We start from the raw sequence: 53,277 nt of genomic DNA, 5'->3' as shown, positions 1-53,277 counted from the left end.
GTGGTTCGATGAGGTTCTTCGCGGTGCTGTTCACGACCGTGGCCCCGGGTCTGCTGTTCGCGCCCGTGTTCGGTGCCGGTCCGCTGGTCGCGCCGCTCGCCGGGGTCGCCCTGGCGGTGGTCGTGGTCGACGCGCTGGTGGGGGCACCGAAGTGGCAGGTCTACGCTCGCCCGTCGCTGATCCTGTTGACGGGCCTGGTGGCGATCGCCGCGACCACCTTAAGCTCCACTGTGGACGGTCGGCGGCCGGGCCGGCTGTTCGCGACGCTGGGAGACGGCGCGGTGCACGGGTGGCGGCGGGTGCTGGACACGACGTGGCCGGTCCGACCGGAGCCCGCGCTGTTGGTGTTCGTGCCGTTGCTGGTGCTGGTGTGCGCAACGGTGGCGACGGAACTGTTTCGCCACCTGCGTTCCCCGCTGCCCGCCCTGCTACCCGGCGTGGTCGTGATCGGCGTTGCTCAGGCGTACCAGGCGATCGGGTCGGTGGCGGCGGTAGCCGTGGGTTGCGGCTATGCACTGGCGGTCGTGGCGGTCCTCGCCACGAACCGCGCACTGCCCGTGCTGATGACGGCGTGCGCCGTGCTTTTCGGTGGTGCGGTCGGTCTCACGGTCGACCCGCTGGCCCAGCCGCCGGTGTCGCTGGCCGCCGCGGCACGGCCGGCCGGCGAGCTGACCGCGACCAGCCCGCTGGACAGGATCGCCGGACGACTGTCCCAACCGGACACCCCGGTGTTCGTCACACAGACCGACGTGCCGGTGGACCGCTGGCGGCAGACGGTCTACACCCGCTTCGACGGTACTAAGTGGACGGACGACGCCCGGTACGAGGTACTTGGCGCCCGCCTGCCCGGCCACGGCCAGGACCACGACCACGAGGCGACGATCGAGGTACGCACGGAACTGGGCCCGTGGTTACCCGCGCGAGAGGGCCTTCGTTCGGTCGAGGGCGTGCATCCGTTGGTGGACCCGGAAACCGGCGTCCTGCTGACCCCCGATCCGACGACCGGCCTGCGCTACACCATCCACTGGTCCGCGTCCGACGAGGACGACCTCGCGGACGCGTCGCTGAGGCCGGTCACCCTGCCCCCGCCGGCGAACCTGCCGCTGGACCTCCGCGAGGCAGCGGGTGACGGACCGCCGACCATGGCCACGGCGCTGGCGTTGCGGGACCGCTTCGCACACGAGTACACCCTGGTGGCCGACCCGGCCCAGGCACCCGCCGGCCACGGCTACCGCGACCTGAGATCGTTCCTGCTGAGGACGAAGCGGGGTACGAGCGAACAGTTCGCGACCGCGTACGTGATCCTGGCCCGTGCGGTGGGGCTGCCGGTTCGCCTGGCGGTGGGTTTCCGCCAGGGCACCGAGACCGACGAGTCGGGCCGCCACGTGGTGCGAAACCGGGATGTGCTGGCGTGGCCGGAGATCGCGCTGGCCGGCAAGGGCTGGGTGGCGATGGACCTGACCGGCGAGCGGAGCACGTCCGCCACCCCCTCGACGCAGCCCCAGCGGACGGCGCCTTCCCGTGGGCAGAGCGCGACGACCGAGCCGACCGGGGGAATCCCGCCCGTACTGGCGGCCCTGCTGGCACTGCCGCTGCTCTGGCTGGTGGGTGTGGCAACGGCGAAACACGTCCGCCGCAGGTTCCGGCGCGGCGGCACCCCGCGCGAGACCACGGTGGGCGCGTGGCGGGAGACGAGGGACCTCCTGCGCGACCACGGCATCCGAGCCACCCCGACCATGACGGTGCGCGACGTGCAGCGCACCATCGCGGATCCGGCACTGGACCTGACCGTCCTGGCGGCCGCCGTGGACGAGGCGCTCTGGTCCCCAACCCCACCAACGAGTTCGGTGGCCGACAAGGCGTGGAACCAGTACACCGCCGTCCGCCACCACCTGTCGCGACGAACGACCCGGCGCGTGAAGGCGGCTCTCAGCCCGAGAAGCCTCACCCCACTTCGGTAACCTGGCCTCGTTCCGAGTCGACGCTGAACGTGCGTCGGACGGTGTAGTCGAGTTGCGCCGGCGTCCTTCTGTGATGGATGAACAACCGCGCGAGCAGGCGACCGGGACGACCCACCGGAAGGCGATATTCGAAGGCCCCCCACACATGGATCAACACCGCCTCGCCGGGCACCGCCAACGGCTTGCGATACGTCTGTGTGACACCCGGCTGAACGAACGCGTCCGACCAGTTCGTGGCGAACAGGAAGCCGTTCTGGCCGAGAACACGTGGCGGCCCCGAACCGGGTGCCCGTTCCGGTCGGACGCTGTGCCGGAACGCGGGCTCGACGCCGTCGGCGCCCACCTCGACCTCCCCGGCGAGGCTGTACCTGACCCGTCCCTGCACGTTGGTCACGTAACCGGCCCCCGGGCCGACGTTCCTGACGGTCAACACGATGTCGCCGGTCCTCCGCGCGACCTCGCTGCGCAGCAGGACGAAGTCGACGTCGAACTCGACACAGGGGTGGAGGGCCCGCCGAAGCACGAACTGCACGTATCCGCCCACGAGCACGACCACGGTGGCCACGGCGGCGATGACGGACGCGAGTTCGTTCAGGCGCATCGATTCCTCCACTCCGGCGCTGTGCCGGTTTGCGTCCACCCCCGAGGTGATCTCAGCCGGCCTCGCACCAAGAGGTCGCCGGCATCGCGACACTCGTTAGCCGACGAGGTGACCGCGCGGTCGGCACCCGGCCCGGTTGCCTTGTCAGTTGGATACGCTGCCGGTGCCATGACACGGCCGCTGTTGTTCCTCGACGTGGACGGACCGTTGATCCCGATCGGTGGTGGCGGCAGGACCTACCAGGCCGTCGCGTCGTCCAATCCGTTGCTGGCGCGAGTAGACCCGGCGCTCGGGCCGCGCCTGCTGACGCCTGGGTGCGACCTCGTCTGGGCCACCACCTGGATGGAAGAGGCCAACGAATGCGTCGCCCCGCTGCTGGGCCTACCGGCGTTGCCGGTGCTGAACTGGCCGGACTCCCCTGACGACGAGCACGACGCCAGGATGGGCCTGCACTGGAAGACCCGCCGGATCGTCGAGGCGGCGGCGGAGTCGCCCTTCATCTGGGTCGACGACGAGATTACCGACATCGACCGGACATGGGTGGCGCGCCACCATCGGGGCCGAGCGTTGCTCCATGCCGTCACACCTGCCGTCGGGCTCACGATGGACGACATCGACACCATCGCCGCCTGGCTCAGGGCGACGGACTGACAACACGACCGAACGGCCGGTTCGGGTGGTGAGCCGGCCTACCTGTGCCGTGTGCACGTGGCCGTCGTCGGCTTCGGTCCTTCCGTGCTGCCGGAATTCGTCGAACATGGAACCCGTTGCCCGGCGCGCCCGCGTCAACCGGACGGACTCGAGACATCGTCCAGGTATCGCAGGACGGTGAGGACCCGGCGGTGGACGTTGTCGTCCGGCGGGAGGTCGTGTTTGGCGAAGATCCGGTTGATGTACTTGCTGACCGCGCGTTCGGTGATGTCGAGCTCCACACCGATCGCGGAGTTCGACAGGCCGCGGGCCATGAGCCCCAGGACGGCACGCTCGCGGGGCGTCAGCCCGGCCAGGGGGTCGGTGGTGGCGAGCCGGTCGAGTGCCGCGGTGACCACCTGCGGGTCGAGCACCGTGCCGCCCGAGGCGACCACGCGGAGGTCGGTGATGAACTGGCGGACGTCGCTGACGCGGTCCTTGAGCAGGTAGCCGACGCCCTCGTGCGAGTCGGCCAGCAGTTCCCGCAGGTAGGTGCGCTCGATGTACTGCGACAGGAGCAGGATCGGCGTCCCCGGTCGGCGCCTGCGGGCCTCGATCGCGGCGCGCAGGCCCTCGTCGCGATAGGTCGGGGGCAGTCTGATGTCGACGACGGCCACGTCGGGGCGCTCCCGGTCGAGCGCGTCGAGCAGTGCCTCCGGACCGTCCACGGCGGACACCACGGTGCAGCCCAGCTCCGTGAGCAGGCGGATCAGGCCCTCACGCAGCAGCAGGAGGTCCTCGGCGATCACGACGCGCATGGCAGCTCCACCCGCAGCACGGTGGGACCGCCGGCCGGGCTGGTGACCGACAGGGTGCCGTCGAACGCGGCCACCCGGCGGCGCAGGCCGGCCAGCCCGCTGCCGCGCAGCTCGTCGGCCCCGCCGCGGCCGTCGTCGCGCACCTCGACGTGCACGCGTGCACGGTCGGCGCGGACGGTGACCTCGGCCTTGTCGGCCAAGCTGTGCTTGGCGACGTTGGTCAGCGCCTCGGCGACCACGAAGTACACGGTGGACTCCAGTGCCGCCGGGAGCCGGCCGGCGACCTCGACCGCGGCCGTGACGGACCCGACCAGCGGGACGGTCCGCTCCACCAGCGACTCGACCCCGCCGGCCAGGCCGCGGTCGGCCAGGATCGGCGGGTACACGCCGTGCACCAGGTCCCGGAGCTCCCGCAGCGCCACGCCGACCTCGGCGCGGGCCTCGGCGAGCAGGTCCCCGCTGTCCGCGGGCAGGTCGCCGAGCCTGACGTCCAGCAGGCCGAGCAGCATCCCCGCGGAGACCAGCCGGGCCTGCGCACCGTCGTGCAGGTCTCGCTCGATCCGGCGCAGCTCCGCGGCCTGCACCTCCAGCGCGCCGGCCCGGGAGACGGTCAACGCCGCGATCCGGTGGACCAGCCGCCGGGAGCGGGGACCCGCCAGCACCGTCCGGCCCACCATCGCCTGCCAGTGCGGAAGGCCGAGGCCGCACGCCGTCGCCACCAGGAGGAGGCCCAGTCCGCCCACGGCCCCGACGAACGCGCTGGCCATGTCGGTGACCGGCACGAACACCACGCTCCCCGGCGCCAGGCGCCACCACAGGGGCGTGCTGACCGCGATCAACGCGACCGCCCACACCACGGCGGTCAGTGCCAGCAGGCCCGGGCCGAGCACGGCCTGCACCATCAGCCAGGCGACCTGCCTGGCTCGCCCCTGACGACGGGGCCCGGGCGGGACGCCCTGCTGGTCGGCGATGAGAGCGTTCGCGTCCGGCCCGGGATCACGCCCGAGCACCAGCCAGACCGGCCACCGCGCCAGCTGGCCCCACGCGCGCAGCCCGGTCAGCGCGTTGCGGAGCAGGAGGCGGATCACCGGTCCGTCCTTTCCGTGTCGAGCGGCGACGCCGGCGGATGCCGGTCAGCGGGTGCCGTGCCCCCGCGTGGACAGTGTCCGGTGCACGGTGTCGGCGAGTCCGGTCAGCGTGTCCTGGTCCGAGCCGCTGTTCACGGCCAGGGTGATGATTGTCCCGTTCTCCGGGACGTACATGTGCAGCACCTGGAACCCGAACGTCTGACCCCGGTACATCCAGACGGGGCGCCCGGTGCCGGGGTCGATCCGCTGCGCGACGCCGAGCCCGAAGCCCACCGGGTCCTCGGCGCTGACGACCGGGATCGGCCGGCCGGTGGTCACGGAGACCAGCGACCGCAGTTCGCGCTGCTGGGCGGACGGCAGCAGCCGGCCCCCGTAGAGCGCCCGCGCCCACGTGGTGAGGTCCTGGAGCGAACCGACCAGCCCGCCGGCCCCCTGGGCCCAGGACAGGGCGAGCGGTGGCACCGGCTTGCCGAGCCACATGGGCAGGCCGGCGTACCCGATGTACCCGGCCGGCATCCGACTGGCGGTGCCCGGCGGGCAGGCCGGCGGCAGGCACGTGTCCCGCATGCCGAGCGGGACGAGGACGCGCCGGGACAGCTGGGCCGCGTAGCTGTCGTGCGTGACGCGTTCGATGATCATCTGCGCGAGGATGTAGTTGGTGTTCGAGTAGGCGTAGGTGGCCGGCCCCAGGGGCAGTCCGGTGACGAAGGACACCAGCCGATCCGCCGTGAACGTGGCCGTCGGGTCGGACAGGAAGGCCGCGCCGAACGCGTCCTGCTCGCTGTAGTCGGGGATGCCGCTGGTCATCGACAGCAACTGCGCGATCGTGACGTCACGCCACGCCGGGTACCGCGGTAGCCAGGTCCCCAGCCTGTCGTGAATGGACAGTCTGCCCTCGGCCTCCAGCTGGAGCAGCACCACGGACGTGAAAGCCTTGGTGTTGCTCCCGATCTGCCACAACGCGTGGTCCGGCACCGGGCGGCCGGCACTCACGCTCACCGCCGTGGCGGGGCGGCGGTTCGGACCGGTCACCCGCAGCGACACCGCGGTGAACCGGTCCTGAGCGCCATGCGCGTCCAGATAGCTCTGGAGGTCGTTCCGCAGCGCGCCGGCCAGCCGGTCGGTCGGCTGCCGCGCCGCCTGTGCGACCGGCGCGGCGCCCCCGTCGGCGCCCGCGCCCACGACCACCGCCACCAGCGCCATCGCGGTCAGCACCCGCCGCCAACCCGGTGTTGTCCTCGTCATCGTCGTCACCCCTCGTCGGTCGAGCTCGGTGCGGACGACGTTATGGACAACGGACGCACGGGAGAATCGAGCCAGCCCCCCATTTCGATGACATGCCAGCATGTCATCGAAATGGGGGGCTTAATCGCTGTCGCCGGAGAGAGTTGACGGGTACGAAGACCGCGTGCCCTTTCTCGCGCTCTTCGCCGCCGTCCTGCTGCTCGGCGTCGCGGACTCGATTGTCAACTCCTACATCGTCCTGTTCGGCGCCGATGTCGTCGGGCTGACGCCGCTGCAGATCGGGGTGTGGTCCTCGGTGTTCGCCATCGGCGGGATCACGATCAGCTGGTGGCTGGGGCGGCTGTTCGACCGCCGCCCCGCGCGGGCGTACGCGATCGTCGTGACCCTCCTGGGTTCGGCGGGCTATCTGCTGCTGCCGCGGGTCTCGAGCTTCCTCGTGCTGCTCGCCATGGCGGCGACAGTGCTCGGGGCGCTGGGGGCGGCCTTTCCACAGCTTTTCACCCTGGCCCGTGCCGTGCTCGGCGAGGGCGCCGCCGGGCAGCGGTCCGCGCCGCTGCTGCGCTCGGCCTGGTCCCTGGCGTGGGCCGTCGGGCCGTTGCTGGGCGCGCTCGTACTGTCCCGCGGCGGCTACTCATGGCTGATGTGGACCGCCTCCGGGGTGTTTCTCGCGTCCGCGCTGACCGTTCTCCTCGTGCCGCGACCCGGGCCCGCCGCGGTCACGAGCTCGGCGCCCGGAGGCGCCCCTGTCCTGCTCACGGTGAGCGTCACCCTGTTCTTCACCGCGATGTTCGCGGGCGGCCTCGCACTGCCGCTGTTCGTCACCCGTGCCCTGCACCAGCAGCCATCGTCGATCGGCGTGCTCTTCAGCGTCTGCGCCGCCGTGGAGGTGGTGGTCACGCTGGGGTTGGCCGTCGTGCCGGCCCGGGTCAGCCAGCGTGCCGTGATGCTCGGCGGTTTCGGCTCCCTCGTCTGCTACTACGCCGTCACAGTCGTGTCCTCGAACATGCTGATGCTCGTGGTGGGGCAGGTCTTCCGCGCCGCGGGCATCGCGATCGTCGCGGGGGCCGGCATCCGCTACTTCCAGGACCTCCTCGCGCCGGCGACCGGCCGCGCCACCACGCTCTTCGCCAACGCCACCACGGCCGGCCTGCTCCTCTCCGGCATCCTGGCCGGCCTGGCGGTCGAGCACTTCGGCTATCGGACGACGCTCCTCCTCTGCGGGGTGGCGGCCGCCCTGGGCGGGGTCGCCTTCACCCTCGCTTCCCGCCGCCGGCACGCGACGGTGCACGGCGGCGTCTGAACGGGGCGGAGCCCGTCGAGCAGTCCCATGAGGCCGGCCGCGTTCCCGTCGGGTGCGTGGATCCGACGGCCGTGGGGTCGAGACCTGACCGGCACTGTCCGCATCGGACAGAGGTGCCCCGGTGGTGATGAAAGGACAGTGCCAGTCGGCGATCGGTCGCGTCCGTCAGGTTTAGATCTGGCCGAATGATGTAACTCCTGGTGTGCACGGAGGCACCGGGCGAAAGCGAGGCGCTGGCATGGCCGAGGAGGAACACCTGGTCGTCGGGCGCTACCGCCTGTTCCGCCGAATCGGGTCCGGTGCGATGGGCGTCGTCTGGGAGGGTCGCGACGAGCGGCTGAACCGGCCGGTCGCGATCAAGAAGCTGCTGTTGCACCCGGACCTCCTGCCACGCAAGGCCGCCGACGCGGTGGCCCGCTGTCTGCGCGAGGGCCGTATCGCCGCCCGGCTGAACCACCCCAACGCGATCGCGGTGTTCGACGTGGTCGACGAGGACGACGTCCCCTGCCTCGTCATGGAGTACCTGCCGTCCCGCAGCCTGGCGACGGTCATGGCCGAGGAGGGCACGCTCCCGCCGGTCGAGGCGGCCGCGATCGGCGCGCAGGTGGCCACGGCACTCGCGGCCGCCCACGCCGCCGGGATCGTGCACCGCGACATCACGCCGGGCAACGTCCTGATCGGCGAGGACGGCTCGGTGAAGATCACCGACTTCGGCATCTCCCGGGCGATCGACGACGTCACGGTCACCAAGACGGGGATGTTCGCCGGCACCCCGGCCTACATGGCGCCGGAGGTGGCCCTCGGCGCCGATCCGACGCCGGCCTCGGACGTCTTCGCGCTGGGCTCGACCCTGTACACCGCGGTCGAGGGGGAGCCACCGTTCGGCCGTGCCGCCAACACCCTGGGCGTCCTGCACGCGGTGGCCGGCGGCAAGATCAACCCGCCGAGCCGTTCCGGCCCGCTGACCGACGTGCTGATGGCGCTGCTGCGGGCGGATCCGGAGGCTCGCCCGACCGCTGCCGAGGCCCGTGACCTGCTTGCCGCCGTCGGCCGAGGCGAGGTCGGGATGCCGGCCGCGGTGGCCGCGGGTGTCGCCGCCGATCGGACCGAAGCCGATCGGACCGAACTGGTCCCGCTCGCCCGCGAGTCGGCGCCGGCCGCTCGTGCCCGCGGTACCCTTGCCGTCGCCGGGGTGTTCGTCGTGGCACTGGTCGCCGTGGGCCTGTGGCTGCTGGGCGGCCGCGACGGTTTCCTCCCGGCCGAGGAGCAGGCGCCCGCGGACGGGACCGTGCACACGAACCCCGGCCCCACGTCGGTGTCCGGGCCGGTGGCTCCGGTGCGGGTCGAACAGCCCATCAGGGCCGGAGAGCAGCCCAGGACCAGCACGAGCGGAGCTCCCACGACGGCGACGAGCCCGGCCGGCACGTCGACGCCGCCCGCCACGACGGACGCGCCCCCGCCGAGCACCGGCGGCGCGGTGGACCCGACGACCGACACGTCGACCGAGCCCCCGCCCAGCAGCGAAGCCCCGGCGTCGGAACCGCCCCCGACTGCCGCGGACTGACCGGAGCCGAGTGCCGGCCCGTCAGCGGGAGACGTTCGGCAGGCTCGCGACCTCGTTCCGTACGAGCGGGACCTCGCTGGGCTCCCCGGCCGGCCGCAGCACCAGCTCCCACAGCAGCAGTGCGAGAGCGGCCAGCATGGCCAGGGCCAGAATCCAGAACGGCACCGCGGTCGTCCCGTCGCGTCCCGCGCCCTGTGCGAGGAACGGGACGTAGGAGAGCGCGGAGGCGAACTGCACCAGCACGGGCACGGGCCACAGCCGCCGCGGCAGGTGGAACGCCACGACCACGGACAGCACGTCGGCCAGGTAGAAGTACCGCTCGTGCATCGCGGGCAGGAGGAACGGCACCAGTACCACGAACACCGCGCCGAGCAGCACGGTCCGGGCGGCGTTCGGCGGCGTCCGGTTGATCACCGCGTACAGGATCAGGCCGGCCACCGCCTCGCCGGTCACCAGGATCGCGATGTTCCGGACGGCCTCGGTGTTGGTGCCGAAGTCGACGAGCTGGTAGATGTTGGCCGCGTTCAGCGTCAGCTGCGAGTACTCGCCCATCTGGTTCAGGTACACCGACAGCAGCCCCGCCGGGCTGGCGCCGGCCAGCAGCGCGGGCACGTCCAGTGCCACCACGGTCGCCGGGATGGCCAGCAGCGCCGGCCACGGAATCCTTCGCCGGAGCACGAGAACGGCGAGGACGGGTAGCAGGAAGATCACCTGCAGCTTGAACGCCAGCGCCACCCCGAAGAACACGCACGCCAGCCAGGGCCGCGAACGCACGGCGAAGTACAGCCCGCCCACGCCGAACGCCGCGTAGATCGAGTCGCACTGGCCCCACATGGCGCCGTTCATCACGACCGTCGGCAGCAGCCCGACCACCGCGGCGGCGCCGAACGCCGTCCAGCCGCGGGGGTGGCGCACCGCCACCAGCTTGTACACGAAGAACGCCAGCAGCAGGTCGCCCAGGACCGAGATGGTCTTGACGCCGGCCAGGACGGGCACCGGCAGGTACGTGAGCACGGCGATCAGGTACAGGTACGGCACGTTGTAGTCGGCGAACTGGTGGCGCATGGCCGCGAAGCCGCCGTTCGCCTTGATGAAGTCGTACCACTGGGCGACGAACCCCCGGTAGTCGCTGGACTGGAAGTCGTACAGCTCCACCCTGATCACCACCGCCAGCACGACGGCGAGCGCGGCGGCCACGACAGCGGGGATCGAGCGTGCGTTCGTCAGCTCCACGCACTCGATCCGACCAGGCCCACCAATGCGTCGGCTGTGCTCCTCCTGTGAGATCGCACAGCTTGATTTTGGCGACAACTTGTCGTAATGTTTACGACAGGTAGTCGTATAAAAATGGAGAGGGCTCATGACCGTGCTCGCTGATCGTGCCGATCTCATCGAACTGTTCGGCCGGTATGCCGACATAGCGGACCAGAAGGAGTTCACGACGCTGCCCCGCCTCGTCCTCGCCGACCCGATCACGCTCGACTTCGAGGCCGTCGCCGGCATTCCGCCGATGACCGTGCCGCTCGACGGCTACGTCGAGGCCCTCCGCGGTGCCTTCGCGCCCTACACGGCGACCCACCACGTCATCACCGGCCACGTCATCGACGTCGACGGTGACAGCGCGACGCTCCACGCCCACGTCCGTGCCGAACACTGGGTCCCGGACGAGCTCGCCGCCGGCGGCCCCAACCGCTGGCTGGTGGTCGGCTTCTACGACAACGAGGCGGTCCGCACGGCGGAGGGCTGGCGCCTCAGCCGCGTGCGGCTCACCCCGACCTACCAGGAGCACCCGCACCTGTCGAGCACCGCCCTGGCCGCGGCGCAGGCACGCTAGTGCGGCCGCGATGACGGGAGGAGGATGTTCGGATGCCGCGGATCCGGGGAGCCAGCATCGGGGAGCACCACGAGATGGTGTGGGCCGACCTCGCCGAGGCACTGCGGCAGCTGCTGCTCGAACGCGACTACCACTCGATCAACATGGGCCACATCGCGGCCAGGGCCGGCCTCGCACGCAACACGCTGTACAACTACGCCAGCGACAAGAGCGCGCTGGTCCTGGCGCTGGCCCAGCGAGCGAGCCGGCCCGCGGTCGAGCGGGTTGCCGCGATCGCCGCGCGGTCCCCGGACCCGGCCGCGCAGCGGCTGCGGGAGATCATCGAGGCGTTCCTGACGGCGTCCACGGACCAGGCCATGCGGCTGATGTTCCGTCCGGACTCCGGCCTGCTGGTCGCCGAGCTGCCGAAGGGGCCGGCCAGCCCGTTCCACGCGATCGTGGTCGAGGTGGAGAACGTCGTCCGGGACGGCATCGCCCGCGGCGAGTTCCGCGACGTCGGTGACGTGCCGCTCGCGGTGGAGCTGCTGTCCGGCGTCATGCGCGCGGGCGCCGAACGCATCGGCCGGGACCCGGCCGCCTTCACGTCCACGGTCCACGCGACACGGGAGATCATCCTCGCGGCTCTGGCCCGCCAGGACTAGTGTCCCGCGCCGGGAATGCGGTGATCAAGTCGGTGGATCCGGGTTTCTGCTGGCAAGGCGCCGGTTCGCCCTCGTACTGGGTCGTACTTGGGCGGACCGGCAACGCCGCCAGCGGGAAGCTGGGCCGCCGAATTAGTTGCCTGATTTCCGGCGCGGGACACTAGCGCGGTGTCCCGGCCTCACCGTTGAGCTCGCCCGGGTTTGCTGAGAACATGATGTTCGTACCAGGTTCGCCTGCCCGCCACGGGCCCGTCACCGATGGCTGTTGGTGTATGCCCCATGTCAGAGACCACAGGGCTCAACCGCCGCAGGTTCTTGCAGCTGGCCGGCGCGACCGCGACATTCACCGCCTTGTCGGACAGCATCTCGGCGGCTGCCGCCGTGCCGGCCCACCGCCGTACCGGCACCATCCGCGACGTAGAACACATCGTGGTCCTGATGCAGGAGAACCGGTCGTTCGACCACTACTTCGGCGCGCTGCGCGGTGTCCGCGGCTTCGGTGACCCGCGCCCGGTGTCGTTGCCCAGCGGCAGGTCCGTGTGGCACCAGTCCGACGGCACGAGGGACGTCCTGCCGTTCCGTCCGGCCGCCGACGACCTCGGCCTGCAGTTCATCCAGGACCTCAACCACGACTGGCGGGGCGGCCAACTCGCCCTCAACGGCGGCCGGTACGACCAGTGGATCCCGGCCAAGACGCCGACCACCATGGCGTACCTGACCCGCGAGGACATCCCGTTCCACTACGCGCTCGCCGACGCCTTCACCGTCTGCGACGCCTACCACTGCTCGTTCATCGGCTCCACCGACCCGAACCGCTACTACCTCTGGACCGGCTACACCGGCAACGACGGCGCGGGCGGGGGACCGGTGCTCGGCAACGACGAGGCCGGCTACGGGTGGACCACCTACCCCGAACGTCTCGAGCGCGCGGGGGTGTCGTGGAAGATCTACCAGGACGTCGGTGACGGCCTGGACGCCAACGGTTCCTGGGGCTGGACCAACGACGCCTACATCGGCAACTACGGCGACAACTCGCTGCTGTACTTCAACTCCTATCGCGACGCGCAGCCGGGGAACCCGCTCTACGACAAGGCACGCACCGGCACCAACGCCAAGGCGGGCCAGGGTTTCTTCGACATCCTCGAAGCGGACGTGCGCGCGGACCGGCTGCCCCAGATCTCCTGGATCGCCGCGCCGGAGGCGTTCACCGAGCACCCGAACTGGCCAGCGAACTACGGCGCCTGGTACGTCGCGCAGGTGCTCGACGCGCTGACCAGCAACCCGGAGGTGTGGAGCAAGACGGCCCTGTTCATCACCTACGACGAGAACGACGGCTTCTTCGACCACGTCGTCCCGCCGATGCCGCCGCTCTCACCGGCGCACGGCAGGTCGACCGTCGAGGTGGGCCCCGACCTCTACCCGGGCGACGCGGGTCACGTGCCCGGCCCGTACGGGCTGGGGCAACGGGTGCCGATGCTGGTCGTGTCGCCGTGGAGCAAGGGCGGTTTCGTCTGCTCGGAGACCTTCGACCACACGTCGGTCATCCGGTTCATGGAACAACGCTTCGGCGTGCGCGAGCCGAACATCTCCCCGTGGCGCCGCGCCGTCTGCGGCGACCTCACCTCGGCGTTCGACTTCGGGCAAAGGGACCCACGTCCCGCGCGACTGCCCGGCACCGGTGGCTACGAGCCGCCCGACCGCGACCGCCACCCCGACTACGTGCCGCCGGTGCCCGCCGACCCGAAGCTGCCGGTGCAGGAACGCGGCCGGCGCCACACCAGACCCCTCGGGTACCGGCCGTTCGTGGACGCCCACGTGGCACGCTCGGCAGTCACGCTGACCTTCGGCACCGGCCCTGCGGCGGGCGGCGCGTTCCACGTCACGTCCGCGAACCGCACGGACGGCCCGTGGACGTACACCACCGAGGCGGGCAAGACGGTCACGGACACGTGGACCGGCCCGTACGACCTGACCGTGTTCGGCCCCAACGGTTTCCTCCGCGCGTTCGCGGGCACCGCGCCGGTGGCCGAGGTCACCGCCCGCCACGACGGCCGCCGGTCCGCACTGACCCTGACACTGCACAACACGTCGGACACGACGGTGAAACTGACCGTCACCAGCGCCTACGGCGGACAGCGGACGTACACCCTGCACCACAACGCGACGTTCACGCACACGATCGACCTCGACCACAGCGACCGCTGGTACGACGTGACCGTGACCTGCGACAAGGACCGGACGTTCCGCCGCCGGCTCGCCGGCCACGTCGAGAACGGCAGGCCCGGCCTGAGCGACCCGGCGATCCTCACCCACTGAACCCGGCCGGCACTGTCTTGTGTAGTCGTGAAGTCCTGACGACAGAAGGCATCGGCGAGGTTGACGGGGTTGCCGGATTCGGTCACCCCCGTCAACCAGGTGGCGTGACCGGGGACCACACGCCGAACCACTGCTCGGCGCCGAACTCCTCGAACCGCTCCACCTCGGTGAATCCCAGCTTCGCCGCGAGACGCACCGAGCGGTCGTTGGCGGTCTGGGTGCAGAGCACCACCGGCTCGCCGGGAAGCGCGCCGGCGAACCAGCCGAGCGCGGCCGCACACGCCTCGGCGGTGTACCCGAATCCCCACGCCGCCGGCAGGAACAGGTAACCCAGCTCGGCTTCCCCGGCATCCGGACCGAGGTGACCAGGACGCGCCGAGTCACGCCGATCGAGCGTGACCATGCCGATCATCGCTCCGTCGAGCTCGACCACGAAGAGGCCAGGCCGTCGCCCGGGCACCGCGGGCACGGAGCGCTCAAGCTCGGCACGCGGCCGAGGGCCACCGAGGTAGGTCCCCACCTCGGGCGAGGCGAACAACTCGATGACCGCCGCACGGTCCCGCGCCTCTGGCTCACGGAGCACGAGCCGTTCGGTCCTGATCGGCGCGGGTGGCCAGGCGACGGGGCCGAGGTTCGTGCCCGGTGCGTCAGCGGCCACGGCCCGGCCGGGTTCGGCATCCCGAGAGGTCCGGGGTGAGCCAGTCGCTCGTGGTGTCGTTGGCGAGGGGGCAGTAGGAGAGGCTGGCCAGGCACCAACTGTCCTCCTGCTTCCTCAGCAGCAGAACGATGTCGACGTCCGGGCGCCGGCTCGAGGTCAGCGTGGCGCTGGCGAGGCTGTTGGTGGCGTGCAGGGTTTCGTCGGAGACCTCCAGGACGGTGAGTTTGCCGGCCTGGAGTGCCGTGTTGGTCACGTTTTCGCGGATCGTGTCCGGAGTCAGTTCGTCGGCGTGGCAGAGGTACGACCTGAACGCGTGGACGTCGCTGCCGCTGATCGACTGGGCCACCACCTCCGCCGTGCCCCGTGGGGAGCCGCGGGGGTCCGCCGGCTGGGACAGGTACACGATCGTGCCGGCGGTCGCGGCCAACACCACGGCCAGGCCGCCGAGCTTCCACCACAGGGAGAGCGGTTCCGGCCGCTTCAACGCCGGCCGCACACCCGGCGTGAGCGGGACGTGGCCAGGCGGTATCGCGAGCTCCTCGGGTTCGTCGGGCTCGTCCGCCGGTCGTGACATCTTCGGGCTCATCAGCCGCTGACCCCCATCGTCGCGCGTCGATTCTGGCGGACGGTGGGCAGCGGCGTCCAGCGGAACAATCCGTTGTCCGCCAGGGAACATGGAGTTCCGAGTTGGCGTCACGGCCTTCTGCCGTCCGGGCCGCGCGGGTACTTTTGGTCGTGTGGCGTGCGTTTCCGCGTTGACGTGTTATCCCGTCAAGGGTTGTGCCGGGGTCACGCTGGATCAGGCCGAGGTCACCATGACCGGGTTGCCGGGGGATCGCCTGTTCGCCATCGTCGGCCCGGACGGGGCGATGGTGTGGCAGGGAGCGGTGCCGCGGATGGCGACGATCCGGGCCGGGTACACCGGAACGACGCTCCTCCTGGGCGCTCCGGACGCGGACGACCTGACCGTGGAGGTCGTCACGGACGCGGCCCGATCCGTCGACGTCGATGTCGAGAAGTGGCCCGGGGCCGGCATCGACCAGGGTGACGACGCCGCGAGGTGGCTGGGTGACGTGCTGGGCAGGCCCGCCCGGCTCGTCCGTGAACCGGCCAGGGCCGTGCGTGCCCGCCGTCCCGACCCCACCGCGCTGCTGATCGTCTCCAAGTCCTCCCTGGACTCCCTCAACGCCCGCATTCGCCGCCGTGGCGCCAATGCGGTGCCGATGACCCGGTTCCGCCCCAACATCGTCATCACCGGCTGGCCCGACCCGCACACCGAGGACCGCGTGCACCGCATGACCGTCGGCACCACCGGCATCGGCTTCGGTGAACGCGCCATCCGCTGCGCGATGACCATGACCGACCAGGCCACCGGACACCGCCGCGGCCCCGAACCGCTGCGCACCCTCGCCGACTACCGTCGCGAACCCGACGGCGTCAGCTTCGGCCTCAAGGCCACCGTCCTCACGCCCGGCCACATCGCCATCGACGACCCCGTAACCGTCACCGCCTGGCGTGTCCCCACCGGCTCGACCTCCTCGGAAGTCACACCGGCGACACAACCACCATCCACAAAGGACGAACAAACCGGCGCGCCGACATAACCAAGCACTACCAGGGGGGCCTGATGACGTTGCGGCTGGTGTTCGGGGCCGAAGACCTGCGGAGAATCCGGTTCGCCGAGGATGTCGATCTCATGTGGGAGTTGGTGCTGGGTCTACAGATGGCGCAGGGCGCCTCGGGAGATCTGCCGTTCATGGCGTGGCGACAACAGCTCACTCGCCGGATCGCGGTCGACCGCGCATCCTGGGACGCGGTGGCATCGTTGCGGTCGCTGGTGGCCGCGTCCGGAGACTTCCCGGACTTCCTGACTCCGCTACAGGGTGCCTCGCACATCGACAGGGCATGCGAACTGCTGTCGGGCGTGTCGCCCGCGCACCTGCGAGCGGATGTGGTCGCCGCGTTCAACCGACGAGCTCCCTCGCCGCAGGCCCGGTCACTGGCCTGCGGTGACCGCCGGTCATTTCGGGACCTCGTCAAGGCAACCCGGATCGCGCACCACCTGCTGGTCGAACCCGCGTGGCGGCACATCGAGGAACGGGTGGCCGCTGAACGGACCAGGCGGCTCAGGTTGTGGTCCACGCAGGGGGTGGACGCCATGCTGCGCAGCCTGCCGGGCGTGCTGAGCTGGGATGACCGTGTGCTGCGGACCCGGTACCCCGTGACTCGGACCGTGCGGTTGAACGGACGTGGCATCATCCTGATACCCGCGTTCTTCTGTTGGGGAAACCCGATCACCTGGATCGACCCCGCCCTGCCACCCGTGCTCGTGTACCAGGCCCACCAACGCGCGGACCCGATCGACGGACACGTGGATGTGCCCGTCGGCCTGGTGGCCCTCCTCGGCCGCACCCGCGCGGAGAGCCTGCGGGCACTACTGGAATCCCGCAGCACCAGCGAGCTGGCCCAACACCTCGGCACGTCGGTCGGCACCGCCAGCAAACAGACCACCGTGCTCCGCAACGCCGGCCTGATCACCAGCACTCGAGTCGCCGGTAGCGTCCTCCACCGCACGACCGCTCTCGGGAACTCGTTGTTGATAAGCACTCTGCCGCGTTCGTGACCCAACGGTTTTCGCCTGAGCGAAAAGGGTCCCGCGCCGATGGTCCTGACCCGGTACGCTTCCCATTGCCGAGTCGCCGGCTCAGGATAGATTCCCTATAAAACTTGCCGGCGGCGGAGTGTCTCAAACATTCGGGCCTAGCCGACACCATTGCCCAATCGGACCCACTCCTCATCGGAACGCGTGGCTTCGTGGGCGGCTAATGGGGTGGCCAGGCTGATCGTGGGGAGAAAGTATGAAAATCCTGCGTACCCGAAGACTCGCAATTTTCGCGATAGCCATACTGACTGTGGCAGGGGTGGCCGTCAACGCGGCGCCGGCGTCCGCCGACTCGGGGTCGGGTCATTACCCATGCCTGTCCAACGACCTGTGCTACTGGTACAACAATGACTTCGACGGTGCGGCGGAAGGCGTGCCGGGTTCCGTACCCGACCTGGCAAACCCGGCGACCTTCTTCGAAGGTGCGCCGGGAGCCGATGGCGTCGGCACCCGGGTCTGGAACAATGCGGCGTCCGCCGCGAACTTCGACAGCGACTGTCGGTACAATATCTATTTCGACGAAAACTTCGGCGGCAGCTTCGTCACCTTGTTGCCTTTCCCGCAGAACGGCTACGCGTTGGGCAGTCTCGGTCCGCTGACCAATGAGAATCGATCGCAACTGTATTGTGTCTGAACGCGGAGCCCATAGACGATGATGCGCATTCTGTCGACCCAAGAGTGCGCATCTCGTATTCTGTCACCCTGGAGGAGACTGTGTATGCACGTCGTAGGGCAACAGTTAGGGCGGCAATCACCGTTGTCATGGCGATCCTGGTGACAGCCTGCTCGGCGACCGCCACAGGTTCCAGGCAGCCGGCCCGGTCCGAACCGATTCTGGCCCAAAGTAATTCATCGTTACCCATGCTTCCCATCGAGTCGTACATGTTCAGTGCCAAACAGACGAACTTCATCGACAAGGCTTTTTCCGATGTCACGCGTCAGTGCATGGCACGATTCGATCTTCCGTATGACAGCCAGCATCCGCCGGCCATCAACGTGCGGTTGCTCGACCGGCGCTATGGGGTGACGGACGCTCGCTCGGCGGCACGGTACGGCTATCACCTCCCCCCGGACAGTCCGCAGGCGGTGGCACAGGCTCAGTCGGAACGTCACCGGTCGTCCCCTCTCGGCCCCGACGAGCTGCGGGTGCTGTCGGGCCTGCGCTCAGGAGTGCCGGTCTCTCGGCCGTCGTCGCAGCGGGCAGGCTCCTATCGTGGTGTGCCGATCCCGGAGGGTGGCTGCTTCGGGGAGGCACGTCGCGCTCTCGACGAGAATGGCCCTGGGGAGGACTTCACGCTGGTCCACCAACTGAACGTGGAGTCGTTCAACCAGTCGGCAACAGCTCCGTCGGTGCGTGCCGCCGTCGGGCAATGGTCACGGTGCATGTCCGCGACCGGCTATTCCCACAGCGACCCGCTCGCCGCACTGGCTGCCTTCGACATCGGCACGGCCGCACCGAGCCAGCAGGAACTGCGTACCGCCGAGGCCGATGTGCGCTGCAAGTCACGAACACACCTCGTGGCTGCCTGGACCGCCGCGGAGGTCGCCATCCAGAACGAGTCGATTCGCGTCAACCATGCGGAGTTGACCCTGATCCGCGACCGGATGGACCGCCAGCTCCGCGCTGCCGGCTCGATCAACAGGTAGTGGGAAGAGACAGCACGTCCGTGTATCGCGGGCGTATCGAAAATCGCATACGGCGTGGCAACGGTCCTGGGGCTTCGGTGGGGGGATGGAGCACAGCGCGTCAGACGGTCGGTTCGTCGATCAGGAAGGGAGCGTGATCTTGGACCCGGACTCCGAACGTGGTGTCGGCCGGCGGCGGTTGCTCGGGTGGGGCGGTTTGGCGGCCGCCGGCGTGGTCGCGGCCGGTGCGCCGCTGGTGGGCGCGCGGCCAGGACACGCCGACCCGGCCTCGGCCGGCGCCGGCGTCCCGCCGGACACCCGGCCCGGTGGAGCCTATGACCGGTACGTGGCGGAACTGGCCGCCCAGGGCAGGTTCTCCGGGGTGGTGCTGCTGTCGCACCGGGGCCGGACCGTGCTGTCCCGCAGCTACGGGATGGCCGACAGGGAGAAGGGGATCCGCAACCACGAGGGCGTCGCGGTCAGCATCAGCTCGGCGGCCAAACCCTTCTGTGCGGTGGCGGTCCTGCAACTGGTGCAGCAGGGCGTGGTGAAGCTGACGGACACGGTGGGCACCTACCTGACGGGCTTCGCCCCCGAGATCGCCGATCAGGTGACCATCCACCACATGCTCGGTGACACCTCCGGGCTGGAGACCCCGGAGCAGGACCTGCAACGCGTCTTCCACAGCCGGGAGGAGGTGCACCAGTACAACGAGCAGTGGACCCGGCAGGCGCGGCTCGTGGCCGCCCCCGGCACGGGCACCAACGGCCACTCCGGCGCCAACTTCGGCATCCCCGTGCAGATCGTGGAGGCCGTGACCGGCATGACGTACTGGGACTACGTGGAGGAGAACATCTTCCGGCGGGCCGGCATGACCGGCTCGGCGTTCTACACCAGGCCCCAGTGGCTCACCGACGAGCACATCGCGCACTCGTACATGACGGTGGCCGACGGCAGCGAGGTGGACGCCGTCCGCAACCTGGACAAGGGCAGCCCGTACCCGTACGAGCTGGGCAAGAACCCGGGCCGGAGCTTCATCGACTACGACGGCTTCGCCACCGCGCCGGACCTGGTCCGGTTCGCACACGCGCTGTACGACGGCACGGTGCTCGACCGTCCCTACGGCGAGGTGCTCACCGCGGCCAAGATCCCTCATGCCGCGCAGGACCCGGGCGGCCGCCGGGCGAATTCCGCGGAGACGTCGTTCGGGGCCTACCTGATGGCGGTCGGCATCGTCAACGGGCAGTGGCTGTTCGGGCGCGCCGGCGTCAACCCCGGCAGCGCCGCCAGCTGGAACATCTATCCGGACACCGGCTGGGTGGGCGTCGTCCTCAGCAACAGCGACAGCACGCCGTTGCAGGACATCCTCCAGCGGGAGGTGCAGGCCGTCACCGGGCGGAGCTGACGGGCCGGCTCGGCGCCCACCGGACCGCGGTGGGCGCCGAGCGGTTCGCATATGCCGGCGATATGCCCTCCCGCCTAGGCTCCGGGGGTGCGCGTGTTGATGATCGCCACGGTGTCCGGCGCCGGCAGCGCTCGTGAATAGCCACCCGGGGCTCAGCGCCCGGCTGAAGCTCACCATCAGCTACGCAGGGTTCCTGCTCATCGCCGGTGCCGTCCTGATGGCGGTGGTATGGGTCTTCCTGCTGCTCAACGTGCCCGACAAGGACAAGGGCCTGCTCGGGCTCTCACCCAACCGGGACATCCTCCTGCGGGTCTTCGCCCCGCCCGCGGCCGCGGCACTGGGCTTCCTGCTCGTCTTCGGTCTCCTGGGAGGATGGCTCCTCGCCGGCCGGATGCTCGCACCACTCAACCGGATCGCGGCCGCGGCACGGATGGCCGCGAACGGGTCGCTGTCCCACCGGATTCGCATGGCGGGCCCCGAGGACGAGTTCCGCGAGCTCGCCGACGTGTTCGACGCCATGCTCGAACAACTCGAGTCGCACGTCGCCGAGCAGCGGAGGTTCGCCGCGAACGCCTCCCACGAACTGCGCACCCCGCTGGCGATCTCGCGGACCCTCCTCGACGTCGCCCGCAACGACCCCACGTGGGACCGGGATGCGCTCATCGACCGCCTGCACACCGTCAACACGCGGGCGATCGACCTCACCGAGGCCCTCCTGCTGCTCAGCCGCGGCGACCACGGGATCCTCACCCGCGAGGCCGTCGACCTCTCCCTCATCGCCGAGGAAGCCACCGAGACGCTGCTGCCCCTCGCCGAACGGCGCGGGGTCACGCTCGACGTCACCGGCGGGACGACACCGGCCGTCGGCTCGGCGGCGCTCCTGCTGCGGATGGTGACGAACCTTGTCCAGAACGCCATCGTCCACAATCTCCCCGCGGACGGCGCCGTCACCGTCCACACCGAACCGCTGCGCGACGCGAGCCTGCTGCGGGTCGAGAACACGGGCCGCCCGCTCCCGCCGGAGCTGGTGCCGACCCTCACCGAACCCTTCCAGCGTGGCACGGCACGCGCACGCACCGACGAGCACGCCGGCGTCGGCCTCGGGCTGGCCATCGTGGACAGCGTCGTCCGGGCGCACGGCGGAACCCTCGACCTCACACCCCGCCCCGCCGGCGGTCTGCTCGTCACGGTCCGGCTGCCCGGCAACCAGTGAGCGGACCCTCCGGCCACGGGTCGAGCAACTCCGCCGTTCCCTCTGCGTCGGCCGACAACCACCGCTAGCTTGAGCCTGGGTCCGTGTGTCGCGGACCGGAGGCCCCGGACCAGGTGTCGAGTCGACTCGCCGCCGGTGCCGGGAGAACAGGAGATCCGGTGTCCATGCAACCGCAGCCCAGCGGGTGGTCCCCACAGTTCCCGCCGCCGTCGCAGGGCGCCGGGACACCCACGCCGCCGAGCGGCGGTCGCGCGACCGTGGTCTTCGCCGCCGTCATCGGACTGGTCGTCGGCGCCGCCGTGGCGAGCGGCGCATGGTTGCTGTTCGGCGGTGACGGTGGCGCCGTCGGCGGCTCGTCGGTCGCCGTCTCGGCGCCGGCGCGGCTCGGCGACTACTACCGGTACCCGGACCTGCAGAAGGTGCGCGAGCGCAACGGCAAGAGCGGCGACATGTCGAAGGTGGTGGACCGCCAGGCCAAATGGGACAAGGAGAGCTCGGCCCGCCTGTCGGCGAGCCGTGACGGCGCGGGCGCGGTCGTGCAGCAGTACGGGAACGAGGAGCTCGACTCGATGTTCTCGCTGGAGGTCGTGCGTTCGCCGACCGCGTCGCCGCAGTACGTGGCCTACTCCGACCCCGAGTACCTCCACGTCGAGAAGCCCCCGGAGGAGATGGTCGAGTTCGGTCCGGTGTCGTGCGCGGTGCGGAACCTCACGTCGGGGGAGACGTTCGTGGCCACCTGCCTACGCACGAGCGAGGACCTGACCGTGACCGTCAGCCACGCGAACGGCGACCTCGTCAAGGATCCGCAAGCCGTCGCGGACGTGGTGAACGAGGCCTGGTCACAGCTCAGCTGACACGCCCGGCGGGGAGTCGCGGTCGCCGGCCGGGCCGGTCCGGTTCCCCCGGCGAGGAGCAAGACGCCACACCCGATGCGGCACCGCGGCGACGACGAGCACGGCCGCCGCGGCCCACACGTAGGCGTTTCCGGTCAGCAGGCGCCAGACGTGCCACGGCGCCTTCGGGTCCCACCACCAGTGTGGGGCGAGGACGAAGAGCAGCGTCCCGGCGGCGACCGCGGCGATCGCGGTCGCCCGCCGGGTGCGCCAGGCGAACACGGCGCCGGTCAGCAGGATCGGCACGATCCACACCCAGTGGTGCGAGTACGACACGGGGGAGACCAGCAGCGTGCCCAGCGCGTTGAGGCTCATCGCCCAGGTCGGCCAGCCCGCGGCGAACGCCCGTCGCATGCCGACGGCGGTCACGCCGAGCACCACGACCGCGAGCAGTGGCCAAAGCACCTTCGGGTCCACCCCGAACCGCACCAGCAACACCTTGACCGACTGGTTCATCTCGTTGGACATGCCGCGGAACTGGGAGGAGAAGAACGCCTCGTGCGTCCAGAACCGCACGGAGTTGGACCAGCTCACCAGGAACCCGACGGCCGTCGCGCACAGGAACGACACGCCGGCGGTGACCGCGGCCCGGCGGTCGCCGCGCAGTAGGAAGAACAACACGAAGACCGCGGGCGTCAGCTTCACCGCCGCGGCGACGCCCACCAGCGCGCCGCGCGGCCAGCGTGGGGAGCGGACCAGGCAGTCCGCCACGACCAGCACCATCAAGAACGCGTTGACCTGGCCGAAGTACAGCGTCTCGCGCACCGGCTCCAGGGCCAGCGACACCGGCAGCAGCGCGCCGACCAGCAGTGCGGTGGGGCGCACCTCCAGCGCGCGGAGCACCAGCACGAGCACGAGCGCCAACGCCGCGATCGTGACGAGCGCGAAGACCGCGCTGGCCAGCCAGAAAGGCACGACGGCGAACGGCGTCAGCACGACGACCGCGAACGGCGGGTAGATGTAGGGCAGCTCCCAACCGTTCCGCAGCGTCGGCAGCTTCCCGTACAGGTCACCGCCCCGCCACCACACGTCCACGGCGACCCGGTAGACGTCGAGATCCATGCGGTAGGCGCTGCCGAGCACCCCGTCCCGGAAGGACAACAGGATCCACGCGACCACGGCGGCGTTGACCACGACCAGACCGGCGAGAGCAGCCTTTCGTACCGCGACCAACTTCGCTTCCTCCCGGTGCCGTGATCAACTGACGGCCAGCATCATCGCAAGCCGGTCCCCGACATCATGACCCGGCGCCCACGACGTACGACGTGAGCGCGTCTTGGTTGTACAGGTGGTGGCTCTACCGGCTCATTCCGGTAGGCCGTGCAACGCAACCACGGTCCGAACGGTTTTCGTGCCGGGCCCGGCGGCCCAAGATAGCCGTCATGGACAGACTTTCCCTTATCCGGCGACCAGCCGGACTACTCGTGGCCGTCGTCGTGGCACTCACCATGGCCGTGGTCACCACGACCTCGGCCGCCGCCCAGCCTACGCAGGTCACCACCGTCAGCGCGGTCACCGTTGCCAACCCGGGCAACCAGCGGCTCGTCGAGTTCGATCCGGTCGCGCTCCAGCTGACCGCGACGGGCGGCGCCTCGCCGTACACGTGGTCGGCGACCGGGCTGAGCACGTGGCTGAGCATCAACCCGTCGACGGGCCTGATCTCCGGCATCGCGACGGCCGGCCTCTACACCGTGACGGTCACCGCACGGGACACGGCCGGTTCGGCCGGCAGCGTCACCTTCACCATCTGGGTCCCCCGGGAGTGCCGCACCTGCTGAGGCGTGGGCCGCGCGTAGCTGGTCCCGACAGACGCCACGGACGTTCGACGGCTCCCGGTTCGCCGCCGGGAGCCCGCGAACCTACCCGCGGTACCTGAGGCCGTCGACGATGACGCGGATGCCGCGGCCTCGCGAGGCGGGTGACGGGAGGCGCTGCTCGATGGTGAGGACGCCGGCGATGATCGCGTGCAGTTCGTCGATGTCGATGTCGGGACGGACGGCGCCGTCTTCCTGCGCACGGTGAAGCAGGACGCGCATGTTGGCGGTGAGGCGAATTCCGGCTTCGCGGGCCGCGTCGCTGATCTCGTCGGGTGTGGTGAAGACCGCGGCGAGGGCGAGGTGGTCGTGGGCCGCGTCGACGAGCCGGTCGAAGAACGTGAAGAACGCGGCACCCGCGTCGGTCGCGCCGGCCAGATCCGCTGCCGCGTCGGCCAGTGACCCCAGGCTGTCCGCGATGACGGCCGCGAGAAGTGCCCGTTTGGTGGGAAAGTGCCGGTGTAGCGTGCCCGGCCCGAGCCCGGCGCGCCGGGCGATCTCATCGAGACTGACCGAAGGCCCCTCGGTCGCGAACGCCTCGCGGGCGGCGGTGAGCACGCGCTCCCGGTTGCGGAGCGCGTCCGCGCGAGGGTGGCGGCGTGGTGCGGCCTGTTCAGGCATGGTTCAGCTCCGTACGTGACAAGCGGGGCGTGCGCCCCGTATAGTCCCGTCCTATCCGGGGCGCACGCCCCACTTTACCGGACCTTCGTGAGGGCACACATGATCGTCGTGACCGGCGCCAACGGCAGCTTCGGCCGCCGTGTGGCGCAGCGACTTCTGACCACCGTCCCCGCCGGCGGGATCGTCGCCAGCGTACGACGGCCGTCGGCGGCCGCCGACCTCGCCGGGCAGGGGGTGACCGTCCGCCACGGGGACTTCGACGAGCCCGCCACCCTGACCGAGGCGTTGGCCGGCGCGGGCACGGTCCTGCTCAACGCGACCAACTACGGCACCCCGCCTCGGGAACGCGCCCGCCAGCAGGAGGCCGTCATCCAGGGCGCGGTCTCCGCGGGTGCCCGCCGCGTCGTGTTCACGAGCTGGTCCCGCCTGGAGGCGTATCGCCCCGAACGGGTCGAGGACTACGCGCGGACCGAACAGGCTTTGGCCACCTGCGGACTGCGGTGGACCGTCCTGCGCCAGACCTACGGGCTGGCGGCCGCCCTCGCCCGCGACGTGCGGATCGCCCTCACCGCGGGCGTGCTGGCGGCGCCGGCCGGCGCCGCGCGTACCACCCCGGCGGCGCTCGACGACCTCGCCGACGCCACCGCGGCCGTGCTCGCCTCGGATGGTCACGACGGCGCCACCTACGAGCTGACCGGCCCGGACGCCATCGACTGGAACGACCTGGCGGCACTGGCATCCCGCCTGACGGGCGGACAGGTCGCCTACCGCCCGACGCCGGACGCGGAGTTCCGCGCCGCATCGGTCGAAGGCGGCTTCCCTGAGGCCGCCGTGCAGGAGCTCCTCGAGCTGTACGCCGCGTTCCGTGCCGGCTGGGCGGCCACGCCGAGCGAGGACCTGACCCGCCTGCTGGGGCGTCCCGCGACCCCCTCACTGGAGGCGGTGCGACGAGTCGTGCGGGACGTCGCGTGAGCTGAGGATGGGGACCCCGGTAGCGGACCGGCCGCCGCGCACGACGTCGATCGCGGTGCTGATTTTCCCAGCCGGGAAAGGGTTCCTCCGCTCGTCGAGCGGGGATCGCCGTTGTTCGGGATCATTTTCGTTGTGACCGTGACGACGGATGCCCGTACCGGGGTGGTGGTGCGCCGGTACGTTCAGTACGCACTGGACCTGGTGCTCGTGGTTCTCCTGTCCGTGCTGGTCTTCGCGCTCGTCCTGGGCGCCGCGATCCTGGTGTCGAACGCCGGGGTGCACGGGATCTGGCTGGTGTACGTCCCGTTCGGGATCTGGGTTCTCACGATTTTCGCCGGGACCCTGTGGTCGGAGATCTGGTGGCCGCACAGGCGTGGCGGCGCCACGCCGGCGATGCGGTGGCTGGGACTGCGGATCGTCGCGATCGACGGTGGGACACCGTCGTTGCGCGACTACTTCGTGCGGTGGCTGATGATGGTCGTCGACGGGATGGCGTTCGGTCTGGTGGGCGCGGTGCTCATCGCGGCGACGCCGAGACATCAGCGGCTGGGGGACATGGTCGCGCGCACCGTGGTCGTCCGCGTCACCTGACGAGCTGGTGCTGCCAGGCCCAGATGGCGATCTCGGTGCGGTTGCGGGCGTTGACCTTGCCCTGCACGCTCGCCAGGTGGGACTTGACCGTGGACAGCGAGATGTGCAGCTCCGCGCAGATCTCGGCGTTGGTCTTCCCCGCGGCGACGGCGAGCACCACGTCCAGCTCCCTGGCGGTCAGCGACGCGGTGACCGGTTCCCGCGCGGGAGGGCCCGAAGTCCTGGTGAAATGGGCCAGCAGCCGCACGGTCACCGACGGCGAGACCATCGCCTCGCCCTTGGCCGCGGCACGCACGGCCTCGATGAGCAGTGCGGGGCCGGCGTCCTTGAGCAGAAAGCCGCACGCGCCTGCCAGCAGCGCGGCGTAGACGTTCTCGTCGATGTCGTACGTGGTCACGACAACCACGCGCAGCGGGTCCGGCACGTCGGCGCCGGCCAGCATCCGGGTCGCGCGGATCCCGTCGAGCACCGGCATCTTGAGGTCCATCAGTACGACGTCGGGCCGCAGCTTCCGCGCCAGGCGCACCGCCGCCTGCCCGTCCGCCGCCTCGCTGACGACCTCGATGTCCGGCTCCGCGTTGAGGATGAGCCGGAATCCCGTGCGCACCAGGGTCTGGTCGTCGGCCACCAGGACTCGGATCGGCATCAGACTCCTCTTGGGACAGTTGGGTCGAGCGGCAGCCGTGCGGAGACGAGCCACACGTCACCCGGCTGCGGCCCGGCCGTCAGCACACCGCCCAGCGCGGCGACCCGTTCGGTCATCCCGGTCAGCCCGTAGCCGGCCGGCCGGTGCGGGCCGGACGCCCCGTCGTTGCTGATCCGCAGCACCAGCTCGGCGTCCTCCCGGTGGGCCTGCACGGTGACCTCCGCCCGCGGCGCGTGCCGTCGCGCGTTGGTCGTGGCCTCCAGCACGACACGGTGGACGGTACTGGCGACGTCGGTCGGGACGGACAGGGAGCCGACATCGTCCACGGTGTCGACCGTGGCCTGTGGCGCGGCGGACCGGATCACGTCCCCGAGGCGGGAGCTGGGCAGCGGCACGGCGAAGTGGCTGTTCCTGAGCATTCCCACCAGTTTGCGCATCGCCGTGAGCGCCTCCGCGCCGGCCTGCTCGACGTCGACGTACACGTCCACCGGGTCCTCCGCGGCGATGCCCTGCCGCCCGCTGAGCGACCTGGCCGCCTGCACCCGCACGACGATCCCGCTGATGTAGTGCGTCACCAGGTCGTGGAGCTCACGGGCGAGCTCGAGCCGCTCGTTCGTGCGCACCTGCTCCACCTCCGCCTGGTGGCGGGCGTCGGCGTCCCGCAGGATCACCCCGATCGCCAGTGCCACGCCCCACATCAACGCGGCCGGCACCGCGAACAGTGCCATGGTCGAGCCGATGCCGAACCGCACCACGGGCGCGGCCACCACCGCCACCCCCGAGGCGGCGGCGAGCGAGGCCGCGTGCACGGGCGACAACCGCCGGCACACGGCACCGGTCATCAGTGCCGCGGCGAGGACCTCGGTCACGAACGGCTCGGGCGCCGCCGTGACACCGATCCCTTCGGCGACGACGGTCACCGTGGTGCTGAACAAGGACAGCCCGGCGACGGCGGCCCCGAGCAGTCCGATCCGGCCGGGGAACCGGCGTCTGAGCACCGCGAGCACCGCCGCCGCGGCCCCGACGGACGACAGCTGCGACAGCCACCCGTTGGCATGCGCGGTTCGCTGGAGTGCCAGCACGATGTCGACGGAGACCGCCACCCCGATGGCGACGATCTCCGCGACGAGGACACTGCGTCGTGCCGGCGGTCCGGCTGCGGTCATGATCTGATTCTCGCGTCCGCTCAGGCCTTCCGCTTGATGTAGGACTCCGACGGCGGCAGGTAGCTCAGCAGCGTGGCGAGGACCGCGACCCCGCACGCGACATAGCCTGCGACCGAGCCGCCCCTGGTCACGAACAGCGAGGCGACCTGAACCAGCGTGACGATGGTCAGGATCACCCGCGCCCAGTTGCGCCCGGCCTTGAGCCGGAACGCGAGCCACAGGTAGAACAACGCGATCACCACGGCGACGCCGACCGCGAGGGCCTGGCCCATGGTGGCCGCCTTCTGGACCTCGTCGTCGGTCATCCGCGTGTTCGCGCGACGGACGGCGTCGACGATCTCCTGCCGCGCCGAGAGGACGAACCCGGCCGCGGCCAGGGCTCCCACGGTGGAGACCAGGAAACCGAAGAACGCGGCGACGATGGTGCCGGGTGGGGTGAGTCTGCTCGCTGACGAAACCATGACCGAAGCCTATGGTGATACGTGGAACCCTTGCACGACAACGGAAATCCGGCTAGTACTTTCGGTCGACCCAACCTCGCGCGACACGCGCGCACCGGCGTCGCCCCGGCCGAAAGGACTACCTCCGGTCTCCGCCGGTGGCCGGTGCGGGGGCCGGCTGTCGAAGGGCCGCGATACCGGCCAGGAAGATGTCGACGCCGGCGAGGAACTGTTCGCGGTCGTCGTGCTCGCGCAGGTGTGTCGCCGCCTTGTTCAGGAAGGGGTAGCGGTCGGGGTCGAGGTTCGACCACTGTGCCGCGATGGAGTCCAGGAAGGCCGACCGGTCCGTGTCGCCGTCGGTGAGGACCCTGGCGTTCGCGGCGTTCTGCCCCGCGACGCCGAGGACGTAGTTCACGAGCGCGCCCGCGGCGTCGAAGAGCGCCTGCTCGGGGACGCCGAGTGCGTCGAGCAGGCTGCCGATGCTCTCGTAGATCTCCAGCAGTGCCGGGCGCCACGGTTCCCGGGAGAGGTGGGCGCCGACCCAGGGGTGCGCGTCGATCGCGTCGAACAGGCCCAGAGCGACGGTCCGCAGCGCCGCCCGCGGCTCCGCGTCGATGACCGCGCCGGCCATGACGCCGGCGATGACCTCCTCGGTGGCCGACGCCAGCAGGTCGCTCTTGTTCGCGACGTGGTGGTAGATCGCCCCGTAGCCGGTGTTCAGGCGCGCGGTGAGCACCCGGAACGTGAGCGCGTTCTCACCTTCCGTGTCGAGGATGTCGGTCGCGGCCCGGACGATCAGCTCCTTCGACAGCCCGTCCGTGCGCCGCGGGGTCCGCGGGGTCCTGTTCGTCACAGGCGTCATTGTGCCACGAGTGGATTGTCGATCCAAAGTCGTGCTAACTTTGGTTGGAGTGGCAATCCAACGAGTTCTGGGAGGAACACCATGACCGCACCCGTCACGATCATCGGCGCCGGCCTCGGCGGTCTCGTGCTGGCCCGCGTCCTGCACGTGCACGGCATCCCGGTCACGGTCTACGAGGCCGAGCCCTCGCCGGCCGCGCGCGGCCAGGGCGGGATGCTCGACATCCACCCGTGGAACGGCCAACCGGCGCTCGACGCGGCCGGCCTGACCGAGGGGTTTCGCGAGCTCATCCTGCCGGGCCGCGAGTCCTACCGGGTCCTCGACCGGTCGGGGACCGTCCTGCTCGACCTGCCCGACGACGGCACGGGCGAGCGGCCCGAGGTACAGCGCGGCGAGCTGCGGCGGCTGCTTCTCGACTCGCTGCCGCACGACGTCGTCCGGTGGGGGCACAAGGTCACCGGCATGCGTGCGGTCGGCGGGGGGCGCCACGAGGTGAGCCTGGCCGACGGCACCACCGTCGGCACGAGCCTGCTCGTCGGCGCGGACGGCGCGTGGTCACGGGTCCGCCCGCTGCTCTCCGCCGCCACCCCCACCTACGTCGGCGTCTCGAACGTCGAGACCTTCCTGTTCGACGGCGACACCCGTCATCCCGCCGCCGCGGACGTGGTCGGCAGCGGGTCGCTGTTCGCGCTCGAGCCGGGCCGGGGAATCCTGGCTCACCGGGAGAGCGGCGGGACCCTGCACACGTACACGCAGCTGCTGAAGCCGCGGGACTGGCTCGCCGACACCGACATCACCGACGCCGCGACCGTGACCGCGCGGGTCGTCGAGGAGTTCGACGGCTGGGCCCCCGAGCTCACCGCCCTGATCACCGACAGCGACACCCCGCCGGTGCTGCGCCGCCTCTTCACGCTGCCGGCCGCGCACCGCTGGGACCGTGTGCCGGGGGTGACCCTGCTCGGCGACGCCGCCCACCTCATGCCACCGAACGGCGAGGGTGCCAACCTGGCCATGCTGGACGGCGCCGAGCTCGGCCGGTCCATCGTCGCCCACCCGGACGACGTGGAGACCGCGTTCGCCGAGTTCGAACAGGCCATGTTCGCCCGCGCGGCCGCCGAAGCGGGAGACGACCTCTATCCGGTCATGTTCGGCGCCGACGCACCCCACAGCATGGTCGCCATGCTGAGCGGCGAGCTGGCCTCGTGACAGGGCGCTACCGGTCGGTGACCGAGAAGTCCGTGAACCGGAACGTGGCCGGCTTCCCGCCCGTGGACACGACCTCGACGCCGTAGCAGATCTGTCCCAGCGTCGAGTTCGCCGGCACGCGGCCGTTCCCGACCAGGTAGTCCAGGAACGCCTTGAGGTCCAGTGTTCCCTTGGTCAGCGGCCGGGACGGGACGAACGCCAGGTACTCGTTGTCGTCGGTCGCGTACAGGTCCCACGTCATCCCGCTGAACGACAGGCCACCGGCCACCCGCTCACCCGCGGGGCTCTGGCGGTAGTTCTCGGTCCAGATCATGATCTCGCGGTCGCCCGGCACGCCGTTGAGCCAGATGTCGTAGCCGACGTTGTAGACGCCCGTGTGCGGGCTCGTGGCCGCGAACGTCGAGGTCAGCTTCGAGTACTGGCGCAGCGGCGGCTCCTTGCCCGAGTCCCAGTCGTGGTAGTCCTTGTGGACGTTCGGGTAGGTCTTCACCGCGCCGTCGCCCTCGTCGTCGTCCGCGGTCGTCGTCACCGACCAGTTCTGGGCGGAGCACGCGACCAGCTTCTGCGACACCGTGTAGTTGGACACGTTCCACATGTTGTTCTGCACGTAGTAGTCGCCGACGCTCCAGCCGTCGTCGCCCTCCGACGTCGAGAACGCCGGGTCGGCGCAGCCCGCCGCCGGCGTGGCGGCCGCGGCCGGCGCCTTCGTGGTCGTCGTGGTCGCCGCGGGGCCGGTGGTCGTGGTTGTGGTGGTCGGTGGCGCGCTCGTGGTCGTGGACGTGGACGTCGTGCCCGGGGTGGGGCGGCCGGTCGGTGTCGCGGACACGTCGTCGACGTGCCAGGACAGCGCGGCGGTCGTCACGAGCACGCCCACCAGCGCCAGTGCCGCACCGACCACGATCGCGATACGGAGCCGGCTCATCTGGCGCTTCTTCATCAAGATCGCATCTCTCCTGGGCACCGCGTAGGGGCCCCGATCCCAACTCGGTAACGCCGATTTTCAAAGCCTATGTGACCACACACACTCAAAACAGGAGGCAATGTCAATGCTCGGTCACTGAGCGCACGGAGAAACCGTGGTGGGCGCGGCGTGAATATTCCTGGTCCTGACGCGCGCTCAGTTTCACGGCCGCCAGGACGGACAGCGGCCACAGGAGCAGCAGCGCCGGGAGTCCCGTGTAGCCGACGACGACCGCCGTCAGCGCGGCGGCGGTCAGGCCGAACGCGAGCGACAGATAGCAGAGGCCCAGCGGTCCGAACAGCACCCCGAGCACCACGGCGACGCCGACGGACTTCCGCGTGCGGACGGCGACCGGCGGCCGGCCCGGACCGGGCGCCTCGGTCATCGAGGCGTGGTACCAGCCACCGGACTGCAGTGGCGGGTGCGGCGGGAACGCGAGGGGAGCGGTGGCCTGGGACCTCGGCACCCATTCCGCGTGGATCACCGTTCGCGAGTTGCTCGCCATCGTTCGCTCCTGACCTCGAATTCTCTCCTCGTACCCATGCTCGCCGATTCCGTGGACGAGTTCTGTGCCATCTGGCACGTTCGGGGAAACGAGGTCAGGAACTTCGCGGGAAGAGGTGAGGACAGTGGCTTTCCGCGAATGTTCACCGGTCGGTCGCGATGCGCGTCACTGATCGAAATGCCGCAGGAACTCTCGCGCCAGGGCTGCCCAGTCCGCCAGGGCGACGTCGCCGTCGATCACCACGGCGGCGTAGTTCAGGTCCTCGGGGTCGTCGGGCGACCAGTCGGGCTGCCGCGCCTGGATGAGTAGCTCGCCGTCGACCTCTGCCCAGTACAGCGCCCAGGCCTCCTTCGGCTTGTCGGCCTTTGTCATGGCTGACGCGCCGTCCTCGCCGTCGGACAGGTCCGTCTCGATCTGCGGGAACCGCACCCGGTGGACCCAGGTCCGCCAGGCGCTCTCGAACGCGTCGCCGAGCCGGCCGGTGTCGAGGGGCAGGACACCGCGACCGCACGCGACGAGTCCGAGCGCGATGCCCTCCGACACGGCGTTTCGCTGCACCGTCGGTGTCAGGGCCATGAGCTGCACTGTAGTGGCGCGCTCGCCGGACTCGCTGACCACACCGGACAGAGTTGCATACGGTCACCTGCCATGCTGCGCTGTGACGGCCGGACTGGAGCGGAGGTCGCATGAACGTGTCCGAGGTCGCCTGGTGGCTCACCATCGGGGGGATCGTGGGGTTGCTCCTGTTCGACTTCTTCGTGCACGTCCGCAGGGCGCACATCCCGACGCTGCGGGAGGCGGCGCTCTGGTCGACCGTCTACGTCGGCATCGCGATCCTGTTCGGACTCGGGGTGCTCGTGCTGGGCGGCGTCGACATGGGCGCGCAGTACTTCGCGGGCTACGTCACCGAGAAGGCGCTGTCGGTGGACAACCTGTTCGTCTTCCTCGTCGTCATGTCCAGCTTCAAGGTGCCGCGTGCCGACCAGCAGAAGGTGCTCCTGTTCGGCATCGTCTTCTCCCTGGTCGCCCGGACCGGGTTCATCCTGCTGGGCGCCGCGCTGATCAACCTGTTCGCGTGGGTCTTCTACCTGTTCGGCCTGATCCTGCTGGTCACCGCCGGCAACCTGATCAAACCCAGTGGCGAGGAACACCGCGACGCGGACAACATCATGATCCGCACCGCGCGCAGGCTGTTCCACACCACCGACGACTACGACGGCGACCGGCTGTTCACCACGGTGGCCGGCCGGCGGGCCATGACCCCCATGCTGCTGGTGATGGTCGCGATCGGCGGCACCGACCTGCTGTTCGCGCTCGACTCCATCCCGGCCATCTTCGGCCTCACCCAGAACATCTTCCTCGTCTTCACCGCGACCGCCTTCTCCCTGCTCGGCCTGCGGCAGCTGTACTTCCTCATCGACGGCCTGCTCAACCGGCTGGTGTACCTCGCGTACGGGCTGGCCGCGATCCTCGCCTTCATCGGCGTGAAGCTGTTCCTGCACGCACTGCACGAGAACAACGTCCCGTTCGTCAACGGCGGCCAACCGGTCGAGGTCGTCGAGATCAGCACCGGCCTGTCGCTGGCGGTGATCTTCGGGGTCCTCCTCGTCACGATCGTCGCGTCCCTCACCAGTGCGTGGGGCCGGGCGCAGAACGTCATCTGCGCCGCCCGCCGGCACGCCACCGCCTACCTCGACATCGAGACCGATCCCGCCCACCGCGAGGAGATCTTCGCCAAGCTGTGTGCGGAGGAGGCCGTTCTCAAGCAGCTTCCCGAGCGGTACCGGGCCCGCATCCGCGAGGAGGAGAAGCTGGTGACCCTCCTCGCGAGGGCGCACGCCGCGCATGCCGCGGCCGCGGACACGGTCCCGGCCGGTCCCGTCGCAGGTCCGGCCTGAACCGGTTGGGGACGGCCGCTGGCGGGTAGCCCGCCGATCGGGCATTCTGGCGGTCCGTCCTTGGGGGCACGGGAGGTGGCGATGCCGGCGGTGAACACTCCGCGTGCGGCCGGTCCGCTCATCCGCCGGATCGAGGAACGACTGGTTCTGGAGCGGTCCGAGGTGCCGCGCAGCGTGCTGGACGAGTGCGTGCGGGAGACGTGGTCGAGCTTCGAGCACGCTCGCGTCCAGGCGTTCGTGCCCCTCCTGGTCGAGCGGGCGGTGCTGGCCAGGATCGGCCGGCTCGCCGACGCCGACGACGTGCCGCTGACCGAGGCGTCCCTGCGCACGTGGGCGTGGCTGACCGCCCGGCGCCTGCTCGCCAGCGAGCTGCCCCGCCGGTGGGCGCACACCTGGGGGGTGGCGCGCCGGGCGCAGCAGATCGCGCCCGCGTTCCAACAGGATGAGCGGGAGGTGCTGGTCGCGGCCGCGTGGCTGCACGACATCGGCTACGCGTCCGGGGTGGTCGTCACCGGGCTGCACCAGGTGGACGGCGCACGCCACCTGGTGGGCTGCGGTGTCCCGTTCCGGGTGTGCGCGCTGGTCGCCCACCACGCCGGCGCCGCGGCGGTCGCGGACCTCGTCGACCTGACCGATGCCCTGGCGGTGTTCGACGACGAGGGCGGCCCGGTCCGTGACGCGCTGTGGTACTGCGACATGACCACCGGCCCGGACGGCCGCCCGGTGACCTTCGGTGAACGGATGGCCGAGCTGCGGCGACGCCGTTCCGCCGACGATCCGGTGGTGCGTGCGCTGGCCGTCAACGAAAGCGAGCGAGCCGCGGCCGTCCACCGCACCGAACAGCGGCTGCGCCTCGCCGGCATCGCGGGCCGCTAGGCGAGGGCCGGCCCGTCAGCCGGGGAGGTCCAGCTTCCTGCTGGCGGCGTTGCCGGTTCGCCCAAGTACGACCCAGTACGAGGGCGAACCGGCGCCTTGCCAGCAGAAACCTGGATCCACCGACTTAATCACCGCATTTCCGGCGCGGGACACTAGCCGAGGGCCGGCCCGTCAGCCGGGGAGGTCCAGCTCGGTGTGGCGGGCGGTCAGGGTCTCGGCAAGCTCGACGAGCTTGACGTTGAGCTGCTGGGAGGCACCGCGAAGGAGCTCGAAGGCCTCGTGGGCGGGGACCCCGCGGCGGGCCATGATGATGCCCTTCGCCTGGCCGATGACGTCGCGGCTGTCGATGGCGCGGCGCAGCTGGGTCTCGCGCAGCTCCGCGTGGGTCAGGGCCTCAGTGTGCGCCAGCGCGAGGGACGCGTGGGTGGCGAGCAGCAGGGTCTGGTCCACGTCGAGGTCGTCGAGGCCGTTCGGCTCGCGGGAGTAGACGTTCAGCGCGCCGGACATGCGGGGTGGGTTCGCGTCGGGCAGCAGGGCGGTGGAGAGCACGGCGCCGGCGCCGAGCTCGACCGCGGCGGCACCCCATTTCGGCCAGAGTTCCGTGGACCGCAGGTCACGGCCGTGCGCCATGGCCGGACCGTCGGGTAAGGCGGCATCGTGGCAGGGGCCCTCGTCCAACTCGTACTGGAGCTCGTCCAGCCGGTCGGCGACCGGGTCGGTGCGCACCGGCGTGTAGAAGCGGCCGTCGGGGTCGCGCAGGGTCACGCTCACCATGTCCGCGGCCGGCAGCACCTGGTGAGCCGCCCGGACCACCTGCGTCAGGACCTCCTCGACGGTGTCCGCGTCGAGCAGCGAGTAGGTCAGGATGGCGAACTCCTGTGCCAGCGGACCCAGCCGGGAGCCGTGGTCCCGTCTGGACTCCTCCCCCTGTTCGGCGTCGACCACGAACCGCAGCTTGTCCCGCTCCCACCGACTCTCCTCAGTCACCGGTCCCGGCTTCCCGGACCGGCCGCCGCTGAAACGTCCCGGGCCGGCGGATCGCGAGCCACAGCCCGGCCGCGCCTGCGGCGGCGCACCCGGCGTAGACGGCGAGCAGCGCGGGCGGTGTGCCGCCGGTCAGCGTGTCACCGAGGAGCACGGCGGCGGCCGTGCCGGGCACGCTGCCGGCGATGGTGCCCGTGAGGTACGGCCGTAGCCGGACCGAGGCCAGACCGCAGGCGTAGTTCGTCGGCAGGAACGGTATGGCCGGGATGATCCGGAGCGAGGCGACGGCGAGCCAGCCGCCCTCGGTGAGCCGCTCGTCGACCGCGCGGACGCGGGTCCGGGCCAGGTGCCGGGCCACCATCCGCCGCCCGAGCGACCGGGCCAGCGCGAAGCTCACCAGGGCGCTGACCCCGGTCGCGGCCAACGCGACGGTGACGCCCACCACAGGCCCGAGCAGCAACCCGGACGCGAGGGAGAAGACGGTGCGCGGAATCGGGACGAGCGTCGCGACGACGTAGGTGAGGAACAGCAGCGCCGGGGCCGCCGCACCGGCCCCCGACGCCCAGGCCCGCAGCTCCGCCGGTCCGGGCACGGGTACGACGAACGCGGCCACGACCAGCGCCGCGACCAGGCACACGACGACGACGACACCTGCTCGCGGCACGCGCCGAGTGTAGCCAGCGAGGCCGTAGCGGTTGGTGCCGTGTATCGCGGACGTATCCGAAACCGCATACGCCACGGCAACGGCCCACCGTCCCTAATGGGGAGCATGAAGCAGAGTGCGTCCCTGCCGGCACCGACCCGCACGCGCCGGATCGTGCTCGTCGGCCTGGCCGTCCTCGGCCTGGCGGCCGCGGCGTTCGCCGTGCGGCGGCCCCTGATGATGTCCGCGCCGACGTGCCTGGCCGGGCGGTGGGACCGCTGCTTCGGCACGGAGAACGGTGTGGTGTTCATGATGCTGGCCGGGCTTCCCCTGGCGGGCCTGGTGGTGTGGCTGCTCGGGCGCTGCCGGCCCGCCGCCGGCGGCACGCCGGCGTGGCGGCTGTCGCTGGCCGAGGTGGGCATGGTCTACGGGACGGTGCCGTTCCTGTGGCTCACCCTGATGCCGGGCACGAGGGCCGGCACCGTCCAAGGCCGGGTGAGCCTGGTGCCGCTGCGGGACCTGCTCACGATGGGGCCGATCGGGATCGCCGGCAACCTGCTGGTGTTCGCGGCGCTGGGGGCGTTCGCTCCGGTGCGGTTCGCGGCACTGGCGTCGGTGTCACGGGTTCTGTTGCTGGGGGCGGGTTTCTCGGTCCTGGTCGAGACCCTGCAGTACGTCCTGCGGCTGGACCGGGTGTCCTCCGTGGACGATGTGCTGGTCAACGCCGCCGGCGCCGGGCTGGCCGCGCTGGCGTCACGCCGCTGGTGGCGCGCGCCGGCAGGCGCAGCGCACTGACGAACACGGCGCGAGCCCGTGCTCAGCGCCCCGGGAGTCCTACCGGGTCGGTGAGGAACGACCCGATGTGGGCCAGCGTGGCGTCCATGGCCGCCTCGAGTGGTCGCACGTCGAGCATGGTCTGCGAGAGCAGCACCCCGCCCTGCAGTGCCGACAGCAGGGCGAACGCGAGCTGCTCCAGATCGGCGTCGGCACGTAGCTCGCCGCGGTCCCGCATGGCGTTCAGGCCGTTGAGGATCAGGTCCTTCCACTGCAGGAAGCCGTCGGCCAGGTCGCCGCGGGACTCCTCGTCGCTGACGCTCAGCTCGCCCGCCAGCGAACCGAGGCTGCATCCCCGGCAGTCGCTCTGTCGTTGCTGGTCGATCGCGGCGTCGGCCCAGGCCCGCAACGCGTCGAAGCTGTCCAGCGTGGAGATCCGCGGCAGGCTCGGGTCGAGAAGGGACTCGGCCTGTCGCGTGATCACGGCCCTGATCAGGGCCTGCTTGCTGTCGAAGTAGTGGTAGAGCTGCGACCCGCTCACCTCGGCGGCGGCCCGTACGTCCTCGACGCTGGTGCCCGCCACGCCCTGCCGGGCGATCAACGCGATCGCGGCTTCGAGGATGCGTGCCCTGGTGGCCTGCCCTTTCGGAGTCAGGCGACGCGGCTGTGTCGCTTCTACCACACCACCAGCCTACCAAAAGTGGGTTGCGCGATCCAATTGCCCGGAGTAGTTTTTGGATTGTTCAACCCAGAAAGTGAGGTCGACCCCATGTCCACTCGAACCGCCTTGGTGACCGGCGCGACCGCCGGCATCGGCCGCGCGGTCGCACTGCAGCTCGCGGCCAGCGGTATCCACGTCATCGCGCACGGCCGTGACCCCGAACGGGGCGCCCAGTTGGTGAAGGAGATCACTGCGCTGGGCGGCACCGCGCGCTTCCTGACCGCGGATCTCGCGAACGCAGAGGAGGTCCTGGCGCTCGCCGGGGCGGCGGGTGAGGTGGACGTCCTCGTCAACAACGCCGGGACCTACGTGTTCACCAGCACGCCGGACACCACGGCCGAGAGCTTCGACCGGCACTTCGCCCTCAACGCCCGTGCGCCGTTCCTGCTCGTCGGCGCGCTCGCCCCCGGCATGGCCGAACGCGGGCACGGTTCCATCGTCAACATCACCTCGACCGCGGCGACGTCCCCGGCGCCACTGGGCACCGCCTACGGCGCGTCGAAGGCCGCGATCGAACTGCTGACCCGCTCGTGGGCCACCGAGTTCGGCGCCCGCGGGGTCCGGGTCAACGGCGTGTCGCCCGGTCCGGTCCGCACCTCCGGCACCAACGCCCTGTTCGGCGCGAACATCGACGCGGTCGGCCAGGTCAACCTCCGTGCCCGCATCGGGGAGCCCGAGGAGATCGCCAGGATCGTCCAGTTCCTGGTCGACGACGACAGCAGCTACATCAACGGCACCGTCGTGGTGGCCAACGGCGGCGAACCCAGCGCCATGCCCGCCGCCTGACGCGCGTCCGCGGGACACGACCCGGAAACGGGCAAAGGGATAGCGACCAGTCAAAGCATTCGTGAAATGGGCAATCTGCCCATACTTTCATGAATGCGGCGGGATATTTGGTACCGCCATGGCCGGGACCGGATCAGCGATAGCGTGCACGGGAGAAAACGCGCCACGCACGTCCGGGAGTTCCGGTGGACCCGAAACAGATCGTCGATTCCTATACGCAGGATGTCTCGGCCCTCGCCGCGCGTGCGGCCGAGGCAAGGGAGCGGATCCGGCACCTCGCCGGCACGGCGTCCAGTCAGGACGGTGCCGTGACCGTCACGGTCAACGGGGGCGGCGCGCTGCAGGGCCTGTCGTTCGGGCCGGCCGCGGACCACGTTCCCCGGGTCCGGCTGGCCGAGCTGGTCATGACGACCGCGCGGCGGGCGCAGGCGCAGGCCTCGCAGCAGATCATCGCGATCATGACTCCGCTGGTCGGCGAGAACAGCGACGCGATGCGGTTCGTCGAGGAGCAGATTCCGCCGAGCGTCCTGCCGGAGACGGCGGAAACGGAACTGTCGGACTATCCGGGCGGCCAGGCGCTCAACGAGGACCTCGCCGAGCCCGCCCCGCCCCCACCGCCACCCGACCGGCAGGAACCGGCCCCGGCCCGCCGCCGTCCGATCGCGGACGACGAGGACGAGACGTTCGGTATGGACAGTCCACTGTCGCGTGAGGAGGACTGGTGATGGCACCACCGGGTGGCGACGGGTTCGAGCTGGACCCGGCCGAGTTGCGGACGCACGAGACCCAGGTCCGTGAGCTCATGTCGGCCGTCGACGGCGCGACCGCGTCGGCGTTCCAGCCGATCGACATCAACGCGTTCGGGCTGATCGGCTCGACCTGGTCGTGGTCGCTGCACTACTGGACCGACGGGGCCCGACAGGCGATCGGCTCGTCGGTCACCGCCGGCAACCACATCGCCGACCAGCTCAGGGCGATGCGGGAGACCCACGTCGAGACCGACCGTGCGCACGCCGAGACCTTCGACAACATCGCCCAGGGGGACTGAGCCGATGCCCGACGGAAACCCGCTGCTGGCCGAGTCGGAGGGGCAGGCGAACCCCAACCCGGTCACCCACCCGCTGTCCAACTTCACCATCGCGCCGACCGACCTGGAACACGGCGGCCTGACCAAGGCGACCGAGGGCGCGGGGCTGTTCAACGACGTCGCCTCGACCGTCCAGGACGCCGCCACCGGCAACTGGGGCGGCCTGGCGATGGACCTCGCGGCCGACGGGCTCGATGGTCTCGGCATGGCCATGGACCCGCTCGGCAGTCTCGCCGGGGCCGGCATCGGCTGGCTGATCGAGCACGTCAGCTTCCTCAAGAAGCCGCTGGACTGGCTCGCCGGCGACCCCGAGGCGGTCACCGCCAAGGCACAGACGCTGCAGAACGTCGCCGAGCACCTGCGCTCCAGCGCCGAGAACTACGTCAACTCGGTGGGCACCCTGCAGAAGACCCAGGGCCCGGCCGCCGACGGCTACCGCCAGGCCGCGCAGAACTACCAGCAGGCGGTGCACGGCCTGGCCGCCCACATCGACGGCGCCACCCAGGCGATGCACACCGCGGCGATGATCGTCGGCACCACCCGCGGCATCGTCCGCGACTCGATCTCCCAGTTCGTCGGCGACGCGATCGTGAAGTTCATCGCCGCGAGCGCGCTGGCCCCGGTCACCTTCGGCGGCAGCGAGGCGGTGTTCATCGCCGACGAGGTAGCGGAGGGCGCGTCGCTCGCGGCCAGCAACGCCGGCAAGGTGAGCAAGGTCGTGCGGGAGACCGAGGAGCTGGCCAAGGGGGCCAAGACGTCCGAGACCGCCCTGCGCGACGCCGGCGCGGGCTTCGAACGCGCCGCCGGCAAGGTCGACGACTTCAACACGAGGGCGGCCGCGCACAGCGAGCGGGTGCACGAGCACGGCGCGCGCTCGCAGGACCAGCTGGGCAGGGAGGCCGGGCACAACGAGCGCGCGGTCGACAACCAGCAGAACCTGGCGGCCAACCGCGACGCGCTCGGGCGCAACCAGAACGAGCTGGACCAGTCACTGAGGAACCACAACCGGGCCGACACGCGCCGGCTCAACCGGGAGCGGCAGCCGCTCAAGGACGAGAACCGCGCGCTCCGCCAGGAGGACAAGGCCCTCAACCGCGAGCGCCACGACCTGGAGCAGAGCCACAACCAGCTGCGGCACCAGGGCAACGAGATCAACAGCGACGGCGGCAGGCTGGCCAGGGAGCGCGAGGAGATCGTCGACGGCAAGGTGGAGGACTTCCACGACCACGGCGTCGGCCGCGCAGGCGACCTGCACCGCTGGATCGAGGACCACCCCCGTGCCGGCGTGGCGGAGCACGTCGTCGACGGCGCCAAGGAGACCGGCATGAACGTGTTCACCAACGAGGGCACCCGAACGGCCGGCATCCAGTACGAGTACGAGGAGAAGGCGGAGGAACAGGGCGAGCTTCCGGACGGCAGCTTCGTCGAGGAACAGCGAGCACCCGCCGAAAGCGGCTCCGGGGAGTGACATCCGGACCGGAGACCCGCCGCCCGGACTCCCGTGGGCGGGTCGGGCGGCTGGTGCCCGGCTTGGCGGCGTGCCGCGCGGAACGCCCATCGTGGTTCCGGGGAGTGGTGTTCGGTCGTGGGCGGGTGGTGCCTGTTCTGGCGGCGTGCGGCACGGATCGTCGACGCCGGGCTGGAGGAGTTGTGCCTGGGTTGGTGATGTGCCGCCCGGATCGCCGCCGTCTGGTCGGGCGAGTGGCGTTCCGTCCGGCGACCTGCCGCCCGCTTCGCCCACTCTGCCCGTCCGCTGCCGCCCTGGCGGGCCGGTGACGGCGGCGCGGGGGAGCAGTGCCCGGACCGGCGATCTGCCGGCCGGACCGGGACTGGCTCGCCGGTGGTGGGTGGCGTTGCCGTGCCTGGTCGGCGGGACGGTGTTGCCGGTGGCGCTCGCCGATGCCGTGGCGGTCTGGCACAGCTGGGCGTCCCGGCCCGGCGTCACGCTGTCCCAGGTCATCGCCGACTTCGCCCCGGCCGTGGCGTTGTGGAGCGGGTTGGCCCTGGTCGCCGGTCTGGTCGCGGTGCTGGTCACCCGGCGTGGGGTGACGGCGTGGCCGAGGATCGCCGCGCTGGTCGTCGCGCCGTCGTTGGTCGCCATGGCGGTTGTCGGGGTCGTGTCCGGGCTGGGGGCGCACCTGCTGTTCCTGCTCGACGTGCCCCTCGCGGCGTTGCTCGGCGCAGGCGGCCTCCTGCTGGTCCGCCTCGGTGTCCGGCGACTCGTCGAACACCCCGGCGCGGACACGCTCGACACCGGGCTGGACGTGCGGATCGACCTGCGCGGCACCGGCCACCTCGTGTTGCGTGACGACCGGCTGGTGGTCGTCGAGGGAACCGAGCGGTGGGCGGTGTCGTGGTACGACTTCCGCACGGTGCGGGCCGGTGACCCTTCGGAGGTGGAGGTCCAGGCGACCGGTGGGCGGCGTCGGACGCTCCGGGCCGACGACGCCTCCTCCGTCGTCGCGGCCGTTCGGCTGCGGGTTCAGTGGGTGCGGCGGCATCCGCGGTTCGCCGAACGGCGGGACCGGCATCGCCGGGCGCACGGCGTCCGGGGAGCCGGGACGTACCGGCGGCCTCGGGCCTCCCACGCACCCGGCACGGGGCTCGGCCCGACCGGGCTGGTCGTCCTGTTCATGACCGTCCTGCCCGTGGCGGCGATCGTGCTGCTCGTCGCCGCGCTGAACGCCTCGCCGGCCGACCGGCCGCCGATGGTGATCGGCGTGGTCGCGAGCCTGGTCATCGGGGCGTGGGCGCACGCCAGGTTCTGGCGGCGCCGCGCCGCCCGCCGCTACCTGGCCGCCCACAGCGACGATGGTCCCCGCTCCTGACCGAAGCCGGGTCGCCGCCGTCCACCGTCGACGGCAGGCCACCGGCGCCCGGCACGCTTCTCGCCAGGCCCGCCGCCGCGTGGTCACCATCGGCCGACGGGTCGACGGGCCTCGGTCAGCCGGCCGCGACCGTCTGCGGGTAGAGGGCGCTGGGGTCGGCGGCGAGGGCCGCCTTGACCTGCCGGCTGGCGTCGTCCACGAGGATCTCCAGCTGGCCCGCCTCGAGGCCGTCGAGAGCGGCGTTCACGACATCGGCCGGGGCGAGCTTGTCAACGTCGTAACCGGCCATCATCTCGGTGTCGACCGCTCCCATGTGCATGGCGGTGACGAGGGTGCGCTGGCGGGCGAGCTCCAGGCGGACACCGTTGGTCAACGCCCACTGCGCGGCCTTGGCCACCGCGTAGGAGTTCGCGCCCTCGTAGGAGAACCACGACATGGCGGACAGGACGTTGAGCACCGCGCCGCCGCCGTTGTGTTCGAGCACCGGTGCGAACGCCCGGACGGTGTGGAGCGACCCCCAGAACAGCGTGTCCAGCTCCAGCCGGATCTCGTCGAGGTCGCCGTCGACGAGGTTCTGGCGCGCGGCGACTCCGGCGTTGTTGATCAGCAGGGTGACGTCCGTCGCGATGGCCGCCGCCGCCGCGACGGACGCCGGGTCGGTGACGTCCAGTGACAGGACCTCCACGCCGGGCACGTCCACCCGTTCTGGTTTGCGGGCCGTGGCGTACACCTTCGCGGCACCACGCGCCACCAGCTGCTGAACGAAGTGGCGGCCGATGCCGCGGTTGGCGCCGGTCACCAGCGCGACGGAACCCTTGACGTCCATGGAGATCTCCCTTTCGTCGGTGTCGAGGCGATCGGCGACTACGCTAGGAGTTGACGTTGACGTCAAGGGCAACATCCAAGTGGTGTGGATCACCAGGCGAAGGGAAGAATCCGTGCGGATCGGTGACGTCGCCGCGGCGGCCGGCGTGAGTACCCGGGCGCTGCGCTACTACGAGGAACAGGGACTGCTGACCTCGACGCGCAGCCGCTCCGGACAACGGCTCTACGACGAGGGCGCCGTCGACCGCGTCCGGTGGATCCAGCTGCTCTACTCGGCCGGCCTCGGCAGCAAGGCCATCACGGACCTGCTTCCCTGCGTGCACTCCGGGGTCGCCACCGAGGGCATGCTCATCCACCTGGTCGAGGAACGAGACCGCATGGACGTCCGGATCCGCGAACTCGTCACCACCCGCGAACGCCTCGACGGCATCATCGCCGCGGCCGCCGCCCGCGGGGCCGACTGCGACCTCGCACCGACGGCGGTCACCTGACCGGACCGCCGGGGAGTGCGACGGACGCAGGCCGTTCCGCGCGTCCGGCGTGGGTATAGCGTGCTCTCGCACAAACTCCACAGGAGCTCGACAGAAGGAGGTGGCGGTGTCCCGCTTCGATCTTCCGCCGGAAGACGTCCTGCGCGCCCGCGAGAAGCTCGTCCTGGACCACTTCCGCGACGAGGTCCGGCAGGACTGGGACGCCACCCTCTCGACCTTCCCGCATCCCCACTACGAGCTCATCGCCCAGATGACCGTCCACGACGGCGACGGCGACGTCCGCCAGTACTACCACGACACGCGGGTGGCCTTCCCCGACCAGGACCACGAGATCATCGCCCTCCGTCACGCGCATGACGCCGTGATCGTCGAGTTCTGGTTGATGGGCACCCACAACGGTCCGCTCGGCAAGATCCCGCCCACCGGCTCGAAGCACCGCACCCGGATGACCGCGTACTTCATCTTCGACGCCGACGAGAACCTGGTCACCGAGCGCGTCTACTTCGACCAGCTCACGATCCTCCGGCAGCTCATCGGCGGGCTCGACAAGAAAAACCCGGCCGACCTGCTGAAGCTCGGTCGCGCCGTGGCGGGAGCACTCGCCATGTCCGGTGGCGAGCCGGACCCGCGCCTGACCCACACGGTGGCGCCCGACCTCGACTGAACACCCGCCCGGCCGAGTGGCCGGGTGTGAGTCGCCCTTCCCGGGGTATCCGGTACCGATGCGGCCTGAAGGCCGTGTCGGCGGCGAGTGGCGCCGTGAGAAGGGCCGTCTCCCCAGATCCCGGTGACGCGTGCTCGACACCCGTTACCGGAAGGGCGACATGACCGCGGTGCCCGAGACGATGCCTCGCCGTGCCGCCGGCAGACGTGGCGAGACGCCGTGCCGCAGGGACATCGAACGGGAGTCCGGCATGCGCCGGTCCGGCACGAACAGCGAACCTGGCTCGCCGGCCTGACACCGCCGTCGCGCCATGGCGCACGCAGACATCCAGGGCCGGCACGCGGTCCGTGAAGCAGGGACAAACCCTTATGGTGCAACACGTTCAACCCGCCACGACGTTCGCCGGCCGCGACTCGTCGCTGCCGGCCCCCGTCGCGAGCACCGCCGGGTGGACCGCGACGGACATCCGAGCGGTGGACACGATCCGGGTACTGGCCGCGGACGCGGTCCAGCGTGCCGGCAACGGCCACCCCGGCACCGCGATGAGTCTGGCGCCGTTGGCCTATCTGTTGTTCCAGCAGGTGATGCGCCATGATCCGGCGGACGACCAGTGGCTGGGCAGGGACCGGTTCGTCCTGTCCTGCGGGCATTCGAGCCTGACGCTGTACCTGCAGCTCTACCTGAGCGGCTACGGACTGGAGCTCGACGACCTGAAGGCGTTGCGCACGTGGGACTCCGCCACGCCAGGACACCCGGAGCACCGGCACACCCGCGGGGTGGAGATCACCACCGGCCCGCTGGGACAGGGGTTCGCCAGTGCCGTGGGGATGGCGATCGCGGCGCGTCGCGAGCGCGGTCTGCTCGACCCCGACGCCGAAACCGGCGAGAGCCCGTTCGACCACAGGGTGTACGTCGTGGCCTCCGACGGCGACCTCATGGAGGGCGTCACCGCGGAAGCCAGCTCCCTGGCCGGCCACCAGGAGCTCGGGAACCTCATCGCCTTCTACGACTCGAACCACATCTCCATCGAGGACGACACCGCCATCAGCTTCAGCGAGGACGTCGCGGCCCGGTACGCCGCCTACGGCTGGCACGTGCAGCAGATCGACTGGACGAGCTCCGGCCGCTACGTCGAGGACGTGGACGCGGTGCTGGCGGCCGTCGAGTCGGCCAAGGCCGAGACCGGCCGGCCGTCGCTCATCGTGCTGCGCACCATCATCGGGTGGCCCGCACCGACGAAGCAGAACACCGGTGCGGCCCACGGCTCGGCCCTCGGTGACGAGGAGATCGCCGAGACCAAGGCGCTGCTGGGGTTCGACCCGGACCACAAGTTCGCCGTGGACGACGCGGTGCTCACGCACGCCCGCGAGGTCGCGAATCGCGGCAAGGACGCCCACCAGCGCTGGCAACAGGGCTACGAGAAGTGGCGCGACGCCAACCCGGACCGGGCCGCACTGCTGGACAGGCTGCGACGCCAGGAGCTACCCGACGGCTGGACCGACGCCCTGCCCAGTTTCCCCCCGACCGAGAAGGGCATGGCCACCCGGACGGCCTCCGGCCGCATCCTCACCGCGCTCGCCCCGGTCCTGCCCGAACTGTGGGGCGGTTCGGCGGACCTGGCCGTCAGCAACAACACGACCATGGCCAACACGCCCTCGTTCATCCCGGCCGACAAGCAGACCACGGAATGGCGAGGCGGCCCGTACGGACGCACCCTGCACTTCGGCATCCGCGAACACGCCATGGCCGCGGTGCTCAACGGCATCGCGCTGCAGAGCCTGACGCGGCCCTACGGCGGCACCTTCCTGGTCTTCAGTGACTACCAGCGACCCGCGATCCGCCTCGCCGCACTCATGCGGCTGCCCGCGACCTACGTGTGGACCCACGACTCGATCGGCCTCGGCGAGGACGGTCCCACACACCAGCCGGTCGAACATCTGGCCGCGCTCCGGGCCATCCCGGGCCTCGACGTGGTCCGGCCCGGTGACGCCAACGAGACCGCCGTGTGCTGGCGGACCGTCCTGGAGCACCCGGACCGGCCGGCCGGCCTCGTCCTGACCCGCCAGAACGTCCCCGTGCTCGAACGCGGACCCGACGGGTTCGCCGCCGCCGAGGGCGCCGCGCGCGGCGGCTACGTCCTCACCGGCGACGAGACCCCGGACGTGATCCTGGTCGCGACCGGGTCGGAGGTGCAGATCGCCGTCGACGCCAGGAAACTGCTCGCCGCCGACGGCATCGCGACCCGGGTGGTGTCGATGCCCTGCCTGGAGTGGTTCGCCGCCCAGCCACTGTCCTACCGGGACGAGGTGCTGCCGCCATCGGTACGCGCCAGGGTCAGCGTCGAGGCCGCCGTCGCACAGGGATGGCGCGACATCGTCGGTGACGCCGGCCGGACCGTCTCACTCGAACACTTCGGCGCCTCCGCGGACTACCAGCGGCTCTACCAGGAGTTCGGCATCACGCCGGCCGCCGTCGCCGCGGCCGCGCACGACAGTCTCCACGACGCCGCCGAGGCTCCCCGGCCCGGCGGCCACCAGCAGACGACCGCGCCCACCACGGGTGGCACCGGCGACCGTCCCGCCTGAGGAACCAGCACATCAGCACGGAGGTCCGATGACCACCCACCACGACGACAGTCCCCTCGCCGCGCTCTCCGCCGCCGGCGTGTCGGTCTGGCTCGACGACCTGTCCCGCGAGCTGCTCGCGGGCGGGGAGCTGGCGGCACTGATCGCCAACAAGCACGTCGTCGGGATCACCACCAACCCGACGATCTTCGCCTCCGCGCTCGCGCACGGCGACCGCTACACGGCTCAGCTGCGCGAGCTAGCCGAGTCCGGGACGAGCGTCGACGACGCGGTGTCGGTCATCACCGCCGACGACGTCCGCGACGCGTGCCGGGTCCTGCGTGCCGTGCACGACCGGACGGACGGCGTCGACGGCCGGGTCTCCATCGAGGTCGACCCGCGCCTCGCGCACGACGCGGTGGCCACCGTCGAACGTGCCCGGACCCTGTGGACGGAGGTGGGCGAGCCGAACATGTTCGTCAAGATTCCCGCCACCGCGGACGGTCTGGCCGCGATCTCCACCGCCGTCGGGGACGGCATCAGCGTCAACGCCACACTGATCTTCTCCCTCGACCGCTACCGCGACGTCATCGACGCCTACCTCACCGGCCTGGAGTACGCCGACCTGGCGGGTCACGACCTGTCGGGGATCCACTCGGTCGCGTCCTTCTTCGTGTCCCGTGTCGACACGGAGATCGACGCGCGCCTCGACACCATCGGCACCTCGCGGGCGATCGCGGCCAAGGGCAAGGCCGCGATCGCCAACGCCCGGCTGGCCCTTCAGGTCCACGAGGAGACCCTCGCGGGGGAGCGGTGGCGGCGGCTCGCCTCGGCGGGAGCACATCCGCAGCGGCCGCTGTGGGCCTCCACGGGCGTCAAGAACCCCGCCTATCCCGACACGATGTACGTGTCCGGGCTCGTCGCGCCGGGAACCGTGAACACCATGCCCTACGGCACCCTCAACGCGTTCGCCGAACACGGTTCCGTGACGGGGGACTCCGTGCACGGCACCTACTCCGCCGCCAGGGAACACCTCGACGAGCTGGCGCGGCTCGGCATCAGCTACCGGAAGGTCACCGAGGAGCTGGAGAGACAAGGCATAACCAAGTTCGTCGACAGCTGGGACGAGCTCAGCCGTACCGTCTCCGACGAACTCGGCAGCAGCGTGCGCTGACCGCGGCGGCGCGGGAGCCCGCTGCGTCGGCGTCTTTCCACGGATATGATCGAAACCTGTTCGTCGGATGTGCCCGGACCCGTACCTGCGACGATTCTTCGTTCGTCCGCGATGGGCGGACGGTGAGGAGCAGATGGGTTTGGGCTCGAACGTCATTCGTTTCCCGGTGTGCCAACCCGACAACCACCCGGACCACGAGCCGGCCGCCGTCGGGCGGGTCGTCCGCCTGGTGGTCACCCGGCGGTTGAGCCGAAGTGGGTCGGAGTTGGTCGTCCGGGTGAGCGGCGACGTCGACCTCGTCACCGCGGCGACCCTCGCGAGGGCGTTCGACCATGCGTGTCGGTGGTTCCGCGCGGAGCCCGGCGGCCTCGGGATCGTGGCCGACCTGCGCGCGGTGTCGTTCCTGAGCGCCGCCGGCATGCGGGTGCTCGTCGGCGTCCGTGACGCCTGTCTGGCCGAGGGCCTCGATCTTCGAGTCGTGGCCGCGCATGCGGCGGTGGTCGCGCCGTTGTCGTTGGCCGGCATAACCCGGATGCTCAACCTGCAGGCCGATCTGCCCTGCTGACACGCGGGTGATTCAGGACCGCAGCCATTCGAGCATGACGTCGTAGACCGTGTCGTGGCTGAGGAGGTCGAAGTGGTTGAGGCCGCCCAGCCAACGCAGTTCCGCGGTCTGGCTGGGGTCGCCGGCGCTGCCGGGGGTGACGAAGAGGTCGCCGAACAGCCGTCCCCAGATGCTGTTCTCGCTGCGGGCCAGGGTGACGGCGATGAAGCACTGCCGGACGCTGCCGGGGAAGACGGGACCCGGCATGGCGGATGCGCCCCGCTCGTCCCGCTGGCCGGGCTGGAGCTGCCCGCGGGCGAGGTCCTTGATCCCGTCGCTGCGGAGGGCGAGGATGCGTGACAGCGGTGCGGTGGCGGCGAACCTGTCCAGCAGGGTGCCGAGGTGGACGACTGTCTGTTCGAGCAGCGCGCCGGTGTGTGGCGTGCCGAGGCACACCAGCCGGCAGTTCCGGGTGAGCCAGGCACCGCGTCGTTCGTGGGCGCGGATCGTCGCGCTGCGGGCGACCAGGCCGCCCATGGAGTGCCCGACGAGCACGAGGTCGGTCACGGGGACCGGCCACTGCTCGACGAGGCGGGCCAGCAGCTCGTCCAGCTCGCGGCCGTTGTCGGACACGTGGCGTCCGGTGTTGTAGCGGAGGTAGACGGGGGTGCACGGCAGGTCGCCGGCGAGGCGGCCGCCGAAGTCGGTGCCGGTGCGGGACCTGTCCGGTGTGGACGGATGGAACCAGGAGCGCTCGGTCTCCACCAGTCCGTGCAGGAACACCACGACACGCTGGGAGGCGTCGGGAAACGCGGCCGCGAGAGCGGCGCGGTCCAGGTGCACCTGGACCGCGCTGTTCAGCCGGACCGTCATCGCCGCGGGTTGTGCGTCGCCGTGGCGGTCCGTGGCCCCGCCGAACATGCCGGTCACGATGCCGGTGGCCCGCTGGCCGGCACTGGACTCGGTCATCATCCGGAGGGGCAGGTACACGACCTCCGTGATCCCCTCGAGCACCCTGGTGAGCAGCTCGCCCCCTGGCGTCGCCCGCGGTCTTCTGTCGCTCACCGTGCCGCCTTCACCCAGAAGCCGCCCCTGTGGCGACCGCGAAGCCCGGGTACCCGCGTACGGGGCGTGCACGCGTGGTGTTCACCCGTTGTGACCGACGTCTAGTTGCAGCCGACCGACGCCGGCGTGACCACCCGTTCGGGTGATGTGACCAACTCGTTCGGTGTGCGGGTTTGGGGACGCGGTGCGGCGGTACTCCCGCACAGAGCGACGACGATCGGATGGCTGAAGCCGCCACGCGTCGCGGGGCCGGTCAAAAAGCGCGCCGGTATTCGGTTGGCCATGCGGCCGACGCGAAGTAAGTCACCGGCCGGCTGGCGAGAACGCTATTTCCGCAAGCCTCGGTTCGACAGTTGGGAGAACTGTATTTTGAGTAGCATCACGGAGTCGGTCGACGTCGATGTGAGCGTGACGGCCGCGTACAACCAGTGGACACAGTTCGAGTCCTTCCCGAACTTCATGTCCGGAGTCGAGTCGATCAGCCAGATCGACGACACCCACACCCACTGGGTTGTCAGCGCGGCCGGTGTGCGGCGGGAGTTCGACGCCACCATCACCGAACAGCACCCCGACGAGCGGATCGCCTGGCGGTCCGACGACGGTCCGCAGCACGCCGGCGTCGTCACGTTCCACCGACTCAGCGATGCCACCACCAGGGTGACCGCCCAGATGGACATCGACCCGGAGGGTTTCGTCGAGAACGTCGCCGACAAGCTCGGCATCCTCGACCGTCAGGTCAAGGGCGACATGGCCCGTTTCAAGGACTTCATCGAGTCCCGTGGCGGCACCGCGACCGGTGGATGGTCCGGCGACGTCGAACGTCCCGGCCAAGATCTCTGAACACCCAAGATCTCTGAACACGCAAGGGAAAGGAAGACAATGGGTATCGAGGACAAGCTGGACGGCAAGGCTGACGAGGTCAAGGGCCACGTCAAGGAGACCGCCGGTCAGGTGACCAACGACGAGAACCTCGAAGCCGAGGGCAAGGGCGACAAGACGAAGGGCAACCTGAAGCAGGGCGTCGAGAAGCTCAAGGACGCCTTCAAGAAGTGACCTGATCATGAGGACCGGGCCGATGCGCCCGGTCCTCATGCTTTGGTGCACAACGCGTTTACGTTTCCACACCTGAACCTGGGAGCTGTGTGATGATCTTCCTCATCGTGTTGTTGGTGCTCTGGCTGGTGCTTTCCGTCGTCGGGTTCGCGCTCAAGGGGCTGCTCTGGCTCGGTCTCATCGGGGTGGTGCTGTTCCTCGGCACCATGGCCGTCGGCTTCGTGCGCAGGCGGACATCGCGTAGCGGCTGACAGCGGAACACCCCGGACCGCGTCCGGGGTGTTCTTCCGGCACTCATCGCCGGGAGGAGACGGCCTTCGCAGCCACCGCGTCGGTGATGCCGACGAGTGAGTAGGCGTGGAGCGTCTCGACCGCGATCTGGTGCCAGCAGTAGCGGGAGCTGGCTCGGTCGCGGCCAGTGGCGCCGTACTGCTCGCGCCGGATGGGTTGTGCCAGCAGCTGCCACACCGCGGCGGCGAGCGTGCGCGGCTGGTGCGGTGCGACCAGCAGGCCGGTGACGCCGTCGACCACGGTGTCGGTGAGTCCGCCGGTGTTGTTGGCGACGACCGCCACCCCACACGCCGCGGCTTCGAGCGCGGCGATGCCGAAGCGCGGGCGCCACGGCGTGCAGAGCACGATGTGTGCCGACCGCAGCAGCGACGGCAGTGTGCTTCTGGCGACCGGCCCCGGCATCCGCAGCCGGTCGGCCACGCCGAGCCGTCGCGCGTACTCGCGGAGCTCCTTGGCGTGGCTGCCGTGCTTCGGTTCGCCCGCGATGATCAGCTCGGTGTCCGGCAGGCCGACGAGCGCGGCGACGGCGGTGGCGAAACCGGCGCTGGGCGTGAGATCGCCGACGGCGACGAGGCGGTACCGGTGGCCGATCGGTGGATGGCCGCCGTCGGGGGTGAAGTGGTCGGCGTCGATGCCGTAGGGCACGACGGAGATCCGCTGCCTCGGCACCTTGCCGGCGGTCAGCTCGGAAAGCTCCGCGGTGCAGCTGGCGATGACCCGGTCGGCGCGCAACGCGATGTCGCGATCGAAGGTGCCGGTCGGCGCATCGTCGTCATGGCGAGTGCTGTGCACGACCGGGAGCGAGGCGGCCCTGGCGGCGGTCACCGCGGCGTCACTCGCGATGCGTGACCGGCAGTGCACGATCGCTGGTGGGGTGGCCCGCCACTGGTCGGTGAACGACCGCACCATGTCCTTCGCGCGTTGGCCCGGCGCCGCGGTGTGCATGACGACCTCGTGGCCGAACCGCGTGAGCATGGCCGCCAGGTCCGCGCTGTCCCGGCCGGCGGCCGCTCCGTCGGTGATCATTGCTATGCGCATCTGGGATGTCCTTGCTCTACCGCGCGGCGAGCAGCTGTCGCAGCCCGGCCAGCTCCATGGGCCGCCGCACGGCCGGCTGGTCACCGACGACGCGCATGGTCGTGCCGTCGGTGACGCACCGGAGCTGCACGACGGCGAGCACGCTGAGCCCCGCGGCGCCGAGGAAGGACACCTCGCGCAGGTCGACCAGCAGTTCTGGTTGCGCGCCCGACGCCCGTAGGCGCCGGCGGGCGGAGTCCAGCGCCTCCTGCAGCACGGGTGCGGTGAGCAGGTCGACCTCGCCGACGACGCGGACGGTCGTCCGGGAACCCGTGTGGTGCGACCACGTGGACAGATCGGTTCCGGAGGCTCTGCCTCCGGCACGACGGCGAATGACGGTTCGGACCTGCAACGATCGCATGGCTCAGTCCTGAAAGACCTGAATGGCGGCACACCACCGGGAGGCCCGTTGTCGGGCTCCGTCGCTGGCGCGGGTCTGGGCACGTCCCGACGAACTCGCCCTCATCCTATGCCTGCTCGCCGGAGCCCGCCGAAACTTGCGCCGAACGTGTGACGGGTCGCCGCGGCGGTCCCGGGGAGCGAGACGCGGCTGTGTCAGGTGTTGTGGTCGAGGATGGTGTCGCGGTTGGCGTTGCCGTCGACGATGTCTTGGGCGAGGGTGGTGAGTTTGATGTGGTGGGCGCGTGCGTAGCCGCGGAGGGCGGTGAAGGCTTGTTCTGGGGTGGTGTGGGT

58 protein-coding genes are annotated in these 53,277 nt (G+C 70.6%); 35 read left to right on the top strand and 23 right to left on the bottom strand.

The annotated features are described in order from the left end of the window. Window positions 1-1,961, top strand: a 1,961-nt coding sequence (locus VET29_RS19065) for a DUF3488 and transglutaminase-like domain-containing protein (RefSeq protein WP_324922161.1), incomplete at its 5' end; no start/stop codon positions are given. Here the strand turns inward: VET29_RS19065 and VET29_RS19060 are convergent. Further along, the gene (locus VET29_RS19060) at window positions 1,945-2,562 is read right to left on the bottom strand and encodes a hypothetical protein (protein WP_324922158.1); all 618 of its coding nucleotides are present in this window, start codon (window positions 2,560-2,562) and stop codon (window positions 1,945-1,947) included. The two genes, VET29_RS19065 and VET29_RS19060, sit on opposite strands and share 17 nt — an antisense overlap. A gap of 168 nt (window positions 2,563-2,730) precedes the next feature. Between VET29_RS19060 and VET29_RS19055 the strand changes: the two genes are divergently transcribed. After that, complete coding sequence (locus VET29_RS19055; RefSeq protein WP_324922156.1) at window positions 2,731-3,213, top strand: HAD domain-containing protein; 483 nt, start codon at window positions 2,731-2,733, stop codon at window positions 3,211-3,213. A 134-nt stretch (window positions 3,214-3,347) separates the two neighbouring features. On the opposite strand, the gene VET29_RS19050 is transcribed toward VET29_RS19055, so the two are convergent. Genes VET29_RS19050 through VET29_RS19040 form a run of 3 tightly spaced genes read right to left on the bottom strand, consistent with a single transcriptional unit; the run spans window position 3,348 to window position 6,343 of the window. After that, window positions 3,348-4,010 carry a response regulator transcription factor gene (locus VET29_RS19050; protein ID WP_324922153.1) on the bottom strand — a complete coding sequence of 221 codons (663 nt, stop codon included), beginning with the start codon at window positions 4,008-4,010 and terminating at the stop codon, window positions 3,348-3,350. Continuing rightward, complete coding sequence (locus VET29_RS19045) at window positions 3,998-5,098, bottom strand: sensor histidine kinase (protein ID WP_324922151.1); 1,101 nt, start codon at window positions 5,096-5,098, stop codon at window positions 3,998-4,000. Before VET29_RS19045 ends, VET29_RS19050 begins: the two co-directional genes overlap by 13 nt. Before the next feature lie 45 nt (window positions 5,099-5,143). Further along, window positions 5,144-6,343: a serine hydrolase domain-containing protein gene (locus tag VET29_RS19040; protein ID WP_324922149.1), complete on the bottom strand. Its 1,200-nt coding sequence runs from the start codon at window positions 6,341-6,343 to the stop codon at window positions 5,144-5,146. A 163-nt stretch (window positions 6,344-6,506) separates the two neighbouring features. On the opposite strand from VET29_RS19040, the gene VET29_RS19035 reads away from it, so the two are divergent. Together VET29_RS19035 and VET29_RS19030 are read left to right on the top strand one after the other, a co-directional pair. Continuing rightward, on the top strand, window positions 6,507-7,643 hold the full coding sequence (locus VET29_RS19035; RefSeq protein WP_324922147.1) for an MFS transporter: 1,137 nt from the start codon (window positions 6,507-6,509) through the stop codon (window positions 7,641-7,643). Between the two features lie 238 nt (window positions 7,644-7,881). Continuing rightward, window positions 7,882-9,207: a serine/threonine-protein kinase gene (locus VET29_RS19030; protein WP_324922144.1), complete on the top strand. Its 1,326-nt coding sequence runs from the start codon at window positions 7,882-7,884 to the stop codon at window positions 9,205-9,207. Window positions 9,208-9,228: 21 nt separating this feature from the next. Here VET29_RS19030 and VET29_RS19025 read toward each other — a convergent pair whose 3' ends face one another. Then, entirely contained in the window at window positions 9,229-10,440 is a 1,212-nt protein-coding gene (locus VET29_RS19025; protein ID WP_324922142.1) for a glycosyltransferase 87 family protein, read from the bottom strand. A 127-nt stretch (window positions 10,441-10,567) separates the two neighbouring features. Between VET29_RS19025 and VET29_RS19020 the strand changes: the two genes are divergently transcribed. The 3 genes from VET29_RS19020 to VET29_RS19010 all read left to right on the top strand — a co-directional run bounded on the left by VET29_RS19020 (window position 10,568) and on the right by VET29_RS19010 (window position 13,998). Continuing rightward, a complete protein-coding gene (locus VET29_RS19020; RefSeq protein WP_324922139.1) occupies window positions 10,568-11,041 on the top strand; it encodes a nuclear transport factor 2 family protein in 474 nt (157 codons plus the stop codon). A 32-nt stretch (window positions 11,042-11,073) separates the two neighbouring features. After that, window positions 11,074-11,682: a TetR/AcrR family transcriptional regulator gene (locus VET29_RS19015; protein ID WP_324922137.1), complete on the top strand. Its 609-nt coding sequence runs from the start codon at window positions 11,074-11,076 to the stop codon at window positions 11,680-11,682. Between the two features lie 279 nt (window positions 11,683-11,961). Then, entirely contained in the window at window positions 11,962-13,998 is a 2,037-nt protein-coding gene (locus tag VET29_RS19010; protein ID WP_324922135.1) for a phosphocholine-specific phospholipase C, read from the top strand. 91 nt (window positions 13,999-14,089) lie between these two features. On the opposite strand, the gene VET29_RS19005 is transcribed toward VET29_RS19010, so the two are convergent. Further along, window positions 14,090-14,656, bottom strand: a complete 567-nt coding sequence (locus tag VET29_RS19005; RefSeq protein WP_324922133.1) for a GNAT family N-acetyltransferase — start codon at window positions 14,654-14,656, stop codon at window positions 14,090-14,092. Continuing rightward, window positions 14,646-15,230: a hypothetical protein gene (locus VET29_RS19000; RefSeq protein WP_324922131.1), complete on the bottom strand. Its 585-nt coding sequence runs from the start codon at window positions 15,228-15,230 to the stop codon at window positions 14,646-14,648. Before VET29_RS19000 ends, VET29_RS19005 begins: the two co-directional genes overlap by 11 nt. A gap of 163 nt (window positions 15,231-15,393) precedes the next feature. Between VET29_RS19000 and VET29_RS18995 the strand changes: the two genes are divergently transcribed. From VET29_RS18995 to VET29_RS18965, 7 genes are all read left to right on the top strand, one after another. Continuing rightward, window positions 15,394-16,260 carry an MOSC domain-containing protein gene (locus VET29_RS18995; RefSeq protein WP_324922129.1) on the top strand — a complete coding sequence of 289 codons (867 nt, stop codon included), beginning with the start codon at window positions 15,394-15,396 and terminating at the stop codon, window positions 16,258-16,260. Between the two features lie 23 nt (window positions 16,261-16,283). After that, window positions 16,284-17,279 (top strand): winged helix-turn-helix domain-containing protein, encoded by a 996-nt coding sequence (locus VET29_RS18990; RefSeq protein ID WP_324922127.1) that lies wholly within the window; start codon window positions 16,284-16,286, stop codon window positions 17,277-17,279. A gap of 235 nt (window positions 17,280-17,514) precedes the next feature. Further along, window positions 17,515-17,952, top strand: a complete 438-nt coding sequence (locus tag VET29_RS18985) for a peptidase inhibitor family I36 protein (protein WP_324922125.1) — start codon at window positions 17,515-17,517, stop codon at window positions 17,950-17,952. 128 nt (window positions 17,953-18,080) lie between these two features. After that, on the top strand, window positions 18,081-18,965 hold the full coding sequence (locus tag VET29_RS18980) for a hypothetical protein (protein ID WP_324922123.1): 885 nt from the start codon (window positions 18,081-18,083) through the stop codon (window positions 18,963-18,965). Between the two features lie 133 nt (window positions 18,966-19,098). Then, on the top strand, window positions 19,099-20,349 hold the full coding sequence (locus VET29_RS18975; RefSeq protein WP_324922121.1) for a serine hydrolase domain-containing protein: 1,251 nt from the start codon (window positions 19,099-19,101) through the stop codon (window positions 20,347-20,349). 133 nt (window positions 20,350-20,482) lie between these two features. After that, a complete protein-coding gene (locus VET29_RS18970; protein ID WP_324922118.1) occupies window positions 20,483-21,562 on the top strand; it encodes a HAMP domain-containing sensor histidine kinase in 1,080 nt (359 codons plus the stop codon). A 158-nt stretch (window positions 21,563-21,720) separates the two neighbouring features. Then, window positions 21,721-22,416 (top strand): hypothetical protein, encoded by a 696-nt coding sequence (locus VET29_RS18965; protein ID WP_324922116.1) that lies wholly within the window; start codon window positions 21,721-21,723, stop codon window positions 22,414-22,416. Here VET29_RS18965 and VET29_RS18960 read toward each other — a convergent pair. Beyond that, window positions 22,402-23,628, bottom strand: a complete 1,227-nt coding sequence (locus VET29_RS18960) for a glycosyltransferase family 87 protein (protein ID WP_324922114.1) — start codon at window positions 23,626-23,628, stop codon at window positions 22,402-22,404. The two genes, VET29_RS18965 and VET29_RS18960, sit on opposite strands and share 15 nt — an antisense overlap. A gap of 209 nt (window positions 23,629-23,837) precedes the next feature. On the opposite strand from VET29_RS18960, the gene VET29_RS18955 reads away from it, so the two are divergent. Continuing rightward, on the top strand, window positions 23,838-24,233 hold the full coding sequence (locus VET29_RS18955) for an Ig domain-containing protein (RefSeq protein ID WP_324922112.1): 396 nt from the start codon (window positions 23,838-23,840) through the stop codon (window positions 24,231-24,233). Between the two features lie 81 nt (window positions 24,234-24,314). On the opposite strand, the gene VET29_RS18950 is transcribed toward VET29_RS18955, so the two are convergent. Then, complete coding sequence (locus tag VET29_RS18950; protein ID WP_324922110.1) at window positions 24,315-24,890, bottom strand: TetR/AcrR family transcriptional regulator; 576 nt, start codon at window positions 24,888-24,890, stop codon at window positions 24,315-24,317. An 87-nt stretch (window positions 24,891-24,977) separates the two neighbouring features. Between VET29_RS18950 and VET29_RS18945 the strand changes: the two genes are divergently transcribed. Both VET29_RS18945 and VET29_RS18940 read left to right on the top strand, forming a co-directional pair. Further along, window positions 24,978-25,862: an NAD(P)H-binding protein gene (locus tag VET29_RS18945; protein ID WP_324922107.1), complete on the top strand. Its 885-nt coding sequence runs from the start codon at window positions 24,978-24,980 to the stop codon at window positions 25,860-25,862. Window positions 25,863-25,994: 132 nt separating this feature from the next. Beyond that, window positions 25,995-26,453: an RDD family protein gene (locus VET29_RS18940; protein WP_324922105.1), complete on the top strand. Its 459-nt coding sequence runs from the start codon at window positions 25,995-25,997 to the stop codon at window positions 26,451-26,453. Here the strand turns inward: VET29_RS18940 and VET29_RS18935 are convergent. The 4 genes from VET29_RS18935 to VET29_RS18920 all read right to left on the bottom strand — a co-directional run bounded on the left by VET29_RS18935 (window position 26,446) and on the right by VET29_RS18920 (window position 29,567). After that, on the bottom strand, window positions 26,446-27,099 hold the full coding sequence (locus VET29_RS18935; protein ID WP_324922103.1) for a response regulator transcription factor: 654 nt from the start codon (window positions 27,097-27,099) through the stop codon (window positions 26,446-26,448). The two genes, VET29_RS18940 and VET29_RS18935, sit on opposite strands and share 8 nt — an antisense overlap. Continuing rightward, entirely contained in the window at window positions 27,099-28,265 is a 1,167-nt protein-coding gene (locus VET29_RS18930) for a sensor histidine kinase (RefSeq protein WP_324922100.1), read from the bottom strand. The genes VET29_RS18935 and VET29_RS18930 overlap by 1 nt, the downstream gene beginning before the upstream one ends. Before the next feature lie 20 nt (window positions 28,266-28,285). Further along, a complete protein-coding gene (locus VET29_RS18925; RefSeq protein WP_324922096.1) occupies window positions 28,286-28,726 on the bottom strand; it encodes a hypothetical protein in 441 nt (146 codons plus the stop codon). 118 nt (window positions 28,727-28,844) lie between these two features. Continuing rightward, window positions 28,845-29,567: a TetR/AcrR family transcriptional regulator gene (locus VET29_RS18920; protein WP_324922094.1), complete on the bottom strand. Its 723-nt coding sequence runs from the start codon at window positions 29,565-29,567 to the stop codon at window positions 28,845-28,847. 81 nt (window positions 29,568-29,648) lie between these two features. Here VET29_RS18920 and VET29_RS18915 point away from each other — a divergent pair, with 81 nt between their 5' ends. Continuing rightward, complete coding sequence (locus VET29_RS18915; RefSeq protein ID WP_324922092.1) at window positions 29,649-30,773, top strand: NAD(P)/FAD-dependent oxidoreductase; 1,125 nt, start codon at window positions 29,649-29,651, stop codon at window positions 30,771-30,773. Between the two features lie 7 nt (window positions 30,774-30,780). Here VET29_RS18915 and VET29_RS18910 read toward each other — a convergent pair whose 3' ends face one another. From VET29_RS18910 to VET29_RS18900, 3 genes are all read right to left on the bottom strand, one after another. Beyond that, window positions 30,781-31,695, bottom strand: a complete 915-nt coding sequence (locus VET29_RS18910; RefSeq protein WP_324922090.1) for a GH12 family glycosyl hydrolase domain-containing protein — start codon at window positions 31,693-31,695, stop codon at window positions 30,781-30,783. Between the two features lie 121 nt (window positions 31,696-31,816). After that, window positions 31,817-32,239: a hypothetical protein gene (locus VET29_RS18905; RefSeq protein WP_324922088.1), complete on the bottom strand. Its 423-nt coding sequence runs from the start codon at window positions 32,237-32,239 to the stop codon at window positions 31,817-31,819. Window positions 32,240-32,404: 165 nt separating this feature from the next. Next, on the bottom strand, window positions 32,405-32,815 hold the full coding sequence (locus tag VET29_RS18900; protein WP_324922086.1) for a hypothetical protein: 411 nt from the start codon (window positions 32,813-32,815) through the stop codon (window positions 32,405-32,407). A 110-nt stretch (window positions 32,816-32,925) separates the two neighbouring features. Between VET29_RS18900 and VET29_RS18895 the strand changes: the two genes are divergently transcribed. After that, complete coding sequence (locus tag VET29_RS18895) at window positions 32,926-34,137, top strand: TerC family protein (protein ID WP_324922083.1); 1,212 nt, start codon at window positions 32,926-32,928, stop codon at window positions 34,135-34,137. 90 nt (window positions 34,138-34,227) lie between these two features. Next, window positions 34,228-35,013 carry an HD domain-containing protein gene (locus tag VET29_RS18890; protein ID WP_324922079.1) on the top strand — a complete coding sequence of 262 codons (786 nt, stop codon included), beginning with the start codon at window positions 34,228-34,230 and terminating at the stop codon, window positions 35,011-35,013. A gap of 171 nt (window positions 35,014-35,184) precedes the next feature. Here the strand turns inward: VET29_RS18890 and VET29_RS18885 are convergent, their stop codons facing one another. After that, the gene (locus VET29_RS18885; protein ID WP_324922075.1) at window positions 35,185-36,000 is read right to left on the bottom strand and encodes a GAF and ANTAR domain-containing protein; all 816 of its coding nucleotides are present in this window, start codon (window positions 35,998-36,000) and stop codon (window positions 35,185-35,187) included. Beyond that, on the bottom strand, window positions 35,993-36,661 hold the full coding sequence (locus VET29_RS18880) for a TVP38/TMEM64 family protein (protein ID WP_324922073.1): 669 nt from the start codon (window positions 36,659-36,661) through the stop codon (window positions 35,993-35,995). The genes VET29_RS18885 and VET29_RS18880 overlap by 8 nt, the downstream gene beginning before the upstream one ends. Before the next feature lie 105 nt (window positions 36,662-36,766). Here VET29_RS18880 and VET29_RS18875 point away from each other — a divergent pair, with 105 nt between their 5' ends. Next, on the top strand, window positions 36,767-37,435 hold the full coding sequence (locus tag VET29_RS18875) for a VanZ family protein (RefSeq protein ID WP_324922071.1): 669 nt from the start codon (window positions 36,767-36,769) through the stop codon (window positions 37,433-37,435). 22 nt (window positions 37,436-37,457) lie between these two features. On the opposite strand, the gene VET29_RS18870 is transcribed toward VET29_RS18875, so the two are convergent. After that, entirely contained in the window at window positions 37,458-38,096 is a 639-nt protein-coding gene (locus tag VET29_RS18870) for a TetR/AcrR family transcriptional regulator (protein ID WP_324922070.1), read from the bottom strand. Window positions 38,097-38,183: 87 nt separating this feature from the next. Between VET29_RS18870 and VET29_RS18865 the strand changes: the two genes are divergently transcribed. The 5 genes from VET29_RS18865 (at window position 38,184) to VET29_RS18845 (ending at window position 42,836) form a co-directional block, all read left to right on the top strand. After that, on the top strand, window positions 38,184-38,921 hold the full coding sequence (locus VET29_RS18865; protein ID WP_324922068.1) for an SDR family oxidoreductase: 738 nt from the start codon (window positions 38,184-38,186) through the stop codon (window positions 38,919-38,921). 185 nt (window positions 38,922-39,106) lie between these two features. Then, window positions 39,107-39,646 (top strand): YbaB/EbfC family nucleoid-associated protein, encoded by a 540-nt coding sequence (locus tag VET29_RS18860; RefSeq protein ID WP_324922066.1) that lies wholly within the window; start codon window positions 39,107-39,109, stop codon window positions 39,644-39,646. After that, complete coding sequence (locus VET29_RS18855; RefSeq protein ID WP_324922165.1) at window positions 39,646-39,969, top strand: type VII secretion target; 324 nt, start codon at window positions 39,646-39,648, stop codon at window positions 39,967-39,969. The genes VET29_RS18860 and VET29_RS18855 overlap by 1 nt, the downstream gene beginning before the upstream one ends. A gap of 4 nt (window positions 39,970-39,973) precedes the next feature. Beyond that, a complete protein-coding gene (locus tag VET29_RS18850; protein WP_324922063.1) occupies window positions 39,974-41,476 on the top strand; it encodes a hypothetical protein in 1,503 nt (500 codons plus the stop codon). A gap of 304 nt (window positions 41,477-41,780) precedes the next feature. After that, window positions 41,781-42,836 carry a hypothetical protein gene (locus VET29_RS18845; RefSeq protein WP_324922059.1) on the top strand — a complete coding sequence of 352 codons (1,056 nt, stop codon included), beginning with the start codon at window positions 41,781-41,783 and terminating at the stop codon, window positions 42,834-42,836. A 115-nt stretch (window positions 42,837-42,951) separates the two neighbouring features. Here VET29_RS18845 and VET29_RS18840 read toward each other — a convergent pair whose 3' ends face one another. Beyond that, on the bottom strand, window positions 42,952-43,662 hold the full coding sequence (locus VET29_RS18840) for an SDR family oxidoreductase (RefSeq protein WP_324922056.1): 711 nt from the start codon (window positions 43,660-43,662) through the stop codon (window positions 42,952-42,954). 112 nt (window positions 43,663-43,774) lie between these two features. Here VET29_RS18840 and VET29_RS18835 point away from each other — a divergent pair, with 112 nt between their 5' ends. From VET29_RS18835 to VET29_RS18810, 6 genes are all read left to right on the top strand, one after another. Then, window positions 43,775-44,152, top strand: coding sequence for a MerR family transcriptional regulator (locus VET29_RS18835; RefSeq protein WP_324922053.1), 378 nt, complete (start codon window positions 43,775-43,777; stop codon window positions 44,150-44,152). A 106-nt stretch (window positions 44,153-44,258) separates the two neighbouring features. Next, window positions 44,259-44,816 (top strand): ester cyclase, encoded by a 558-nt coding sequence (locus tag VET29_RS18830; RefSeq protein ID WP_324922051.1) that lies wholly within the window; start codon window positions 44,259-44,261, stop codon window positions 44,814-44,816. 130 nt (window positions 44,817-44,946) lie between these two features. After that, window positions 44,947-45,111 (top strand): hypothetical protein, encoded by a 165-nt coding sequence (locus VET29_RS18825; RefSeq protein ID WP_324922048.1) that lies wholly within the window; start codon window positions 44,947-44,949, stop codon window positions 45,109-45,111. Between the two features lie 73 nt (window positions 45,112-45,184). Next, on the top strand, window positions 45,185-47,401 hold the full coding sequence (gene tkt / locus VET29_RS18820; RefSeq protein ID WP_324922046.1) for a transketolase: 2,217 nt from the start codon (window positions 45,185-45,187) through the stop codon (window positions 47,399-47,401). Between the two features lie 28 nt (window positions 47,402-47,429). Further along, window positions 47,430-48,554 carry a transaldolase gene (tal, locus tag VET29_RS18815; RefSeq protein ID WP_324922044.1) on the top strand — a complete coding sequence of 375 codons (1,125 nt, stop codon included), beginning with the start codon at window positions 47,430-47,432 and terminating at the stop codon, window positions 48,552-48,554. A 133-nt stretch (window positions 48,555-48,687) separates the two neighbouring features. Beyond that, window positions 48,688-49,119, top strand: coding sequence for an STAS domain-containing protein (locus VET29_RS18810; protein WP_324922042.1), 432 nt, complete (start codon window positions 48,688-48,690; stop codon window positions 49,117-49,119). A 12-nt stretch (window positions 49,120-49,131) separates the two neighbouring features. Here VET29_RS18810 and VET29_RS18805 read toward each other — a convergent pair whose 3' ends face one another. Then, complete coding sequence (locus tag VET29_RS18805) at window positions 49,132-50,163, bottom strand: hypothetical protein (RefSeq protein WP_324922039.1); 1,032 nt, start codon at window positions 50,161-50,163, stop codon at window positions 49,132-49,134. Between the two features lie 369 nt (window positions 50,164-50,532). Between VET29_RS18805 and VET29_RS18800 the strand changes: the two genes are divergently transcribed. The 3 genes from VET29_RS18800 to VET29_RS18790 all read left to right on the top strand — a co-directional run bounded on the left by VET29_RS18800 (window position 50,533) and on the right by VET29_RS18790 (window position 51,467). Next, window positions 50,533-51,003: an SRPBCC family protein gene (locus VET29_RS18800; protein ID WP_324922163.1), complete on the top strand. Its 471-nt coding sequence runs from the start codon at window positions 50,533-50,535 to the stop codon at window positions 51,001-51,003. A 39-nt stretch (window positions 51,004-51,042) separates the two neighbouring features. Next, complete coding sequence (locus tag VET29_RS18795; RefSeq protein ID WP_324922036.1) at window positions 51,043-51,216, top strand: CsbD family protein; 174 nt, start codon at window positions 51,043-51,045, stop codon at window positions 51,214-51,216. Window positions 51,217-51,308: 92 nt separating this feature from the next. After that, window positions 51,309-51,467, top strand: a complete 159-nt coding sequence (locus tag VET29_RS18790) for a hypothetical protein (protein ID WP_324922034.1) — start codon at window positions 51,309-51,311, stop codon at window positions 51,465-51,467. A 43-nt stretch (window positions 51,468-51,510) separates the two neighbouring features. On the opposite strand, the gene VET29_RS18785 is transcribed toward VET29_RS18790, so the two are convergent. Together VET29_RS18785 and VET29_RS18780 are read right to left on the bottom strand one after the other, a co-directional pair. Next, a complete protein-coding gene (locus VET29_RS18785; protein ID WP_324922032.1) occupies window positions 51,511-52,545 on the bottom strand; it encodes a glycosyltransferase in 1,035 nt (344 codons plus the stop codon). Window positions 52,546-52,561: 16 nt separating this feature from the next. Next, entirely contained in the window at window positions 52,562-52,945 is a 384-nt protein-coding gene (locus VET29_RS18780; RefSeq protein ID WP_324922030.1) for an STAS domain-containing protein, read from the bottom strand. Window positions 52,946-53,277 lie beyond the last annotated feature (332 nt).

It is taken from the genome of Actinophytocola sp. (assembly GCF_035634895.1).
Taxonomy (GTDB): Bacteria; Actinomycetota; Actinomycetes; order Mycobacteriales; family Pseudonocardiaceae; genus Actinophytocola.
Note: the sequence above shows the minus strand (reverse complement) of the source record. Positions and strands in the feature narration are given on the sequence as shown.

Bases quoted from the DNA above. Each gene is read 5' to 3' on its own strand.
- VET29_RS19060 (WP_324922158.1), bottom strand. From the start codon at position 2,562: ATGCGCCTGAACGAACTCGCGTCCGTCATCGCCGCCGTGGCCACCGTG.
- VET29_RS19055 (WP_324922156.1), top strand. From the start codon at position 2,731: ATGACACGGCCGCTGTTGTTCCTCGACGTGGACGGACCGTTGATCCCG.
- VET29_RS19050 (WP_324922153.1), bottom strand. From the start codon at position 4,010: ATGCGCGTCGTGATCGCCGAGGACCTCCTGCTGCTGCGTGAGGGCCTG.
- VET29_RS19040 (WP_324922149.1), bottom strand. From the start codon at position 6,343: ATGACGAGGACAACACCGGGTTGGCGGCGGGTGCTGACCGCGATGGCG.
- VET29_RS19030 (WP_324922144.1), top strand. From the start codon at position 7,882: ATGGCCGAGGAGGAACACCTGGTCGTCGGGCGCTACCGCCTGTTCCGC.
- VET29_RS19020 (WP_324922139.1), top strand. From the start codon at position 10,568: ATGACCGTGCTCGCTGATCGTGCCGATCTCATCGAACTGTTCGGCCGG.
- VET29_RS19015 (WP_324922137.1), top strand. From the start codon at position 11,074: ATGCCGCGGATCCGGGGAGCCAGCATCGGGGAGCACCACGAGATGGTG.
- VET29_RS19010 (WP_324922135.1), top strand. From the start codon at position 11,962: ATGTCAGAGACCACAGGGCTCAACCGCCGCAGGTTCTTGCAGCTGGCC.
- VET29_RS19000 (WP_324922131.1), bottom strand. From the start codon at position 15,230: ATGTCACGACCGGCGGACGAGCCCGACGAACCCGAGGAGCTCGCGATA.
- VET29_RS18990 (WP_324922127.1), top strand. From the start codon at position 16,284: ATGACGTTGCGGCTGGTGTTCGGGGCCGAAGACCTGCGGAGAATCCGG.
- VET29_RS18985 (WP_324922125.1), top strand. From the start codon at position 17,515: ATGAAAATCCTGCGTACCCGAAGACTCGCAATTTTCGCGATAGCCATA.
- VET29_RS18980 (WP_324922123.1), top strand. From the start codon at position 18,081: ATGGCGATCCTGGTGACAGCCTGCTCGGCGACCGCCACAGGTTCCAGG.
- VET29_RS18955 (WP_324922112.1), top strand. From the start codon at position 23,838: ATGGACAGACTTTCCCTTATCCGGCGACCAGCCGGACTACTCGTGGCC.
- VET29_RS18950 (WP_324922110.1), bottom strand. From the start codon at position 24,890: ATGCCTGAACAGGCCGCACCACGCCGCCACCCTCGCGCGGACGCGCTC.
- VET29_RS18935 (WP_324922103.1), bottom strand. From the start codon at position 27,099: ATGCCGATCCGAGTCCTGGTGGCCGACGACCAGACCCTGGTGCGCACG.
- VET29_RS18930 (WP_324922100.1), bottom strand. From the start codon at position 28,265: ATGACCGCAGCCGGACCGCCGGCACGACGCAGTGTCCTCGTCGCGGAG.
- VET29_RS18925 (WP_324922096.1), bottom strand. From the start codon at position 28,726: ATGGTTTCGTCAGCGAGCAGACTCACCCCACCCGGCACCATCGTCGCC.
- VET29_RS18920 (WP_324922094.1), bottom strand. From the start codon at position 29,567: ATGACGCCTGTGACGAACAGGACCCCGCGGACCCCGCGGCGCACGGAC.
- VET29_RS18915 (WP_324922092.1), top strand. From the start codon at position 29,649: ATGACCGCACCCGTCACGATCATCGGCGCCGGCCTCGGCGGTCTCGTG.
- VET29_RS18910 (WP_324922090.1), bottom strand. From the start codon at position 31,695: ATGAGCCGGCTCCGTATCGCGATCGTGGTCGGTGCGGCACTGGCGCTG.
- VET29_RS18905 (WP_324922088.1), bottom strand. From the start codon at position 32,239: ATGGCGAGCAACTCGCGAACGGTGATCCACGCGGAATGGGTGCCGAGG.
- VET29_RS18900 (WP_324922086.1), bottom strand. From the start codon at position 32,815: ATGGCCCTGACACCGACGGTGCAGCGAAACGCCGTGTCGGAGGGCATC.
- VET29_RS18895 (WP_324922083.1), top strand. From the start codon at position 32,926: ATGAACGTGTCCGAGGTCGCCTGGTGGCTCACCATCGGGGGGATCGTG.
- VET29_RS18875 (WP_324922071.1), top strand. From the start codon at position 36,767: ATGAAGCAGAGTGCGTCCCTGCCGGCACCGACCCGCACGCGCCGGATC.
- VET29_RS18865 (WP_324922068.1), top strand. From the start codon at position 38,184: ATGTCCACTCGAACCGCCTTGGTGACCGGCGCGACCGCCGGCATCGGC.
- VET29_RS18855 (WP_324922165.1), top strand. From the start codon at position 39,646: ATGGCACCACCGGGTGGCGACGGGTTCGAGCTGGACCCGGCCGAGTTG.
- VET29_RS18850 (WP_324922063.1), top strand. From the start codon at position 39,974: ATGCCCGACGGAAACCCGCTGCTGGCCGAGTCGGAGGGGCAGGCGAAC.
- VET29_RS18840 (WP_324922056.1), bottom strand. From the start codon at position 43,662: ATGGACGTCAAGGGTTCCGTCGCGCTGGTGACCGGCGCCAACCGCGGC.
- tkt (WP_324922046.1), top strand. From the start codon at position 45,185: ATGGTGCAACACGTTCAACCCGCCACGACGTTCGCCGGCCGCGACTCG.
- tal (WP_324922044.1), top strand. From the start codon at position 47,430: ATGACCACCCACCACGACGACAGTCCCCTCGCCGCGCTCTCCGCCGCC.
- VET29_RS18810 (WP_324922042.1), top strand. From the start codon at position 48,688: ATGGGTTTGGGCTCGAACGTCATTCGTTTCCCGGTGTGCCAACCCGAC.
- VET29_RS18795 (WP_324922036.1), top strand. From the start codon at position 51,043: ATGGGTATCGAGGACAAGCTGGACGGCAAGGCTGACGAGGTCAAGGGC.
- VET29_RS18790 (WP_324922034.1), top strand. From the start codon at position 51,309: ATGATCTTCCTCATCGTGTTGTTGGTGCTCTGGCTGGTGCTTTCCGTC.
- VET29_RS18785 (WP_324922032.1), bottom strand. From the start codon at position 52,545: ATGCGCATAGCAATGATCACCGACGGAGCGGCCGCCGGCCGGGACAGC.
- VET29_RS18780 (WP_324922030.1), bottom strand. From the start codon at position 52,945: ATGCGATCGTTGCAGGTCCGAACCGTCATTCGCCGTCGTGCCGGAGGC.